The sequence below is a fragment of the Streptomyces sp. BE303 genome (genome assembly GCF_036290945.1).
In the GTDB taxonomy this organism is placed as follows: Bacteria; Actinomycetota; Actinomycetes; order Streptomycetales; family Streptomycetaceae; genus Kitasatospora.
In genome coordinates this window covers 55,744-112,909 of the sequence record NZ_JAQYWZ010000864.1, presented here as the reverse complement: position 1 = coordinate 112,909, position 57,166 = coordinate 55,744, and the positions used below count along the sequence as shown (strand labels likewise).

The 57,166-nt window shown below is 73.4% G+C and carries 52 protein-coding genes and 1 pseudogene (2 of these 53 running past the window's edge); 27 read left to right on the top strand and 26 right to left on the bottom strand.

Features of this window, described 5'->3' with window-relative positions:
• The 6 genes from hemC to PUR56_RS31175 all read right to left on the bottom strand — a co-directional run.
• A protein-coding gene (gene hemC / locus PUR56_RS31200) for a hydroxymethylbilane synthase (RefSeq protein ID WP_329951433.1) crosses the window boundary here: on the bottom strand, positions 1-557 show its 5' portion. Its footprint begins 469 nt before the window's first position; only the first 557 of its 1,026 coding nucleotides appear in the window; the start codon lies at positions 555-557; the stop codon falls past the left edge of the window.
• A 41-nt stretch (positions 558-598) separates the two neighbouring features.
• Positions 599-1,936 carry a glutamyl-tRNA reductase gene (locus PUR56_RS31195; RefSeq protein ID WP_329885529.1) on the bottom strand — a complete coding sequence of 446 codons (1,338 nt, stop codon included), beginning with the start codon at positions 1,934-1,936 and terminating at the stop codon, positions 599-601.
• Positions 1,933-2,073, bottom strand: a complete 141-nt coding sequence (locus PUR56_RS31190) for a hypothetical protein (RefSeq protein WP_329951432.1) — start codon at positions 2,071-2,073, stop codon at positions 1,933-1,935. Before PUR56_RS31190 ends, PUR56_RS31195 begins: the two co-directional genes overlap by 4 nt.
• Entirely contained in the window at positions 2,070-2,966 is an 897-nt protein-coding gene (locus PUR56_RS31185; protein WP_329885532.1) for a redox-sensing transcriptional repressor Rex, read from the bottom strand. The genes PUR56_RS31190 and PUR56_RS31185 overlap by 4 nt, the downstream gene beginning before the upstream one ends.
• A 101-nt stretch (positions 2,967-3,067) precedes the next feature.
• Positions 3,068-3,766, bottom strand: coding sequence for a 3'-5' exonuclease (locus PUR56_RS31180; protein ID WP_329951431.1), 699 nt, complete (start codon positions 3,764-3,766; stop codon positions 3,068-3,070).
• A gap of 247 nt (positions 3,767-4,013) precedes the next feature.
• Entirely contained in the window at positions 4,014-4,292 is a 279-nt protein-coding gene (locus PUR56_RS31175) for a glutaredoxin family protein (protein WP_329885534.1), read from the bottom strand.
• Positions 4,293-4,498: 206 nt separating this feature from the next.
• Between PUR56_RS31175 and PUR56_RS31170 the strand changes: the two genes are divergently transcribed.
• From PUR56_RS31170 to PUR56_RS31160, 3 genes are all read left to right on the top strand, one after another.
• Positions 4,499-5,566, top strand: a complete 1,068-nt coding sequence (locus PUR56_RS31170; protein ID WP_329951430.1) for an HAD family hydrolase — start codon at positions 4,499-4,501, stop codon at positions 5,564-5,566.
• A gap of 608 nt (positions 5,567-6,174) precedes the next feature.
• Entirely contained in the window at positions 6,175-6,966 is a 792-nt protein-coding gene (locus PUR56_RS31165; RefSeq protein WP_443034594.1) for an ECF subfamily RNA polymerase sigma factor, BldN family, read from the top strand.
• Positions 6,967-7,243: 277 nt separating this feature from the next.
• Positions 7,244-8,590, top strand: coding sequence for a DUF5667 domain-containing protein (locus tag PUR56_RS31160; RefSeq protein ID WP_329951428.1), 1,347 nt, complete (start codon positions 7,244-7,246; stop codon positions 8,588-8,590).
• A gap of 190 nt (positions 8,591-8,780) precedes the next feature.
• Here the strand turns inward: PUR56_RS31160 and PUR56_RS31155 are convergent, their stop codons facing one another.
• The 6 genes from PUR56_RS31155 to PUR56_RS31130 form a co-directional block, all read right to left on the bottom strand.
• Complete coding sequence (locus PUR56_RS31155) at positions 8,781-9,791, bottom strand: lysophospholipid acyltransferase family protein (protein WP_329951427.1); 1,011 nt, start codon at positions 9,789-9,791, stop codon at positions 8,781-8,783.
• 6 nt (positions 9,792-9,797) lie between these two features.
• Entirely contained in the window at positions 9,798-10,919 is a 1,122-nt protein-coding gene (locus PUR56_RS31150; protein WP_329885538.1) for an NAD-dependent epimerase/dehydratase family protein, read from the bottom strand.
• A gap of 233 nt (positions 10,920-11,152) precedes the next feature.
• On the bottom strand, positions 11,153-11,251 hold the full coding sequence (locus PUR56_RS31145; protein ID WP_003948845.1) for a 30S ribosomal protein bS22: 99 nt from the start codon (positions 11,249-11,251) through the stop codon (positions 11,153-11,155).
• Positions 11,252-11,440: 189 nt separating this feature from the next.
• Positions 11,441-11,650 carry a helix-turn-helix domain-containing protein gene (locus PUR56_RS31140; RefSeq protein WP_329885539.1) on the bottom strand — a complete coding sequence of 70 codons (210 nt, stop codon included), beginning with the start codon at positions 11,648-11,650 and terminating at the stop codon, positions 11,441-11,443.
• Positions 11,651-11,925: 275 nt separating this feature from the next.
• Complete coding sequence (locus tag PUR56_RS31135; RefSeq protein WP_329951426.1) at positions 11,926-13,122, bottom strand: acetoin utilization protein AcuC; 1,197 nt, start codon at positions 13,120-13,122, stop codon at positions 11,926-11,928.
• Positions 13,123-13,191: 69 nt separating this feature from the next.
• Positions 13,192-13,587: an HGxxPAAW family protein gene (locus PUR56_RS31130; protein WP_329951425.1), complete on the bottom strand. Its 396-nt coding sequence runs from the start codon at positions 13,585-13,587 to the stop codon at positions 13,192-13,194.
• Between the two features lie 91 nt (positions 13,588-13,678).
• Here PUR56_RS31130 and PUR56_RS31125 point away from each other — a divergent pair, with 91 nt between their 5' ends.
• Positions 13,679-14,170, top strand: a complete 492-nt coding sequence (locus PUR56_RS31125) for a MarR family transcriptional regulator (protein ID WP_329951424.1) — start codon at positions 13,679-13,681, stop codon at positions 14,168-14,170.
• 43 nt (positions 14,171-14,213) lie between these two features.
• On the opposite strand, the gene PUR56_RS31120 is transcribed toward PUR56_RS31125, so the two are convergent.
• The 3 genes from PUR56_RS31120 to proC form a co-directional block, all read right to left on the bottom strand.
• Positions 14,214-15,419, bottom strand: coding sequence for an MFS transporter (locus PUR56_RS31120; RefSeq protein ID WP_329951423.1), 1,206 nt, complete (start codon positions 15,417-15,419; stop codon positions 14,214-14,216).
• A 102-nt stretch (positions 15,420-15,521) separates the two neighbouring features.
• Entirely contained in the window at positions 15,522-16,172 is a 651-nt protein-coding gene (locus PUR56_RS31115) for an HAD family hydrolase (protein WP_329951422.1), read from the bottom strand.
• A 30-nt stretch (positions 16,173-16,202) separates the two neighbouring features.
• Positions 16,203-17,030, bottom strand: coding sequence for a pyrroline-5-carboxylate reductase (proC, locus tag PUR56_RS31110; RefSeq protein WP_329885545.1), 828 nt, complete (start codon positions 17,028-17,030; stop codon positions 16,203-16,205).
• Between the two features lie 185 nt (positions 17,031-17,215).
• On the opposite strand from proC, the gene PUR56_RS31105 reads away from it, so the two are divergent.
• Together PUR56_RS31105 and PUR56_RS31100 are read left to right on the top strand one after the other, a co-directional pair.
• Positions 17,216-17,665, top strand: coding sequence for a hypothetical protein (locus PUR56_RS31105; protein ID WP_329951421.1), 450 nt, complete (start codon positions 17,216-17,218; stop codon positions 17,663-17,665).
• Positions 17,666-17,848: 183 nt separating this feature from the next.
• Positions 17,849-19,204: an SCO2583/SCO2584 N-terminal domain-containing protein gene (locus tag PUR56_RS31100; RefSeq protein WP_329951420.1), complete on the top strand. Its 1,356-nt coding sequence runs from the start codon at positions 17,849-17,851 to the stop codon at positions 19,202-19,204.
• Between the two features lie 16 nt (positions 19,205-19,220).
• Here PUR56_RS31100 and PUR56_RS31095 read toward each other — a convergent pair whose 3' ends face one another.
• From PUR56_RS31095 to PUR56_RS31070, 6 genes are all read right to left on the bottom strand, one after another.
• Complete coding sequence (locus tag PUR56_RS31095; protein ID WP_329951419.1) at positions 19,221-19,766, bottom strand: hypothetical protein; 546 nt, start codon at positions 19,764-19,766, stop codon at positions 19,221-19,223.
• Positions 19,767-19,848: 82 nt separating this feature from the next.
• Positions 19,849-21,693, bottom strand: a complete 1,845-nt coding sequence (ilvD, locus tag PUR56_RS31090; RefSeq protein WP_329885549.1) for a dihydroxy-acid dehydratase — start codon at positions 21,691-21,693, stop codon at positions 19,849-19,851.
• Positions 21,694-21,919: 226 nt separating this feature from the next.
• Positions 21,920-22,687 carry a class I SAM-dependent methyltransferase gene (locus tag PUR56_RS31085; protein WP_329951418.1) on the bottom strand — a complete coding sequence of 256 codons (768 nt, stop codon included), beginning with the start codon at positions 22,685-22,687 and terminating at the stop codon, positions 21,920-21,922.
• Positions 22,688-22,717: 30 nt separating this feature from the next.
• The gene (locus tag PUR56_RS31080; RefSeq protein ID WP_329951437.1) at positions 22,718-23,545 is read right to left on the bottom strand and encodes a sugar phosphate isomerase/epimerase family protein; all 828 of its coding nucleotides are present in this window, start codon (positions 23,543-23,545) and stop codon (positions 22,718-22,720) included.
• A gap of 914 nt (positions 23,546-24,459) precedes the next feature.
• On the bottom strand, positions 24,460-25,422 hold the full coding sequence (locus PUR56_RS31075; protein ID WP_329951417.1) for a Ppx/GppA phosphatase family protein: 963 nt from the start codon (positions 25,420-25,422) through the stop codon (positions 24,460-24,462).
• A gap of 122 nt (positions 25,423-25,544) precedes the next feature.
• The gene (locus tag PUR56_RS31070) at positions 25,545-26,456 is read right to left on the bottom strand and encodes a glycerophosphodiester phosphodiesterase (protein WP_329951416.1); all 912 of its coding nucleotides are present in this window, start codon (positions 26,454-26,456) and stop codon (positions 25,545-25,547) included.
• Between the two features lie 311 nt (positions 26,457-26,767).
• Here PUR56_RS31070 and PUR56_RS31065 point away from each other — a divergent pair, with 311 nt between their 5' ends.
• Positions 26,768-27,691, top strand: a complete 924-nt coding sequence (locus tag PUR56_RS31065) for a hypothetical protein (protein WP_329951415.1) — start codon at positions 26,768-26,770, stop codon at positions 27,689-27,691.
• Positions 27,692-27,783: 92 nt separating this feature from the next.
• On the opposite strand, the gene PUR56_RS31060 is transcribed toward PUR56_RS31065, so the two are convergent.
• Both PUR56_RS31060 and PUR56_RS31055 read right to left on the bottom strand, forming a co-directional pair.
• Complete coding sequence (locus PUR56_RS31060; protein WP_329885554.1) at positions 27,784-28,953, bottom strand: NADH-quinone oxidoreductase subunit D; 1,170 nt, start codon at positions 28,951-28,953, stop codon at positions 27,784-27,786.
• Positions 28,950-30,008, bottom strand: coding sequence for an SAM-dependent methyltransferase (locus tag PUR56_RS31055; RefSeq protein WP_329885555.1), 1,059 nt, complete (start codon positions 30,006-30,008; stop codon positions 28,950-28,952). The genes PUR56_RS31060 and PUR56_RS31055 overlap by 4 nt, the downstream gene beginning before the upstream one ends.
• Positions 30,009-30,147: 139 nt before the next feature.
• On the opposite strand from PUR56_RS31055, the gene PUR56_RS31050 reads away from it, so the two are divergent.
• The 18 genes and pseudogenes from PUR56_RS31050 (at position 30,148) to PUR56_RS30965 (ending at position 51,934) form a co-directional block, all read left to right on the top strand.
• Positions 30,148-31,380 carry a sensor histidine kinase gene (locus PUR56_RS31050; RefSeq protein WP_329951414.1) on the top strand — a complete coding sequence of 411 codons (1,233 nt, stop codon included), beginning with the start codon at positions 30,148-30,150 and terminating at the stop codon, positions 31,378-31,380.
• Between the two features lie 53 nt (positions 31,381-31,433).
• The gene (locus tag PUR56_RS31045) at positions 31,434-32,123 is read left to right on the top strand and encodes a response regulator transcription factor (RefSeq protein ID WP_329885557.1); all 690 of its coding nucleotides are present in this window, start codon (positions 31,434-31,436) and stop codon (positions 32,121-32,123) included.
• Between the two features lie 216 nt (positions 32,124-32,339).
• Positions 32,340-33,305 (top strand): Rossmann-like and DUF2520 domain-containing protein, encoded by a 966-nt coding sequence (locus PUR56_RS31040; protein ID WP_380359974.1) that lies wholly within the window; start codon positions 32,340-32,342, stop codon positions 33,303-33,305.
• Positions 33,305-34,210, top strand: coding sequence for a pantoate--beta-alanine ligase (gene panC, locus PUR56_RS31035; protein WP_329885558.1), 906 nt, complete (start codon positions 33,305-33,307; stop codon positions 34,208-34,210). The genes PUR56_RS31040 and panC overlap by 1 nt, the downstream gene beginning before the upstream one ends.
• 103 nt (positions 34,211-34,313) lie before the next feature.
• Complete coding sequence (gene panD, locus PUR56_RS31030) at positions 34,314-34,787, top strand: aspartate 1-decarboxylase (RefSeq protein ID WP_329885559.1); 474 nt, start codon at positions 34,314-34,316, stop codon at positions 34,785-34,787.
• A gap of 16 nt (positions 34,788-34,803) precedes the next feature.
• The gene (locus tag PUR56_RS31025; RefSeq protein ID WP_329885560.1) at positions 34,804-36,477 is read left to right on the top strand and encodes an L-aspartate oxidase; all 1,674 of its coding nucleotides are present in this window, start codon (positions 34,804-34,806) and stop codon (positions 36,475-36,477) included.
• A gap of 4 nt (positions 36,478-36,481) precedes the next feature.
• Entirely contained in the window at positions 36,482-37,453 is a 972-nt protein-coding gene (gene nadC / locus PUR56_RS31020) for a carboxylating nicotinate-nucleotide diphosphorylase (protein ID WP_329885561.1), read from the top strand.
• A gap of 129 nt (positions 37,454-37,582) precedes the next feature.
• Positions 37,583-38,368, top strand: coding sequence for a type III pantothenate kinase (locus PUR56_RS31015; protein ID WP_329885562.1), 786 nt, complete (start codon positions 37,583-37,585; stop codon positions 38,366-38,368).
• A 134-nt stretch (positions 38,369-38,502) separates the two neighbouring features.
• Entirely contained in the window at positions 38,503-39,273 is a 771-nt protein-coding gene (locus PUR56_RS31010) for a hypothetical protein (RefSeq protein WP_329951413.1), read from the top strand.
• A 230-nt stretch (positions 39,274-39,503) separates the two neighbouring features.
• Positions 39,504-41,222, top strand: a complete 1,719-nt coding sequence (locus PUR56_RS31005) for a hypothetical protein (RefSeq protein WP_329951412.1) — start codon at positions 39,504-39,506, stop codon at positions 41,220-41,222.
• Positions 41,223-41,387: 165 nt separating this feature from the next.
• A pseudogene (gene lysX / locus PUR56_RS31000) lies at positions 41,388-42,932 on the top strand (bifunctional lysylphosphatidylglycerol synthetase/lysine--tRNA ligase LysX); the annotation flags it as partial.
• A 4-nt stretch (positions 42,933-42,936) separates the two neighbouring features.
• Positions 42,937-43,059 (top strand): hypothetical protein, encoded by a 123-nt coding sequence (locus PUR56_RS30995; RefSeq protein ID WP_329885566.1) that lies wholly within the window; start codon positions 42,937-42,939, stop codon positions 43,057-43,059.
• 116 nt (positions 43,060-43,175) lie between these two features.
• Complete coding sequence (locus PUR56_RS30990) at positions 43,176-43,613, top strand: BlaI/MecI/CopY family transcriptional regulator (RefSeq protein WP_329885567.1); 438 nt, start codon at positions 43,176-43,178, stop codon at positions 43,611-43,613.
• A gap of 9 nt (positions 43,614-43,622) precedes the next feature.
• Positions 43,623-44,159 carry an amino-acid N-acetyltransferase gene (locus tag PUR56_RS30985; protein ID WP_329885568.1) on the top strand — a complete coding sequence of 179 codons (537 nt, stop codon included), beginning with the start codon at positions 43,623-43,625 and terminating at the stop codon, positions 44,157-44,159.
• A gap of 92 nt (positions 44,160-44,251) precedes the next feature.
• Positions 44,252-44,602, top strand: coding sequence for a histone-like nucleoid-structuring protein Lsr2 (locus tag PUR56_RS30980; protein WP_329885569.1), 351 nt, complete (start codon positions 44,252-44,254; stop codon positions 44,600-44,602).
• A 790-nt stretch (positions 44,603-45,392) separates the two neighbouring features.
• Positions 45,393-47,912 (top strand): ATP-dependent Clp protease ATP-binding subunit, encoded by a 2,520-nt coding sequence (locus PUR56_RS30975; RefSeq protein WP_329885570.1) that lies wholly within the window; start codon positions 45,393-45,395, stop codon positions 47,910-47,912.
• A 352-nt stretch (positions 47,913-48,264) separates the two neighbouring features.
• Positions 48,265-50,613: an immune inhibitor A domain-containing protein gene (locus PUR56_RS30970; RefSeq protein WP_329951410.1), complete on the top strand. Its 2,349-nt coding sequence runs from the start codon at positions 48,265-48,267 to the stop codon at positions 50,611-50,613.
• A gap of 406 nt (positions 50,614-51,019) precedes the next feature.
• Entirely contained in the window at positions 51,020-51,934 is a 915-nt protein-coding gene (locus PUR56_RS30965; RefSeq protein ID WP_329951409.1) for a M23 family metallopeptidase, read from the top strand.
• Positions 51,935-52,043: 109 nt separating this feature from the next.
• Here the strand turns inward: PUR56_RS30965 and PUR56_RS30960 are convergent, their stop codons facing one another.
• Positions 52,044-52,670, bottom strand: a complete 627-nt coding sequence (locus tag PUR56_RS30960) for a TetR/AcrR family transcriptional regulator (protein WP_329951408.1) — start codon at positions 52,668-52,670, stop codon at positions 52,044-52,046.
• Between the two features lie 287 nt (positions 52,671-52,957).
• On the opposite strand from PUR56_RS30960, the gene PUR56_RS30955 reads away from it, so the two are divergent.
• Positions 52,958-54,568: an MDR family MFS transporter gene (locus tag PUR56_RS30955; protein ID WP_329951407.1), complete on the top strand. Its 1,611-nt coding sequence runs from the start codon at positions 52,958-52,960 to the stop codon at positions 54,566-54,568.
• Between the two features lie 191 nt (positions 54,569-54,759).
• Here the strand turns inward: PUR56_RS30955 and PUR56_RS30950 are convergent, their stop codons facing one another.
• On the bottom strand, positions 54,760-55,713 hold the full coding sequence (locus PUR56_RS30950; RefSeq protein ID WP_329951406.1) for an A/G-specific adenine glycosylase: 954 nt from the start codon (positions 55,711-55,713) through the stop codon (positions 54,760-54,762).
• A gap of 182 nt (positions 55,714-55,895) precedes the next feature.
• On the opposite strand from PUR56_RS30950, the gene PUR56_RS30945 reads away from it, so the two are divergent.
• A complete protein-coding gene (locus PUR56_RS30945) occupies positions 55,896-56,825 on the top strand; it encodes a hypothetical protein (protein WP_329951405.1) in 930 nt (309 codons plus the stop codon).
• 85 nt (positions 56,826-56,910) lie between these two features.
• Here the strand turns inward: PUR56_RS30945 and disA are convergent, their stop codons facing one another.
• Positions 56,911-57,166, bottom strand: the final stretch of a protein-coding gene (disA, locus tag PUR56_RS30940; RefSeq protein ID WP_329951404.1) for a DNA integrity scanning diadenylate cyclase DisA. Its footprint extends 851 nt past the window's final position; the window shows 256 of its 1,107 coding nt (coding positions 852-1,107); its start codon lies beyond the right edge, outside the window; it ends in the stop codon at positions 56,911-56,913.

Sequence of the window (57,166 nt, the reverse complement as noted above, 5' to 3'; positions counted from 1 at the left end):
GCGTCCAGCTCGCCGGAGGCGACGAAGCCGATCCGGGTGTCCACGTTGCCGCGGATCGCCACCGTCTCCAGTTGTGCGCCCCGGGCCCGGGCCCAGGCGTTCAGCTGCGCCATCCGGCGCGGCGAACCGGTGCCGATCCGGGCCGTGCGGCCGGAGCCGGCCAGCTTCTCCACCAGCTCGCCCAGGGTCAGACCCTCGCGCGCCACCAGGGCGTCGCGGAAGTCCTCGCGCTCGGGGACGGCGGCCAGCACCAGACCCTCGGGGGCGGCGGTGGGCAGGTCCTTGAGCGAGTGCACGGCGAAGTCGATCCGGCCCTCCAGCAGCGCGTCGCGCAGCGCGGAGACGAAGACGCCGGTGCCGCCGATCTGGGCCAGCGCCTCGCGCGAGGTGTCGCCGTAGGTGGTGATCTCCACCAGCTCGACGGGGCGCCCGGTGAGCCGGGTCACCTCGCGGGCGACCATGCCCGACTGGGCCATGGCGAGCGCGCTGCGCCGGGTGCCGAGCCGCAGGGGTGCGGTGGCGTCCGGGGACTGGCCGGTGAGCGGTTGACCATTCATGAGGTGATCGTCCCGGTGGTACTCGTGGGATGGCTGACGGTTCATCTGGCGCCCCCGCCCGCAGGCTGCTGGGTGCCGATCGGTGTGCCGGAGACCGCGTGCACGGCGGCCGGGTCGAGGTCGAACAGCTCGCGCAGCGCGTCCGCGTAGGAGGCACCGCCCGGCTCGGCGGCGAGCTGCTTCACCCGTACGGTCGGGGCGTGCAGCAGCTTGTCGACAACCCGCCGGACGGTCTGGGTGATCTCGGCGCGGGAGCGGTCGTCCAGCGCGGGCAGCCGGGAGTCCAGGCGGCCCAGCTCGGCGGCGACGACCTCGGAGGCCATCGCGCGCAGCGCCACCACGGTCGGGGCGATCCGGGCGGCCCGCTGGGCGGCGCCGAAGGCGGTGACCTCCTCGGCGACGATGCCGGAGACCGCGTCGACGTCGCCGGCGCCGGGGGTCGCCGCGTGGGCGTGCGAGAGGCTCTCCAGGTCGACGAGGAGCGCGCCGGGCAGCTCGTGCACGGCGTGGTCGACGTCGCGCGGCATGGCCAGGTCGAGGAAGGCGAGCGGGGTGTCGGCGTGGCGGGACGCCACTGCGGCGGCGACGTCCTCGGACCTGATGACCACGCCGGCCGCGCCGGTACAGGAGATCACCAGGTCGACGTCGGCCAGCGCCTCGGGCACCTTGGCCAGTTCGAGGGTGCGGGCGACGTCCGCGCCGAGGATCCCGACCAGCCGCTCGGCCCGCTCGGGCGTCCGGTTGGCGATCAGCAGGTCGGTGACGCCGGAGCGGACCAGCGTGGCGGCGGCCAGCGAGCTCATCGAGCCCGCGCCGACCACCAGCGCCCGCTTGCCGGCGATCTCGCCGGCGCCGGCCGCGACCTGCTCCAGGCCGAAGGTCACCAGTGACTGGCCGGCCTTGTCGATGCCGGTCTCGCTGTGCGCCCGCTTGCCGACCCGCAGCGCCTGCTGGAACAGCTCGTTCAGGCCGCGCCCCGCGGTGTGCTCGTCCTGCGCCCTGGCCAGCGAGTCGCGCAGCTGGCCGAGGATCTGGCCCTCGCCGACCACCATCGAGTCCAGGCCGCAGGCCACCGAGAAGAGGTGGTGGACGGCGCGGTCCTCGTAGTGGACGTAGAGGTGGGAGGTGAGCTCCTCCAGGTCGACCCCGCTGTGGTGGGCGAGCAGCAGCGACAGCTCGGCGACGCCGGCGTGGAACTTGTCCACGTCCGCGTACAGCTCGATCCGGTTGCAGGTGTTCAGCAGCGCGGCCTCGGCGACCGTCGCGGACGCGGCCGCGTCGTGCAGCAGCCGGGTCGGGACCTCACCGGTCAGGGCGGCGCGCTCCAGCACGCCGACCGGGGCGGTGCGGTGGCTCAGCCCTACGACGAGAAGACTCACGCCCGACCCCCGGTACCGCGGATCCCGATGCCCGAGCGGCGTCCGCCGCGCTCGGCGGGCTCGGCGGGCGCGGCGGACGGCACCCGGCCGCCGACGATCCGCCCGTAGTGCCCCTGCTGCCAGTGCTGCCCGCTCATGCCGGCATCACCGCGGAGAGGTCGCCCTCACCGGGCTTGCCGGGCTGGGACTTCGCCGCCGGGTCGCCGTCCTTGGCGGGCTCGGTGGCCGGGCGGGCCTTGGTGCTGCCGCCGGCGGCACGGCGCAGCTTGGCGGCGGCCGCCCGGACCGGGCCGGGGGCGCGGTCGAGCACGGACTCGGCACGGTCCGGCTCGTCGCCGGCCTTGCGCTGCTCGTGGAAGGCGAGGATCTGCAGCTCGATGGAGAGGTCCACCTTGCGCACGTCGACGCCGTCCGGGACGGTCAGCACGGTCGGGGCGAAGTTCAGGATGCTGGTGACACCGGCCTCGACCAGCCGGTCGCAGACCTGCTGGGCGGCACCGGGCGGGGTGGTGATGACGCCGATCGAGACGTGCTGGCTCTCCACGATGGACTCCAGCTCGTCCATGTGGCGCACCGGGAGGCCGGCCGCACTGCTGCCGACCACGGCCGGGTCGGCGTCCAGCAGGGCCGCGACCCGGAAGCCGCGGGAGGCGAAGCCGCCGTAGTTGGCGAGCGCGTGGCCGAGGTTCCCGATGCCGACGATGACGACCGGCCAGTCCTGGGTCAGGCCCAGCTCGCGGGAGATCTGGTAGACGAGGTACTCGACGTCGTAGCCGACGCCGCGGGTGCCGTACGAGCCCAGGTAGGAGAAGTCCTTGCGCAGCTTGGCGGAGTTCACCCCGGCGGCCGCGGCCAGCTCCTCGGAGGAGACCGTCGGCACCGAGCGCTCGGAGAGCGCGGTGAGCGCGCGCAGATAGAGGGGCAGGCGCGCGACTGTCGCCTCCGGGATTCCCCGGGCACGCGAGGGTCGGCGCGCGGCGCCCTGCTCGGGCGTCTGCGAACTGCTCTGTGGTGATCGGCCGATTGCCACGGTGCTCCTGTGGGTGAAGCTGGGCTTTGGCAGCCAGGCTATGCGTTTGTGAACGTGTGCACAAAGATGGTGTCCGATTTGTCCCCACACAGTGATGCGCATCACGCCGTGGCACCTATAGCACCGGGCGCTTTCCGGGCCACCGCCGGGGGCGGTGCAGCGGGTGGCCGAGGGCCGTACAACGGCTCGCGCGGGAGCTCACGGCGGACCAGCGGGACCGGCTCCCCCTCCGGCCGGGACCGGGCCCCGCCCAACCTCGGCCACGGAACCCGGGCCGCCGCCCGCAGCGGCTCCACCCAGTCGCCGGGCGGACAGGACGGCGCACCCAGGCAGTGCCGGAGCAGCCCGGCGGTGGCCCGGGCGTCGCCCAGCGCGGTGTGGGCCGCGAACCCGCCCAGACCGGCCGCCTCCACGCAGGCCGCCAGGCCGAACCCGCGGGCCTCCGGCAGGTGGGTCCGGGCCAGCCGCATCGTGCAGAGCAGCGGCACGGAGGGCAGCGGGACGCCGATCCGGGCGAACTCACGATCGAGGAAGGCGTGGTCGCAGGTGACGTGATGGCCGACCAGCACCCGACCGGCCAACAGCTCCAGCAGCCTGGGCGCGATCTCGCGGAACCGCGGGGCGCCCTCGACGTCCTCCTGCGCTATCCGGTGCACATGGGTCGGGCCCACCGGCCCGAGCGGGTCCAGCAGCGTGCAGAACTCGCCCTCCAGACGGAGCCGCTCGTCCAGCAGCACCACGGCGACCTCGACCACCCGGTGCCGCCAGGGGCTGCGGCCGGTCGCCTCCACGTCCACCACGGCGAAACCCCCGGGCCCGGCCGACGGGGCGGCGGGCGGCCCTGGGGGCGCCGCGGGGGGCGGACCGGGAAGCATGGCGGCACTCCTCGCGTGCTCAGCCCCCCATGGGCGCAGACGAGTTCGATCGTAAGCCGAGCACCGGGGGGCGCCCCAAGCCGCGTGCGGGGATTCTTCACAACGATTCGGCGAACCGCCCCCGCCGACCGGCGGGGGCGCAGGAGCCGCCCGCCGGGCCCCCCGGGGGGCGTCAGCCGCCGAGCGCGGCGCGCAGACGCTTCTCCTCCACCCGCCAGAAGTCGTGCTGGCGGCCGTCGATCAGGGTCACCGGGATCTGCTCCCAGTAGCGGCGGTAGAGCTCCTCGTCCTGCGTGATGTCCTTCTCCTCGAAGGTCGCGCCCAGCTCGCCCGCCACCCGGACGATCACCTCCCGGGCGTCGTCGCACAGGTGGCAACCGGGCTTGGCCACCAGGGTCACGGTCCGCTCGGCCGGCTTCGGGTTCTTGTCACGTCGCAGCAGTGGGCTCACCCCGCCATTGTGCGCCGCCCCTACAGGCCGCCGGACGGCGGCCGGGGCGACCGGGGACGGTCGGGCGCGGTTCCGCGAGCGGTCCGGGGGCGACGGGGCCGCGGCCGACGCACGGAACGGCCGGTCGGGCGGACGGCGCGGCTGTTCACCGGCCCGGCACGCCGCCGTCACGGCCGCCCCGCGACCCGCTGGCTATGCTCGGTGACATGGCCGTGCTCCGAAGGCTCCTCCAGACAAGGCGACCCACCACCGCGCGGATCGCCCTGGCGGGCGAGGCCGCGGCCGAGGCCGCGGAGGCCGCCCTGCGCACCGCGCCGCAGCCGCCCGCCGACGTGGAGCCGGCTCCCGGGACCGTCGCCGGGCCGAGCGGGGAGAGCGGGCCCGCCGGGGAAGGCACCGAGGAGAGCGCCGAGGAGAGCGCCGGGGAGGGCACCGGGCAGCACGCGCGGCGCGGCAAGGCACCCAAGGCACCCACCGAGAACCACACCCCCGAGCCGGACGACCCGCGCGCCGCCGCCTTCTTCGACTGCGACAACACCATCCTGCGCGGCGCCGCCATCTTCTACCTCGGCGTCGGCCTCTACCGCCGCGGCTTCCTCACCCGCCGCGACATCGCCCGCTTCGCCTGGCAGCAGGCGTGGTTCCGGCTGCACGGCGCCGAGGACCCGGACCACATGGCCGACGCCCAGCACACGGCGCTCGGCCTGGTCGCCGGCAAGCGGACCGCCGATCTGGAGGCCCTCTGCGAGGAGGTCTTCGACGAGGTCATCGCCGACAAGGTCTGGCCCGGCACCCGCGCCCTGGTCCAGATGCACCTGGACGCCGGCCAGCGGGTCTGGCTGGCCACCGCCGCGCCGGTGGAGGTGGCCAGGATCATCGCCGCCCGGCTCGGCATGACCGGCGCGCTCGGCACCGTCGCCGAGGCCCGCGACGGCGCGTACACGGGCCGGCTGGTCGGCGAGATGCTGCACGGCCCGGCCAAGGCGGCGGCCGTCCGCTCGCTGGCCCGCCGGGAGCGGCTCGACCTGGACCGCTGCGCCGCGTACAGCGACTCGGCCAACGACATCCCCATGCTCTCGCTGGTCGGGCACCCGTACGTGGTGAACCCGGACGGCGCGCTGCGGCGGCACGCCCGCTCGCAGGGCTGGCGCGTCCGGGACTTCCGGACCGGCCGGAAGGCGGCCCGGGTGGGCCTGCCGGCGGCGGCGGCGCTCGGGGTGACGGCGGGCGCGGTGGCGGCGGCGGTGGCCCTGCACCGCCGCCACCGGGCCTGACCCCGGCCCGGACCCGCCCGGGCACGCACCCGGACCCGATCCTTCCGCCAGGCCGCCCGACGGAGTGAGCCCGGTCAATTCACGCGCTGACCAGGCCGCTCTTACGGGCTAACTCCGGCGCGCCGGACGTCGATTCAGGGGCATCGACCGAACCCGACACCCGGTGACCGATTCTGATCGCTCGTCAGTCCGGGAAAGTCAGGGGTTATCCGCGCCCAGGACAGGGAAACCGCCCCCCGCGCCGCCGAATTGGTCACCCGGCGCACCCGTTCGGTCACGTTGGGCCGGATGATCGATGACACGTTCGGTCAGTGTCAGCCTTATAAGTGGTCAATGCGGATCCCAAACGACCACTTCGACCACACGGTGTAGCTGTCATTGCACAAAGCGTTATTCTCTCCTGGATGCGCGTCACCCACCCGCCCCGGCATGACCGGGTGGTGCGGCCGTGCTCTCCGCGCAGGCGGAGGTGATCCGTCCACAGTTCTGCCTCTGGGAGTCCCGTGTACCCACCCGTCCGGAACGACGCGCCTGCACCCTCCCGCCCGTCGTCCGCGCCCCTGCGCTCCCGCACCAGCCTCCGCGGCCGCCCGGTCCCGCCCCGGCAGATCTCCACCGGCCTCGAACTGCTGCGCACCCTGCTCCGCAGCCAGCTCGCGACCTCGCCCCAACTGGTTCCCGCCGGAGCCGCGTTCGGCCCCGGCCAGCCGCACACCGGGGCCCCCTTGCTGCGCACCACCGCAGCCGGCTCGGCCGGCTCCGCCGGCACCGGTGCGCGCGGACGGACCGGAGCCGCCGGCACGGGCGGCCGGAGCCGGACCCGAACCACCACCGGCCCCGGCTACGAGACCGAGCACAATCCGATCATGGAGCTGGTCGAGCGGGCCCAGGCCGGCGAGAGCGAGGCCTTCGGCCGCCTCTACGACCACTACTCGGACACGGTCTACCGCTACATCTACTACCGGGTCGGCAGCCGGGCCACCGCCGAGGACCTCACCAGCGAGACGTTCCTGCGCGCGCTGCGCCGGATCGGCACGTTCACCTGGCAGGGCCGGGACTTCGGCGCCTGGCTGGTGACCATCGCCCGCAACCTGGTCGCCGACCACTTCAAGTCCAGCCGGTTCCGGCTGGAGGTCACCACCGGCGAGATGCTCGACTCCAACGAGTGCGAGCGCAGCCCGGAGGACTCGGTCCTGGAGTCGCTGTCCAACGCGGCCCTGCTGGAGGCGGTCCGGCGGCTCAACCCGCAGCAGCAGGAGTGCGTCACACTGCGCTTCCTGCAGGGGCTCTCGGTCGCCGAGACGGCGCGGATCATGGGCAAGAACGAGGGCGCCATCAAGACCCTCCAGTACCGCGCCGTCCGCACCCTGGCCCGTCTGCTCCCGCCCGACGCACGGTGAACGGGACGCAGGCCGGGGGCGGCCCCGGCGCGGCGGGGGAGATAACCGGCGGGCCGTCATCCCTGATGGCGGTCCGACACGTCCGGGTGAACGGTCGGTCCGATGATCAGCCGTGCGTAACCGACCGCCCGCACCACTCGTTGGCCAGCGTGCAAGCCTCCACCAGGCGTACGGTCAAGTCGAATTGCGACCTCTCACCCGATGGAGTGGCATTGGCTTGCCGGGGCAACCGTCCGGCAGGCCGGGGTGTCGACAACGACGAAGGGAGGTGTGGCCCGTGACGGCAAACGTGCTGGAGCACCGGCGGGCGAAGGCCTTCGCCGAGGCGCTGGAGGCCCACCAGGCGGAGCAACTCGCTACCGACGGCGCGGAAACGGCCAGGAGCACGGCCGGCAGCGCAGGTCCGGCCACCATGGCCGGGCTCATCGACATGGTCGGCGCGCTCGGCGCGCTGCCCGGCCCGGAGCTGGGCCGCGAAGTCCGGACCGTCCAACGCGCCCAGCTGATGGCCGCGTTCGAGCAGGCTTTCGCCGGTGGACCGGGCGCCACGGTGCCCCGGCAGCGCCGCCATCGGGCGATCCGGAGCGCACCGCGCGGCCGCTGGAGCCGCCGGTTCGCGATCGGCGGGCTGGTGGCCGGGCTGGCCGTCGGGAGCCTCGCCGGCGCCGCGGCCGCCAGCACCGGGGCACTGCCGGGCGATCCGCTGTACGGGATGAAGCGCGGCCTGGAAGGACTCCGGCTCAACCTCGCGGAATCCGACACCGAGCGCGGCGAGCTGCTGCTGGACAACGCGGCCACCCGGCTCGGCGAGGCCCGGTCGCTGGTCGGGCGGACCGGAACCGGCGGCTCGCTCAGCCCGGGCACGGTCGACCAGGTCCGCAAGGCGCTCGACGACATGCACGCCGACGCCCTCCGGGGCCGCGACCTGTTGCGCGCCGTGTACCGCAGCAACGGCTCGCTCGACCCGATGCGCACCCTCGCCGGCTTCGCCGAGGGCGAGGACGGCGCCTGGGCCGAGGTCCAGTCCAAGCTGCCCGTCCAGCTGATCCCGCAGGCCCACCTGGTGGAACAGCTCTTCGACGACATAAGCGAGGACGTCGCGCCCCTGCGCCTGGCCGAACCGCCCGCCAAGAGCGGTGCACCGGTCGGCGGCGGGGCGGGCGGCGGCGCGCAGACCCCGGCCACCGGTGGGGACGGCGGTCCCGCCGGCACCACGGCCACGGGCGGCAACCCGGCTCCCGGCGCGCCCGCGCAGGGCGGCTCCGGCGCGGGTCCGGCCGGCAGCACGGCCGGCAGCGGCAGGCCCGGCACCGCCGAGCGTGCCCCGTCCGCGGGGGCGACCGTTCCTGCGCCTCCGGCCGCTCCCGGTGCCCCGGTCGACATCCTGCCGAGCAGCGTGCCCGGCAACGTCGTCCCGGCCCCGGTCGGCGGGCTGGTCGACAACCTCACCAACGGGCTCACGGGCGCCAAGCCCTCGCCCAGTCCGGACCCGGCGCCGGACCAGGCGCCGGCCCAACCGTCCGCCACGCCCAGCCCGACCGCCGACGGCGCCCCGCAACAGGGCGTCGAGGTGCCCCCGCTGATCCCGGGCCTGCTGCCCGGGCTACGGATCCTCGGCGGCTGAGCGGCCGGAAGGACGATCGACCGCGTGGTGGTGACGCGGGTGGGCCCCGGTGGACGCGTCGTCCACCGGGGCCCACCCGCGTGCGGCGCCGGGCCTCGGCCGGACGCACCGGCCGAGGCCCGGGGGCGCCCCGCCGGGAGGGACGGCGCCTCCGCCCGGCGGGGCCGCGCTCAGCGGAGCTCAGCGGCGCTCAGAAGAACACCGAACGCCGCTGCACCAGCAGCTGGTAGAGGGTGTGCTGGATGGTCTCCCGGACCTCGTCGGCCAGGTCGAAGACCAGCATCGGGTCGTCCGCCGCCTCGACGGGGTGCCGGTCGGTCGCGATCGGCTCGCCGAACTGGATGATCCACTTGGTCGGCAGCGGGACCGCCCCCAGCGGCCCCAGCCACGGGAAGGTCGGCGTGATCGGTACGTACGGCAGGCCCAGCAGCCGGGCCAGGGTCCGGAAGTTGCCGATCATCGGGTAGGTCTCCTCGGCCCCGACGATCGAGCACGGGACGATCGGCACCCGCGCCCGCAGCGCGGACGACACGAAGCCGCCGCGGCCGAAGCGCTGCAGCTTGTACCGCTCGGAGAACGGCTTGCCGACCCCCTTGAAGCCCTCCGGCCAGACCCCGACCAGCTCGCCCCGTTCCAGCAGTGCCTGGGCGTCCTCGTTGCAGGCCAGCGTGTGCCCGGCCTTCCGGGCCAGCTCGTTGATGCCGGGCAGGACGAACACCAGGTCGGCGGCGAGCATCCGCAGGTGCCGGTGGTGCGGGTGGTGGTCGTGTATGGCCACCTGGGTCATCAGGGCGTCCAGCGGGATCGTGCCGGAGTGGTTGGCGACGATCAGCGCGCCGCCCTCGGCCGGGATGTTCTCGACGCCGCGGACCTCGACCCGGAAGTACTTCTCGGCCAGCGGCCGCAGCAGCCCGAGCAGGACCTCCTCGGTCAGCTCCCGGTCGAAGCCGAACTCGTCCACCTCGTAGTCGCCGGTGATCCGGCGGCGCAGGAAGGCCAGGCCGTCGGCGGCCCGGGACTCCCAGCCCTTGCCGAACAGCCGGGTGGCGGCCGGGCCGAGCTGCCCGGCCAGTGCCCCGCCGACCGTCTCGGCAACCCGGTCGGCCAGGCCGGGGCCGACCGGCGGCTCGGTCCAGCTGGGGGCGGACTCGATCGGGATGACCTTCGCCTCGCCCGGCGCGTTCTCGGCGGCGGCACTCATGCGGGTTCAGCTCCTGGGTCGGTGCGGGCGGGCGGGACTCTCCGGTGCGGCCCGGCCGTGCCCCGGGCGCTCGGGGCCGAGCAGCGCGGCCACGCCGTCGGTGACGGCGGCCAGCCGCTCGGGCGGCAGCAGGCCGGGCGACTGCGCCGCGGCGAAGTCGGTGAACGCCTCCGGGGTGGTGAACGCCGGACGGTAGCCGAAGGTCTCCCGCAGCCGCGTGGTGTCCACCACCCGGCCGTGCGTGAGCAGCCGGAGCTGCTCGGGCGAGACGTCCACGAGCCTGGTCTGCCGGGCCAGTCCGGCGAACCAGCTGATCGCGGGCAGCAGCAGCGGCAGGGTCGGCCGGCCCAGCCGGCGGGCGCACTGGGAGAGCAGCAGGACGCCCTCCCCCGCCACGTTGAAGGTACCGGTGTTGACGGTGCCCGGCTCGGCGGCGAACGCGGCCCGGCAGAGCACCTCGATCACGTCGTCCTCGTGGACGAACTGGAGCCTCGGGTCGTAGCCGAGAACGGTCGGCAGCACCGGGAGCCCGAAGTAGTCGGTCAGCGGGGTGTCGGCGGCCGGGCCGACGATGTTGGCGAACCGCAGCACCGTCACCCCGACGTCCGGGCGGCGCCGGGCGAAACCGCGGACGTAGCCCTCGACCTCGACCGCGTCCTTGGCGAAGCCGCCGCCCGGCAGGTTCCTGGGCTGGGTGCGCTCGGTGAACACCGCCGGGTCGCGCGGCGCCGAGCCGTACACGCCGGTGGTCGACTTCACCACCAGCCGGCGGACACCCGGCGCCTTCTGGCAGGCACCGAGCAGCTGCATGGTGCCGATCACGTTGGACTCCTTCACCGACGAGCGGTTGGTGGAGCCCAGCCCGGTGGCGCTGACCGCGAGATGGACCACGGTGTCGACCCCGTGCTCGGCGATCACCCGGGCCACGGCGGGGCGGCGCAGGTCGAGCTGGTGGAAGCGGTACGGCGCGGCGGGCCCGTCCGGCTCCGCGAGCGCGCGCAGCGGGGGCCGGGGCGGCTGCACGTCCACGCCGACCACCAGGTCCACCCCGGGCCTGCGGCGCAGCTCGGCGGCGAAACGGGCGCCCAGGTGCCGGGCCACGCCGGTGACGAGCACGACCGTTCCCACAGCGCTGCACCCCATTTCCACGCCCGCCCGTTCCTCGGCCCGGGCGGCCTGCGTGCACCGTACCGCGCCGCCGTGGCGGGCCGTGAAACGACACCGCCCGCCCAGGCCACGAGGGCCTGGACGGGCGGGGGAACGCCTGAACCCCGCCGGAGCGGGGGGATACTTCGTTGCGTCGCTGGACCCTCGTCGTGGGGTCACCCCCGCCGAGGCGGGGAAGCTCACAAGCTCAGGCGTTACTTCTTGTTGCGACGCTGAACACGCGTCCGCTTCAGAAGCTTGCGGTGCTTCTTCTTGGCCATACGCTTGCGACGCTTCTTGATGACAGAGCCCACGGAACAACCCTCGCTCACTGAGACTCGCGCCCGTGAGAGACGGAGTCCATACGACTGACGGACGGCCTAGCCTACCGTCCACTCGCCCAGGGCCGTAATCGTGCTCCCCGGGACGGGCAAACTCGGGGCGAATCCGAGGCGAACGGGCGCGGGGCCCACCGGCTGTGGGCCCCGCTCCGCCGGACTGTCCTACGCGCTTTCGAGCCGCACGTAGGAGTCCTTGAGGTACTCGTGCACTGCCTGCTGAGGCACCCGGAACGACCGGCCGACCCGGATGGCCGGCAGTTCGCCGCTGTGCACCAACCGGTAGACCGTCATCTTGGAGACCCGCATGACCGCGGCCACTTCGGCCACGGTCAGGAAGACGACGTCCTGCAAGGGGCGTTCGCCGGAACTCATGACCATCACCCGACCCTTACCCGTGTGCAAGGCACCGGCTTCCCCTCCGGTGACTCCACCGGCACACGTGTATCCCCAGAGTAGTTATGGGTGGTACCAGTGGGAAGAGGGAGAAGCGCAGTCGTCGTACGGTGAGGGATAAGCCCGTTGCAGTACGTAGCCGATCGGCGGTCTGCACCAGTGGTCGTGCGCACGGCCCCGGTCCGGCACCGGCCCTTCACAACCGGGGGCGGCCGTTCAGCGGCGCGGGCCGCCGCCGCGGCCGACGCCGCAGGTCAGGGCAGCAGTCCGTGGTGCGGCAGGACGGCCCTGCGGGTGGCCAGGATCGCCTGGTCGAGGCGGTCGGCCGGATCGTATCCCGCCTCGAAGTCGCGCCAGGCCGGGCGCGCGCCGTCGGTCATCCGCAGCGGGGCCGGACGCCGGGTCCGCCGGTAAACCTCCGCCCGCCATGTTTCCGGAGTCTCGGTGACCGGGTCGACGGGCCGGCCCGCGGCGGTCGCGACCAGATGGGTCCACGTCCGCGGTACGACGTCGACGACCGCGTAGCCGCCCCCGCCGAGGGCGATCCAGCGGCCGTCGGCGTGCTCGTGGGCCAGCGCGTGCAGTTCCTCGGCGATCAGCCGCTGCGCGTCCACGGTGACGGCGAGGTGGGCGAGCGGGTCCTCCAGGTGGGTGTCGGCGCCGTGCTGGGTGACGAGGACCTGCGGCCGGAAGGCGGCGATCAGTTCGGGCACCACGGCGTGGAAGGCGCGCAGCCAACCGGAGTCACCGGTGCCGGCCGGCAGCGGGAGGTTGGCCGCGGAGCCGGGGGCGCCGGGCCCGCCGGTCTCGGTGGCCCAGCCGGTCTGCGGGAAGAGCGTGGCGGGGTGCTCGTGCAGCGAGACCGTGAGCACCCGGGGATCGTCCCAGAACGCCTCCTGGACGCCGTCGCCGTGGTGGACGTCGACGTCGACGTAGGCGACCCGCTCGGCGCCGAGTTCGAGCAGCCGGGCGATGGCGAGGGCCGGGTCGTTGTAGATGCAGAAGCCGGACGCCTTGCCGGGCATGGCGTGGTGCAGGCCGCCGGCGAAGTTGACGGCGTGCGGGGTCTCGCCGCGCCAGACGGCCTCGGCGGCGGCGACCGACTGCCCGGCGATCAGCGCGGAGGCGGAGTGGACGGCCGGGAAGGACCAGTTGTCGTCGGTGCCGAGCCCGTGCCGGGGGTCCTGCTCGTCGGGGTGGGCGGCGGCGTGCTTGACCGCCTCGACGTAGGCGGCGGTGTGCACCAGCCGGAGGGTCGACTCACCGGCGGGCGGCGCGGACCGGACGGTGACGCCCGGACCGCCGTCGAGGCCGAGGGACTCCACCAGCCGCATGGTGAGCGAGAGCCGGGCGGGGTCCATGGGGTGGCCGGGGCCGAAGTCGTACGCGGTGACCGCCTCGTCCCAGAAGAGGTGCAGGCCGCAGGGGGTGACGCGCTCGGCTTCGGGCATGGCCTCCACCGTAGTGGGTGAGGCCGGTGCGGCCGGGCAACGGGCCCTTGAACGCCGGTGGTACGGACGTCAGCCGCGGGGGAGGCCGGCGCGCGCCCCGACGGGCGGTGCCGCCGGAACGGGCGCGGCGGCGGGAGCGGTCGCGGGTGCGGCGGCCCGGTCCGGGCGGCGGCCGGCCAGCCGGCACCCGAGGCAGTCGGGGTGGCCCCGGCGGGCGTCGGGGTCGGGGGTGCGCCAGTGCCGGCGGCCGGGCGGGCGCGGCCCGGTGGCCTTGCCCCGGCCGGCGAGGTGGAGCAGCCAGGCGGCGAGGGCCCCGAGCACGGTGAGGCCGGCGCCGGCCCAGAGCCCGGGGGCCGACCCGGCGATGAGGGCGACGCCCGCGACGGCGGATCCGAGCACGACGATCGCGGTCCCGGTCCAGCCGGCCACGGTGTGGCCCATGTCGTGATCTCCGTGTGCGCCCATGTCTCCTCGTTTGGTGTGATGGGTGCGGTCCGCATCCACTCGGACGTTTTATCTCACGAGCTAAGTAACTTAGATACTAAGGAGATACCCCGTGGAGGGCAAGCCGCGCCCGCAGGCGACGGCCGAGCAGGCGCTCTATGCGATGGACCGGATGATCGCGCTCGCGCAGTTCGGCCAGCAGGACATCGCCTCGCGGCTCGGGCTCAACGTCACCGACCTCACCTGTCTGGGCTTCGTCATGGAGGCCGCCCTGGCCGGCGAGTCGCTGGCGGCCGGCGACCTCGCCGAACGCGCGCAGCTGACCACCGGCGCGGTGACCGGGGTGCTCAACCGGCTGGAGAGGGCCGGGTACGCCCGGCGCGAGGCGGACCCGGGCGACCGACGCCGGGTCCGGGTGGTGCTGGACAGCAGCGCGCAGGCCCGCATCCTGGAGGTCTACGGACCGTTCTACGAGCGGATCAACCGCCTCTTCGCCGACTACACCGCGGACGAGGTCGCGGTGCTCGCCGACTGGTTCACCCGCGCGAAGGGGCTGCTGCGCGAGTCGCTCGACGAGGTCCGCGAGGGCGGGGACCGGCGCTAGGCCCGCCACGCGGCCGGTGACGGGCGCGGCCGCGCGGAACGGCCTAGACGCGGACCGCGACCGCGTCGGGGGCCACCGGGGCCGGGGCGAAGCGGTCGGCGAGCGGCAGCACGGCGAGCACCAGCAGCATCGGCGCGAGCAGCGCCCAGCGGTACGAGCTCGCGTCCGCCAGCGCCCCGACCAGCGGCGAACCGACCAGGAAGCCCACGTAGTTGAAGAGGTTGAGACGGGCCACCGCGGCGTCCGAGTCGGCCGGGAAGAGCCGCCCGCCGGCCGCGAAGACCTGCGGGATGATCGCGCAGATCCCCAGACCGAGCACGGTGAACCCGGCGATCCCGACCCGGGCGCCGGGTGCGACGGCGGCCAGCGCGAACCCGAGCGCGGCCAGCACCGCGCCGGACCGGACCACCGGGACGGCGCCCCAGCGCTGCACCGCGCGGTCGCCCAGCGCCCGGCCGAACAGCATCGCGACCATGTAGCCGAGGTAGGAGAGCTTGGCCACGTCCTCCGGGCTGCCCAGGCCGTCGGTCAGGTACTTGACGCTGTAGTTGGAGACCGAGGCGTCGGCGATGTACGCGAAGGCCATCGCCAGGCAGAGCGGCAGCAGCGGGCGCCACGGAACGGCCCGGGCGGCGGCCTCGGCGGCCTCGCGGACGGCGTCGCCGAGTTCGGCCGGCCCGGCGAGGCGGGTGCCGGCCAGCACCGCGAGCGGGGCGATCACCCCGGCCGCCGTGCCGAACAGCACCGGCAGGCCGAGGCCGGCGTGCGCACCGAGGCCGGCGACGGCGGCGCCGAGGATCCCGCCGAGGCTGAACGCCGCGTGGAAGCCGAGCATGACCGACCGGCCGTAGCGGTGCTGGAGGCCGACCCCGAGCATGTTCATACTCGCGTCCAGCGCCCCGACCAGCAGGCCGAACGCGCCCAGCGCGAGGGCGAGTTGCCAGAGCGTGTCGCCGAACCCGGCGGCGGCCAGGGTGACGCAGACGGCCGGCTGGACGACCCGCAGCACGGCCCGCGCCCCGGTCCGCCGGACCAGCCGCTCGGAGGCGATCGAGCCCACCCCGGCCAACACCGGCACCGCGGCCAGGAAGACCGGCAGCAGCGCGTCGCTCAGCCCGTACCGGTCCTGGAGTTCCGGGATGCAGGTGACCAGCAGGGCGAAGGTGACGCCCTGGAGCAGGAAGCCCGCCGCCAGCGCGGCGCGGCCGGCCCGGAGCCGCGGCGTGACCGCGGCACTCTCGGAACGCACATCAACCTCGCTACCGGCCGGTACGACAGTGGTGGCGAGAGCGTAGGCCGTGACGGGCGATCGCGGGAGGGGTCGCGCAGCGGTTCCGGGACACGGGCCGCATCAGAGCAGGCCGGGGACCTCCGTCAGGTCGGCGATCAGACCGGTGGCACCGGCGGCGAGCAGCTTCGCCGGGTCGGTGAGCGCGGTGTAGCCGTACACGTCCATGCCGGCGGCGCGGGCGGCCAGCACTCCGTTGGGGCTGTCCTCCAGGACCAGGCAGGCGGCCGGGTCGACGCCGAGGGTGCGGGCGGCGTGCAGGAACAGGTCGGGCGCGGGCTTGCCGACCCCGACGTCCTGGGCACTGAAGATCCGCTCCTCGGGGAACTCCCCGCGCAGGCCGGTGACGTCCAGCGCGGTGCGGATCCAGGAGTGGTGCGCGGAGGAGGCCAGGCAGTACGGCACGGAGCGCTGCCGAAGCTCCTTCAGCAGCGTCTCCGCGCCCCGCACGGCCACGAGTTCGGTGCCGAAGGCGTCGAACACCCGGCCGTGGAACAGCTCGTCGAAGCCGTCCGGGAGCCGCGCACCGTCGTGGCGCTCGGCGATCACGTCGTGCACCCGGTGGGCGGCGGTGCCCATGAAGTCCCGGTAGGAGTCCTCGATCGTGGTCGGGTAACCGAGCTCGGTCAGGTACTCGGCCAGCAGCCGGTTGGACACCGGCTCACTGTCCACCAGGACGCCGTCGTTGTCGAAGATCACCAGTTCGTAGGCCACGCGTTCGAGCGTACCGGGCCCGCCCGGCGGCTACTTGCCGCCGGAGGCCAGCTCCCGGGAGCGGTCCCGGGCCGCCTCCAGGGCGCCCAGCAGGGCCGCCCGCACCCCGTGGTTCTCCAGCTCGCGGATGGCCGCGATGGTCGTGCCGGCCGGCGAGGTGACCGCCTCGCGCAGCTTCACCGGGTGTTCGCCGGAGTCCCGCAGCATGATCGAGGCGCCGATCGCCGACTGCACGATCAGGTCGTGCGCCACCTGGCGCGGCAGCCCGAGCAGGATGCCCGCGTCGGTCATCGCCTCGACCAGGAAGTAGAAGTACGCCGGACCCGAACCGGAGAGCGCGGTCGCCGCGTCCTGCTGGGCCTCGGGCAGCCGCAGCGCCTTGCCGACCGACCGGAAGATCTCCTCGGCCCGCACCAGGTGCGCCTCGGTGGCGTGCGAGCCGCCGGAGATGACGCTCATCCCCTCGTCCACCAGGACCGGGGTGTTGGGCATCACGCGGACCACCGGGGTACCGGCCGCCAGTCGTGCCTCGAACCACTCGGTGGGGATGCCGGCCGCCGCCGAGATCACCAGCCGGTCCGGTCCGACGTGCGGCGCCAGCTCGTCCAGCAGGGTGCCCATGTCCTGCGGCTTCACCGCCAGGATCAGGGTGTCGGCGAGCTTGGCGGCCTCGGTGTTGCCCACCACGCCGACCCCGTACCGGGCGGCCAGCTCCTCGGCCCGCTCCGGACGGCGGGCGGTCACCAGGACGTCCGCCGGGTCCTTCCCGGCCCGCAGCAGGCCGGAGAGCAGCGCCTCACCGATCTTGCCCGTGCCGAGGAAGGCGATCTTCTGTCCGTGCTCCGTGTTGCCGGCCATGGCCACTCCTTGCTTCCGGTACCGCGGCCATCCTCGCACCGCGTACGCGCCGGCGGCGGGACCGTCCACCCTGCGGAAGGCACGGGTCCGGGGTCCGCGGGCGCCGGGCCCGGGGGCACCCCCTAGGGCGAAACTCCGGGTTCTCCCCTATGGCCCGGCGCTGGGCCCGGGCGCACCGTGGAGGTATGGCACACGGAGAGATGTCCCGACGTGAGAACCGGCAGGTCGCCGTCGCCGCGGCGACAGTGGGCCCGTGGCGGACCGCCGCGGGAGTCGGTGCGGTGGTGGGGGCGACGGCCCTGGGGATCGACGCGATCTCCGGGGACTGGTCGCTGAGCATGCTGGCCGACCCGGCCGGCTGGGGCCTGTTCTTCTTCTTCCTGGTCGGTGCGGTCGGCGGCCAGCTGCGCCGCGACACCACCGACCGGCGGCTGGCCCGGTGGGCGGCCGAGCACCCGTGGCAGTCGGCGCTGCCGGCGGCCGGCGGGCTGCTCCTGCTGAACACGCTGGCGCAGCTGTTCCTCGGCGACGCGGGCGTGTTCGAGGCCTTCTTCCTCTCGCTGCTGCCGGCCGGCCTGCTGCTGGCCGTCGCGGGCGTGGTCGGCTCGGTGAAGCGGGCCCGCGGCAAGGGCTGAGCGGGGGCGGCGGACGCGGGGCCGGAGGACGCGGGGCGGCGGCGCGGGGGCGGCCCGAACGGACGACGGGGCCGGTCCGGACGGGCGACGGGGCCGGTCCGGTCCCCGGACGGCGCACTCCGGTTCACCGGCCGGGGTGCCCCCGATCGGACGAACGTCACACCCCGTCGACATACTGGCGCGATGCCGATCGCCGAAGATCCAGAACCGCGCCCGCACGAGGGCCGGGACCAGGACGGGACCACCCCGTCCGGGGCGGACGGGAAGGACCCGTTCGCCGACCTCGTCCTCGACGAGGAGTTTGTCAAGGGTGCCTCCGTGAAGGAGCAGACGGGCCGCACCCGGATGCTCGCCGCCCAGTGGAAACACACCCCGCCGGTCGACCCCGGCGGCCGCCGCTCCGTGAACGACGGCCCCCGGGCCCGGAAGCGGTTCGGCCGCGGTCCGCGGCCGGCCGACGCCTGGGGCCGTCCCCGACCGCGCCGTCGGCCGGAGTGGCGGGCGCCGATGTTCGTGGTGCTCGCCGTCGCCCTGGCGCTCGCCGCGCTGAACGTCGACGGCCTGCGGTCCTGGTACTCGACCCGCTTCGGCTCCGACGGGACCGCCGCCTCGTCCGTGCCCACCGCCGTCCCGACCGTCGCACCGGAGACGGCCCGGCCGACCGGCGCGCCCTCCCCCGTCGCCGAGCAGCGCCCGACCGTCGACCACCCGTGGGCCGGCTCCCCCGCCGAGGGCTGGCCGACCGACATCACGGTGTTCGAGCCCAAGGAGACCCCGCCGGCCATCGGGGTGTTCGACGCCGCGCAGGTCGCCGCCCAGGTCAAGCTGGTCAAGGACTACCTGGCGGCGGCCAACCTGGACCCGAAGGTGATCGCCGGCGCCCGCCCGGAGGCGGCACTGGCCCTCCTGGACCGGGAGGAGCGCGACGCGGCCGACGCCGCGCTGACCAGGCCCTCCGTGGACACGGACCCGACGCACTGGTTCAGCCGCTTCGACCCGGCCGAGGCCGTACCGGTCGGCGACACCGTGAAGCTCCAGGGCCTGATCACGGTCGAGGGCGACGGCGCCAAGGGGGTGCTGGTGCGCGCCGACTTCACCTACGTCTACGCGCTGCGCCCCGGTCCGGAGGCCGCCCGGCGGGCCGCCTCGCCCCCGCCGAAGCCGGCCACCCCGCGCCCGACGGCCCCGCCCGCGACGGGCGGCGGCATGCCCAGGCCGGTGGGCTGGACGGTACCGGCCGCGGACGTCGCCGGGGACACCCGGACGACCCGCACCGTGGTCCGCAAGGTGGACACCTTCCGCTTCCACGACCCGGCGCGGTACCGGGTGGACCCGAAGAAGCTGACTCTCAGCAGCAGGACCGAGATCGGCAACAGCGCGTGCGACGTCTACGACGGCTACCTGCACCCGCAGTTCGACCAGTTCGCCGCCGCCACCGGACCCGAGCCCGCACCGAGCGGGACGTCGAGCGACCCGTACGACCGCAGCAAGGACCTGACGGAGGACGACGGCGAATGCGGGACGATCACCCGCAGCTGAACGGCCCCGCCGGCGGTCAGCGCCTGCGCCTGGCCCGGACCGGCCCCTTCGGGCCGGGCCGGCCGCCGCGCCCGGACCGGCGCCGCTCGTGGCGGGTCAGCGCCCGCTCGTAGTCGGCCCGGTGGACGGCCTCGCCGGGCGCCTCGACCAGACCGCGGGCGGCGTAGGCGAGCAGGGCCCCGACCCCGCCGATGATCCATACCACGCCGAGCGACTTCTCCTCGGCCATCCAGCCGGTCAGCCGGTCCTTGCCCTCGGTGAGCACCTTCCAGGTGCGCAGCGCGGAGAGCAGCGAGCAGATCGCCACGGCGGCGACCAGCAGGCCGTTGAGGAAGCCGCCGTTGTCGGACATCCGGATGCCGTCGACCGCGAGGCGCAGGACGAAGGCGGCGGCCGCGGCGGCGAGCAGCGCGCCGACCGGCACCAGGATCCGGCGGATCCGGTAGCCGCCGTCGTGGTCGACCCAGCTGGTGCCGAACCAGCGGATCGGCTCCGGTTCGGGGGCGCCTGCGGGCGTGCGGTCGCCGGCGGGCTGGGGGGCGGGGGCGGATTCCTCGGTCACACGGCCGATTATCACCCGGCGCCCCGGAACGGCGGAGGAGCCGTCCCCGTGGTGGGACGGCTCCTCGTGGTGCGCGGGGGTGTCAGCCGAGCTTGCTGACGTCCCGGACGGCGCCCTTGTCGGCGGAGGTGGCCATCGCGGCGTACGCGCGCAGGGCCTGGCTGACCTGGCGCTCCCGGTTCTTCGGCTTGTAGCCGCCCCCGGCCTCCAGCACCGCCCGGCGCTCCTCCAGGACCTCCGGGGAGACCTCCAGGGAGATCGTCCGGCCGGGGATGTCGATGGCGATGATGTCGCCGTTCTCGACCAGGGCGATCGTGCCGCCGGACGCGGCCTCCGGGGAGGCGTGGCCGATCGACAGGCCGGAGGTGCCGCCGGAGAAGCGTCCGTCGGTGACGAGCGCGCACGCCTTGCCGAGGCCCCGGCCCTTGAGGAACGAGGTCGGGTAGAGCATCTCCTGCATGCCCGGGCCGCCCTTGGGACCCTCGTAGCGGATGACGACGACGTCGCCCTCCTTGATCCGCTTGGCGAGGATCGCCTCGACCGCGTCGTCCTGGGACTCGACGACCACGGCCGGGCCGCTGAAGGTCCAGATCGACTCGTCGACGCCCGCGGTCTTCACGATGCAGCCGTCCTCGGCGAGGTTGCCGTACAGCACGGCGAGGCCGCCCTCGACGGAGTAGGCGTGCTCGACGCTGCGGATGCAGCCCCCGGCGGCGTCGGTGTCCAGGCTGTCCCAGCGCTCGGACTGCGAGAAGGCCTCGGCGGAGCGGACGCAGCCGGGCGCGGCGTGCCACAGCTCGACGGCCTCGGCGGACGGCGAGCCGCCGCGCACGTCCCAGGTCTTGAGCCACTCGGCGAGCGAGTCGGAGTGGACGGTGTGCACGTCCTCGTTGAGCAGCCCCGCCCGGTACAGCTCGCCGAGGATGGCCGGGATGCCGCCGGCCCGGTGGACGTCCTCCATGTAGTACGAGCCGTTGGGCGCGACCTTGGAGAGGCAGGGCACCCTGCGGGAGACGGCGTCGATGGCCAGCAGGTCGAAGTCCAGCTCGGCCTCCTGGGCGGCGGCGAGCAGGTGGAGGATGGTGTTGGTCGAACCGCCCATGGCGATGTCGAGGGCCATCGCGTTCTCGAAGGCGGCGCGGGTCGCGACGGCGCGCGGCAGGACGGAGGGGTCGTCCTGGCCGTAGTGCCGGTTGGTGATCTCGACGACGGTCCGCCCGGCGTTCTCGTAGAGGGCGCGGCGGGCGGTGTGGGTGGCGAGGACGGATCCGTTGCCGGGCAGCGAGAGGCCGATCGCCTCGGTGAGGCAGTTCATCGAGTTGGCGGTGAACATGCCCGAACAGGAGCCGCAGGTCGGGCAGGCGTTCTCCTCGATGATCGCGATGTCCTCGTCGGACACGTTCTCGTTGACCGCCTGGGAGATGGCGTCGACCAGGTCGAGCTTGCGCACGGTGCCGTCGACCAGGGTGGCCTTGCCGGCCTCCATCGGGCCGCCGGAGACGAAGACGGTCGGGATGTTCAGGCGCAGCGCGGCCATCAGCATGCCGGGGGTGATCTTGTCGCAGTTGGAGATGCAGATCAGCGCGTCGGCGCAGTGCGCGTTGACCATGTACTCGACCGAGTCGGCGATCAGGTCGCGGGAGGGCAGCGAGTAGAGCATGCCGCCGTGGCCCATCGCGATGCCGTCGTCCACCGCGATGGTGTTGAACTCGCGCGGGATGCCGCCCGCCTGCTTGATCGCCTCGGAGACGATCCGGCCGACCGGCTGCAGGTGGGTGTGCCCGGGGACGAACTCGGTGAAGGAGTTGGCGACCGCGATGATCGGCTTGCCGAAGTCCTCGCGGGCTACGCCGGCCGCCCGGAGAAGCGCCCGGGCGCCTGCCATGTTGCGACCGTGGGTGACCGTACGGGACCTCAGCTCGGGCACTGTGCTCCACTCCTTCGGAGGCTGACTCGCGGCCCCGCTCGGTATGGAGGGTGCGGGGCCACTGTGTCCGTCGAGCCTACGCCCGCCGTCCGGGCGGCGGACGGCGCGTCCGCGATGCGGTCAGGGCGGCGCGTGGACGGAGCGGGGACGGCGTGGGCGGAACCGGGTCGCGGTGGGGTCGCGGCGGGGCGGAGCGGGGGTGGTGGGCCGGGCACGGGCAGCCGGGTCAGCCCGGGGTGACCGCCACCGTCAGGTCCAGCACGTACGGCTCGACGACCCAGCCGTCCGGGAACTCGCCGAGCAGGGCCTCGCGCTCGACGGCCAGCAGCGGTGCACGCCGCTCCGGGGTGAGGGCGGCGAGGTAGGAGCGCGAGGTGAGGTCGGTGATCACGTGGTCGACGGTGACCCGGCGCTCCCAGCGCAGCCGGGCGGAGCCGGTCCGCAGGTCGTGGGGCGCGAGGTGACCGGCGATCTCGTTGACGGCGCCGTAGCCGTGGTAGCTCCGCAGCGCGGCGGCCAGCCGCTCGCCCATCGCGCGGATCCAGCCGACGCTGCTGTCCTTCACGTTCCACCAGGTGGCGAGGGCCCCGCCGGGCCGCAGCACCCGGATCGCCTCGGGGACCGACCGTGCGGGGTCGGTCCAGTGGAAGGCCTGCGCGTAGGTGACGAAGTCCGCCGAGCGGTCGTGGAAGGGCAGTTCGTCGCCGGTGCCCCTGACCAGCGGCAGACCGGGGCTGCCGGCCAGGAACCGGGCGGCCATGCCGTCATTGGGCTCGACGGCGACGACGTCCGCGCCGCGCCCGGCCAGCAGCCGGGTGGAGATGCCCGTGCCGGCCCCGACGTCCAGTACCCGGGCGCCCTTGAGGCTCCGGCCGGACAGCCGCTCCAGCTCGTCGAACAGCTCGTCCGGGTACGACGGCCGCGCCCGGTCGTACTCGGCCGCCACCCCGCCGAAGGACTCCGCGAGCTCCCTGAACTTCTGTCGATCCGTCATGACTCCCCCTGCACAAGTCCGTTCGTACGCTCAGCGTACGCGTGCGGAGGTGGCCAGGTGCAGGCGGGTGAACGCCAGCGCCTCGGCGAGATCGGCCTCCCGTTCGGCGGGCGACGCGGACCGCCGGGTGTTGACCTCCAGCACCACGTGACCGTCGAAACCGGTCCGGGCGAGGTGTTCGAGCAGCTCGGCGCAGGGCTGCTTGCCCCGGCCCGGGATCAGGTGCTCGTCCTTGCCGGAGCCGGAGCCGTCCGCGAGGTGGATGTGGGCGAGCCGGTCGCCCATCCGCTCGACCATCGCGAGCGCGTCGATCCGGGAGGTCGCGGCGTGCGACAGGTCGATGGTGAAGTGCCGGTAGTCCTCGTCGGTGACGTCCCAGCCGGGCGCGTACGCCAGCACCTCGCGGTCGCGGTACCGCCACGGGTACATGTTCTCGACGGCGAACCGGACGTCCGTCTCCCCCGCCATCCGGTCGATGCCCTCGACGAACTCCCGGGCGTACTGCCGCTGCCAGCGGAACGGCGGGTGGACGACGACCGCGCTCGCACCGAGCTTCTCGGCAGCCGCCCGGGCCCGGACCAGCTTGGTCCACGGGTCGGTGGTCCAGACCCGCTGGGTGATCAGCAGGCACGGCGCGTGCACGGCGAGGATCGGCACGCCGTGCACGTCGGAGAGCCGGCGCAGCGCCTCGATGTCCTGGCTGACCGGGTCGTTCCAGACCATCACCTCGACGCCGTCGTAGCCGAGCTTCGCGGCCAGTTCGAAGGCGATGGCGGTGTTGGCCGGATAGACCGAGGCGGTGGAGAGGGCGACCTTGGTGTCCGGGATGTGCAGGGCCGGGTGGGCGGGCAGGACCAGGCGGTCGGTGGTGCGGAGCAGCGGCGGGCGGGCGGCGGCCTGCCGGGCGGCCTTGACCGACTTCACCGACTGGACGGCGGCCTTGGCGGCGCCGGCGGCCCGGGCGGTGCGGGTGCCGCGGGCGGGCTGCGCCGGTGCGGCGGCTTCGGTGGCGGGGGCGCCCTTCGCGGCGCCCTTCGCGGCGCCCTTGGCCGCGGACCTCTCCGTCCGGGCCCTTCCGGCGCTGCGCCGGGCCGTCGGTTCGGCCTTCCGCCCGGCTTTCCGCCCGGTGTCCTCCCCGGCCGCCGGTTCGGTCGTCGGTTCGGTCGTCGGCTCGGTAGCCGGTTCGGCCTTCCGTCCGGCTTTCTGCCTGGCCGTCGACCTGGCCGCGGGTTTCGCCCCGAGCTTGGCCGCCCGCGCCGCGGGCGCCTCCGCGGCCTCCGGGCCGGGCCCGGCCGCGGGCTCGGCGGTCCGGCGGGCGGTGCGTCCGGCCGTCCGGCCCGCCGACTGCTTCGACGCCTTCCGGGCCGCCTTCTCGGCGACCCCGCCGGCGGCCTCCCTGGCCGCCCGGACGCCCTTCACCGCCTTGCCCAGCTTGCGGGAGCGCACGGGCGCGGTGTCCGGGTCGGCGGTGTCCGCGGACCGCGGCGCGTCCGGGTCCGGAGTCGTGTCCGAGGTCGTGCCCGCAGGGCCCGCGCCGGCGTTCGGAGCCGGGCCGGACGGGCGGCGGGCCCGGCGCGCGGCGTCCGGCCGCGGCTGCCCGTCCTCGGGAGCGCGGCCCTCCCGCGTACCGTCCTCGCCCGCTGGATGCGCCACGGGAGACAGCGTAAGCGTCCCGCGCCCGGAACGGGGAGCCGGTCGGAGGGCGCGCGGGCGGGCCACGCGCCGGGCCGTCCGGGCGGGGGAACCGGCAGTTCGGGGACGGGAACGGCCCGTCAGGGGGTGAGGACGGGCCGACGGCGGTCGGCGGAACCGTCCATGGCGTCCAGGCGGCGCAGGATGATCCCCTCGCGCAGCGCCCAGGGACAGACGTCCAGTTCGTCCAGACCGAACAGGTCCATCGCGGCGTCCGCGACCAGGGCGCCGGCCAGCAGCTGCTTGGCGCGGCCCTCGGAGACCCCCGGGATGTGTGCCCGCTCGGTGACGGTCATCGCGGAGAGCCGGGGCAGCCAGGCGGAGAGGTTGCTGCGGGTGAGCCGACGGTCCGTGTACGGGCCCGCGTCGGCCGGGGCGGCGCCGGTCATCCGGGCGAGCTGCTTGAAGGTCTTGGAGGTGGCGACGGCGTGGTCGGGGGTGCCGAGCCGGGAGATCTCGCCGACCACGGTCGCGATCTCGGCCCGGATGTGGCGTCTGAGCTCCCGCAGCTCCTCCGGGTCGGCGACGTCGCCGGGCAGCCAGCGGGCGGTCAGCCGGCCGGCGCCGAGCGGCAGCGAGCAGGCCACGTCCGGCTGCTCGTCGAGGCCGCAGGCGATCTCCAGCGAGCCCCCGCCGATGTCGAGGTTGAGCAGCCGGCCGGAGGACCAGCCGAACCAGCGCCGGACGGCGAGGAAGGTGAGCCGGGCCTCGTCCTGGCCGGAGAGCACCCGCAGTTCGACCCCGGTCTCCTGGGCGACCCTGCGCAGCACCTCCTCGCCGTTGACGGCCTCGCGGACGGCGGAGGTGGCGAACGGCAGTATGTCGACGACGCCCTTGTCCTCGGCGACCCGCAGCGAGGAGGCGACCATGCCGACCAGCTTGTCCACGCCGGGCTCGCTGATCGCGCCCTGCTCGTCGAGGAGTTCGGCGAGCCTCAGCTCGGCCTTGTGGGAGTAGGCGGGCACCGGAGCGGCGCCCGGATGGGCGTCCACCACGAGGAAGTGGACCGTGTTGGAACCTACGTCGAGAACACCGAGTCGCATAGCGCTCCACGCTACGCGATTCGGGGGCTGTGGAGACCGGCTGCGCCGGTATTCGTGCTGGTCCGACGAGTACGGTCGGAAGGGTGCGGGGGACGGGCCGGGACGGGTCGGCCGCGGGCCGATCAGCCGGTGTGTTCCGCCCGGTGGCCGGTACGCCAGCGGGTGTCGGCCCAGGCGCGGGCCCGGCCGGGGGCGTCCGTGATCAGCCCGTCGGCGCCCCGCCCGGCCGCCGACCGCCAGGCCTCCTCGTCGTCCAGGACCCAGACGTACACCTCGCGGCCGCTCCGGCGCTCGGCGGCGATCCGGTCGGCGGTGGCGAGCGTGCGGTCCAGGGCGATGCCGTGCAGCGGGAGGCCCGCCGGGTCGTCGGCGAGCCCTGCGCCCTGGATCAGTACCACCGGCAGCTCGGGCGCGACGGCGTGGGCCTGCCGCAGGTGCTCGGCGGAGAACGAGTACAGGTGGACCGGCGCCCCGCTGTCGGCCGCCAGCCGGGCGATCCGCTCGACGTCCTCGGCACGCTGCCACTTGATCTCCATCAGCAGGGTGACGCCGCCGCCGGAGAGCCGCCGGAGCAGCTCCTCCAGGGTCGGCACCGGCACGGCCGGGCCGGGTCCGGTGGTCACCCGCAGTCCCGCGAGCTGAGCGGCGGTCAGGTCCGCGACCGCGCCCTCGCCGTCGGTGGTGCGGTCCACCGCGGAGTCGTGCATGAGCACCGGCACGCCGTCCCGGGTGGTCCGGACGTCGGTCTCCAGCCAGTCGGCGCCCTGGCGGAGGGCCGCCTCGAAGGAGGCCATCGTGTTCTCGGGGGCGTCGAGCGGCGCGCCCCGGTGACCGATCACCAGGGGTGCGCCGCAGCCGGTCCGGGCGACGGCGGCCGGCTGGGCGACGGCGGCCGGCTGGGCCCGCAGGCCGGTGGCGGGCTCGGAGGTGCGGGCCGCCGTGGCGGCGCAACCGGGGACGGCGGCGGCGACCAGCGCGAGGGCGGGGAGGGCGGTGCGCAGGGCCGTCCTGGCGGGGCGGGGCGGGGTGGTCACGACTCGGGGCTCCAGTTGCTCTGCTGCTCCGTGGCTCTACTGCTCTACTGCTCTACTGCTCTACTGCTCTACTGCTCGCGGTCCGGTGGTCGCCGGCCGGCCGGCAGGGAGCCAGCATGCCGCACCGTGACGATGCGCCGACGCCACCCGGGCGACCGCACCCGCCCGCCACCGCACGGTCCGGTCGGCGCGGACGATCACCGGGTGACCGCGTCCGGGGATCCACCCGCCCGGTCACCGGCCGGTGACACCACCGTGGACGCCCCGGCCGCAGACGGTCCGGACCTCCGGGAAGGCTCTACCCTTGCCGGGTGGCAGCAGCAGAGACCTCCAAGAAGAAGACCAAGCCCAAGGCCGGCGGTCCGACGACCGTCGACCTCGCGATGCCGACCCTCCGCTCCGACCTCGGCTCCGAGCCCGGTGCCGGGCCCGGCGACCGGCTCCGCCCCGAGGTCGCGCTGGACTTCCCGCGCGCCTGGGTCGAGTTCTCCGACCCGGACGACGAGGAGCAGGTCTTCCGCTGCGACCTGACCTGGCTGACGTCGCGCTGGTCGTGCATCTTCGGCAAGGGCTGCCACGGGATCCGCGAGGGCCGCGGCGAGTCCGACGGCTGCTGCACCCTGGGCGCGCACTACTCGGACAAGGACGACGAGAAGCGCGTCGCCGGCCACGCGACCCGGCTGACCCCGGAGATCTGGGAGAACTTCGAGCACGGCACCGACGCCAAGGGCCGGATCAGGCTCGACGGCGGCATCACCATGTTCGACGAGGACGGCGACCGGCAGACCCGCCGGATCAACGGCGCCTGCCTCTTCCTCAACAGCCCCGGGTTCCCCGGCGGCGCCGGCTGCGCGCTGCACACCCTGGCGCTCAAGGAGGGCCTCGAACCGCTGGAGACCAAGCCGGACGTCTGCTGGCAGCTGCCGGTCCGCCGCACCTACGACTGGATCGACCGCCCGGACGACACCCGCTACCTCCAGGTCACCATCGGCGAGTACGACCGGCGCGGCTGGGGTCCGGGCGGCCACGACCTGCACTGGTGGTGCACCGGCAGCCCGGAGGCGCACCAGGGGTCCGACCCGGTGTTCGTCAGCTACCGCCCCGAGCTCACCGAGCTGATGGGCAAGGCCGCGTACGAGGTGCTGGCCGGCCTCTGCGAGCAGCGGATCGCGACCAAGGGCGACCGCAAGGTGGCCCCGCACCCGGCCGACCCGGTGAAGAAGGCGAAGAAGTAGCACCCCGGGAGCCCCCGGCCGCAGCCCCGGGACGGCCGTCCGCGCGGGCCGACGCCGGGTGCTCCCGGGCGGGTGCTCGCCTGCGGGGACCGTTACTTGTCGATGTCCCCGACCACGAAGAACATCGACCCCAGGATCGCCACCATGTCGGCGACCAGCGTGCCGGGCAGCAGCTCCGTCAGCGCCTGGATGTTGTTGAACGAGGCCGAGCGCAGCTTCATCCGCCACGGCGTCTTGTCGCCGCGCGAGACGAGGTAGTAGCCGTTGACCCCGAGCGGGTTCTCCGTCCAGGCGTAGGTGCTGCCCTCGGGGGCCTTGAGCACCTTGGGCAGCCGCAGGTTGACCGGGCCGGGCGGCAGCTGCGCCAGCTTGTCGAGGCAGGCGTCGGCGAGGGCCAGCGCGTTGACGGTCTGCTCCAGCAGGCACTCGAAGCGGGCCAGGCAGTCGCCCTCCTCGCGGGTGACCACGGTCAGGACCTGCCGCAGCTCCTCGGAGCCGTAGGCGAGGTAGGGCTCGTCGCGGCGCAGGTCCAGATCGAGGCCGCTGGCCCGGGCGATCGGTCCGCTGACCCCGTACGCCTGGGCCTGGGCCCGGGTGAGCACGCCGACGCCGGCGGTCCGGGCGCGGAAGATCTCGTTGCCCAGCACCAGGTCCTCGAAGACCGGCAGCTGGGAGCGGACGACGGCGACGGCGGTCCGGACCCGGCCGAGCCAGCCGGCCGGCAGGTCCTCCTTGAGCCCGCCGACCCGGTTGAACATGTAGTGCATGCGCCCGCCGGAGGCCTCCTCCAGCACGTGCTGGAGGTCCTCGCGGCCGGTGAAGGCGTGGAAGATCGGCGTGATGCCGCCGAGTTCCAGCGGGTAGGAGCCGAGGAACATCAGGTGGTTGAGGACGCGGTTGAGCTCGGCGAGCAGGGTGCGGATCCAGACCGCGCGCTCGGGCACCTCCATGCCGAGCATCCGCTCGACGCCGAGCACCACGCCCAGCTCGTTGGAGAAGGCGGAGAGCCAGTCGTGCCGGTTGGCCAGCATGATGATCTGCCGGTAGTCCCGGGCCTCGAAGAGCTTCTCCGCGCCGCGGTGCATGTAGCCGATGACCGGCTCGGCGGTGACGATGCGCTCGCCGTCCAGCACCAGCTTCAGGCGCAGCACGCCGTGGGTCGCCGGGTGCTGCGGGCCGATGTTGAGCACCATGTCGGTGGTGCCCGCCTCGCCCGTGAAGTTCTCGGCTCCCGCCCCGATGCCGACCGTGGTCTCCCTCATGGGGTCAGAGTCTGCCATCCCGGCAGCGGCCCCAGGCTCCGCGGTACCGGCATGCGGACGGTCTGCGAGAGCCAGCCGAACGCACCGAGGCCGCCGGGGTCGGTCAGCTCGGCGCCCTCGCCCGCGCCGCCGAGCGCCCGGAGGTAGGCGACCGGGTCGGTGGAGGCCAGGGCGAGCGGGGGCCGGGCCCCGCTGACGCCGAGTGCCCGGAGCGCGTCCCGCTGCGTCGTCCACAGGCTGTGGAGACCGGGCACGGCGGCGGCGTCCAGTGCGACGTGCGCGGTGACGTCGCAGGAGCCGTCCGGCACGGGGAGCACCTCGCGGCCGGCCCGGAAGCCGGTGCGGGTGGTCAGCGGCGGGCGGCGGCCGGCGGTGTGCGCGTAGTCGACGGCGACGGCCAGCCCGCGGTCCAGCCCGGCGACCGCGTGCGCCCAGGCCGCGTCCCGGGGGCCGCCGAACTCCACCACGTCCCCGGGGCGTTCCGCCGGCCACCAGCGGGCGGCCCAGGCCGCGTCCGCCGCGGAGACCGGGTCGCCGAGCCGCTCCCCGCCCGTCGCGGTCTCCACCTCGACGTAGCGCAGCACCCCGTCCTCGTCGGCCTCGCCGGTGTCCAGGGGGACGTTGTCGAGCCACTCGTTGGCGAACAGCAGACCGGTGACACCGCGTGGCACCCGGTCCGTCCAGACGACGTCCGCCCAGGCCCGCTCCGTCCACAGCCCTGTGGACGGAGGGGCGGCCGGACGGTCGGCGAGCTCCACCGCGTACGGCCGCAGCCGGTCACGGACCGCGTCCGGGCCGGTGTCCGGCAGCGCGGCGAGGACACCGGCGACCAGTTCGCCCCGCCCGGCCCCGACGTCCACGAAGGCCAGCTCCTCCGGACGGCCGAGGGCCGCGTCGACCTCCAGGAGCAGCCGGGCCACCGCCCCGGCGAACAGCGGCGAGGCGTGCACCGAGGTGCGGAAGTGCCCGGCGGGGCCCTCCGGCCTGCGGTAGAACCCTCCGTCGGGGTCGTACAGGGCGTGTTCCATCGCGGTCACCCACCGCATCCAGCTCATGCGCCGGGACGCTACACAACCGGTCCGTACCCTCCCGACCAGTACGGCATCGGCACTGCGGGCTCTCCGACCTAGGGAGTAGGAGGGATCGCCCTCCCGGCGGACCTGGACACGCTCCGCGACTGCCTACGCTTGAGTCGTGCATCGACTCAACGCCTGGCTCCGCCGTCACCCCATGGTGGTCGACTCCGCCTGGGCCGCGTTGGTGCTCTTCCTCGGCATCCTGCCGGAGAACGGGAGCGGCAACGACGGCTGGCGGTTCGGCGTCCACTTCGCCATCGCCCTCGTCCTGCCGATGCTGATGGTGATCCGCCGCCGCTGGCCGAACGCCACGGTGGCCGCCGCCACCGCGATCGGCCTGACCCAGGTGGCGCTCGACGTCAACCCGGCGGTCTCCAGCATCGCCTACCTGGTGTTCGCCTACACCGGCGCCGCCTTCGGGCGGCCCTGGACGTCCCGGACGGCCCTGACCGCCGGGCTGCTGGCCGGCCCGCTGGTGTTCTGGCAGCTGCACCCGATGAAGACCACGGTCGACGACCTCGGCGACGCCCACCACCAGTCCTACTCGATCCCCGAGTCGCTGTTCATCTCGGCGCTCATGACCACGCCGTTCGTCCTGTGCTGGGCGTGGGGCCGGCTCACCCGGGTCCGGCGCGCCTACCTGGTCGAGCTGGAGGACCGCGCGGCCCGGCTGGAGCGCGAACGCGACGCCCAGTCCAAGGTGGCGGTGGCGGCCGAGCGCGCCCGGATCGCCCGTGAGCTGCACGACGTGGTCGCGCACAACGTCTCGGTGATGATCGTGCAGGCCGACGGCGCCGCCTACGTGCTGGAGAACTCCCCGCAGCAGGCCAGGGAGGCGCTGGGGACGATCGCCTCCACCGGCCGCCAGGCCCTGGTCGAGATGCGCCGGCTGCTCGGCGTGCTGCGCACCTCCGACACCAACGCCGAGGAGTACGTGCCGCAGCCGGGTGTCGAGGAACTGCCCGACCTGCTGGACCAGTGCCGCACGGCCGGCCTCCAGGTGGACTTCGCCACCTCGGGATCGCCGCGCGAGCTGCCCCGCGGCGTGGAGCTGACCGTCTACCGGATCGTCCAGGAGGCGCTGACCAACGTCCGCAAGCACGGCGGTCCGGACGTGCACGCCCGGGTCGCGGTCGACTTCGGGGAGCGCGAGCTGGCCGTCCTGATCGAGGACGACGGCCGCGGCTCCACCGACGAGCAGCTGGCCTCCGGCGGTACCGACGGCCAGGGCCACGGCCTGATCGGCATGCGCGAGCGGGTCGGCATGGTCAGTGGCAGCCTCGACGTCGGGCCCCGCCCCGGCGGCGGGTTCCGGATCCGCGCCGTCCTGCCGCTCAAGACGGCCCACTGACCCCGCCCGACGTCACCACCCCGTCGCCCCTCATCGAGGAACTAGGAGCCACCTTGACCATCCGCGTGATGCTGGTCGACGACCAGGAGCTGCTGCGCACCGGATTCCGGATGATCCTGCAGTCGCAGGGCGACATCGAGATCGTCTCCGAGGCCGGGGACGGCGTCCAGGCCCTGGACAAGCTCCGGCACACCTCGGTCGACGTGATCCTCATGGACGTCCGGATGCCGAGGCTGGACGGCGTGCAGGCCACCCGCAGGATCTGCCTGGCGGAGGACGGCAGCCCGCTGCCCGACGCCCCCCACGTGCTCATCCTCACCACCTTCGACCTCGACGAGTACGCCTTCGCCGCCCTCAAGGCCGGCGCCAGCGGCTTCCTGCTCAAGGACGTGCCGCCGACCGAGCTGGTGGCCGCGATCCGCGCGGTGCACGGCGGGGACGCGGTGGTCGCCCCGACCACCACCCGCCGCATGATCGACCGGTTCGCCGAGGTGCTGCCGACCCCGCAGAGCGGGCCCGGCCGGGACACCCTGGGGCCGCTCACCGAGCGCGAGCGCGAGGTGTTCCTGCTCGTCGCGCAGGGTCTCTCGAACGGGGAGATCGCCGCCCGGCTGGTCCTCTCGGAGGCCACCGTGAAGACCCACGTCGGCCGGATCCTGGCCAAGCTGGGCCTGCGGGACCGGGTGCAGGCGGTCGTCCTCGCGTACGAGGCGGGCCTGATCCGGGCCGGCGCCACGGACTGACCCGCCGGTCCCCGCGCTCCCGACCCGCTCCCCGGCCCGCCCCGGGGCCGTCCCCCCGACCGGCCGCCGGACCGCCCCGGGCCGCCCCCGACCCGCCCGGCCCGGCACGACCCTCCCGACCCGCCCCGACCGGGACCGCCCCGCGCCCGTAGAATGGGCCGGTACGTCCGGTACCCGAGGAGGACCGGAACGGAGAGTGAGGACCAGGGCCGAGCCGTGAGCACGTCCGACAGCGCCTACCCCGACGAATTCGCCGCGTTCCCACCCCTCGCCGACGGCTTCGGCGACCCGGCCGACCCCGGCAACCGGCCCGCCCGCCTGGCCGTCGGCGTGGTCGGCACCGGCCGGGTCGGCCCCGCCCTCGGCGCCGCCCTGCAGCTCGCCGGCCACCGGGTGGTCGCCGCGTCCGGGGTCTCGGCCGCCTCCCGGCGCCGCGCCGAGGCGCTGCTGCCCGGCGTGCGGATCGTCTCCCCGCCGCAGGTGCTGGCCGCCGCCGACCTCGTCCTGCTGACCGTCCCCGACGACGCGCTGGCCGACCTGGTGGCCGGCCTCGCCGCGACCGGCTCCGTCCGCCCCGGCCAGCTGCTGGTGCACACCTCGGGCGCGCACGGCGTGGCCGTGCTGGAGCAGGCCACCCGGGCCGGTGCGCTGCCGCTCGCGCTGCACCCCGCGATGACCTTCACCGGCACCTCGGTCGACCTGGCCCGGCTGGCCGGCTGCCCGTTCGGGGTGACCGCCCCCGAGGAGCTGCGCCCGGTCGCCGAGGCGCTGGTGGTCGAGATGGGCGGCGAGCCCGAGTGGGTGCCGGAGGACGTCCGCCCGCTCTACCACACGGCCCTCGCGCACGGCGCCAACCACCTGGTCACCCTGGTCGCGCAGGCGCTCGAACTGCTGCGCGCGGCCGGCGTCGCCGAGCCCGGCCGGATGCTCGGCCCACTGCTCGGCGCCGCGCTCGACAACTCCCTGCGCTCCGGCGACGCGGCCATCACCGGCCCGGTCGCCCGGGGCGACACCGGCACCGTGCGGCGCCACCTGGCGCAGCTCAGTACGGTGTCCCCGGACATCCCGGCCGCCTACCGGGCGATGGCCCGCGCCACCGCCCAGCGGGCACTCGCGCACGGGACGATCGACGAAGCGTCGGCGGCATCGCTGCTGGACGTACTGAACGAGGAGAACCAGTAATGGCACGCGGCAAGCAGCCGGGCAAGGTCCAGCGCGCCCCCAAGGTCCACCGGGCCGTGGTCACGCACACCGTCGACGACTTCGAGGCCGCGTTCTGGCCGGACGAGCAGCCGGTGGACAACGCGGTCGTGATGACCATGGGCGCCCTGCACGAGGGCCACGCCGCGCTGATCCGCGCCGCCCGCCGGCAGGTCGGCCGGGACGGCCGGGTCGCCGTCACGGTCTTCGTCAACCCGCTGCAGTTCGGCGCCGGCGAGGACCTGGAGCGCTACCCGCGCACCCTGGACGAGGACGTGAAGCTGGCCGAGGAGAGCGGCGCCGACGTGGTCTTCGCGCCGTCCGTCGACGAGGTCTACCCGAACGGCGAGCCCCAGGTGCGGGTGGCCGCCGGCCCGATGGGCGAGCGGTACGAGGGCGCCACCCGGCCCGGCCACTTCGACGGGATGCTGACCGTCGTCGCCAAGCTGCTGCACATCACCGACCCGGACTTCGCCTTCTTCGGCGAGAAGGACGCCCAGCAGCTGGCGATCGTCCGCCGGATGGTGGCCGACCTGGACTTCGACGTCGAGGTGGTCGGCGTGCCGACCGTCCGCGAGGAGGACGGCCTGGCGCTGTCCTCCCGCAACCGCTTCCTCTCCGCCGAGGAGCGCGCGCACGCGCTCGCCCTCTCCAGGGCGCTGTTCGCCGGGCGGGACGTCGCCGCCCAGGGCCCGAAGGCCGCGCGCGAGGCCGCCTCGGCCGCCCTCGAAGCCGCCGACGGCATCACCCTCGACTACCTCGCCCTGGTCGACCCGCTCTCCTTCACCGAGGCGCCGGACGACTTCCAGGGCGAGGCGGTGCTGGCCGTCGCCGCGACGGTGGGCGCGACCCGTCTGATCGACAACGTCCACGTCATCTGCCGCTGACGAACCCGCACGGCCCCGGCTCTGGGCGGATCGGCGACCATCGCGCAGAATCGTCCGGCAGCTGCACATCCCTCAGGCATGCACTCACAGGAGGCGTGACCACATGCTCCGCACCATGCTCAAGTCCAAGATCCACCGGGCCACCGTGACCCAGGCCGACCTGCACTACGTCGGCTCGGTCACGGTGGACGAGGACCTGCTCGACGCGGCCGACCTGCTCCCGGGCGAGCTGGTCCACATCGTCGACATCAACAACGGCGCCCGGCTGGAGACCTACACCATCGCCGGTCCGCGCGGCTCCGGCGTGATCGGCATCAACGGCGCCGCCGCCCGCCTGGTCCACCCCGGTGACCTGGTCATCCTCATCGCCTACGGGCAGATGGACACCGCCGAGGCCAAGGGCTACCTCCCCAAGGTCGTCTTCGTCGACGACCGCAACCGGGTCACCGGTCTGGGCGGCGATCCGGCCGAGGCCGCGGAGGGCACCGGGCTGGTCCGCGGTGACCGGGTGGCGGCCCCGACGGCGGTGGGGGGAGCGTACGGTGACGGCAACAGTGCGGCCCCGACCGCGCGCTGAAGGAGCCACTGAAGCCATGTCCGTCACGCACCGCCTCGCCGCCCCCGCACCCGGCTGGACCACCACGACCGACGTCGTGGTGGTCGGCTCCGGCGTGGCCGGGCTCACCGTCGCCCTCAACGTCCGCAAGGCCGGCCTGCGGGCCCTGGTGGTCACCAAGGCGATGCTGGACGACGGCTCCACCCGCTGGGCCCAGGGCGGCATAGCCGCCGCCCTCGGCGAGGGGGACACCCCCGAGCAGCACCTGGACGACACCCTGGTGGCCGGCGCCGGCCTCTGCGACGAGGACACCGTCCGCACCCTGGTCACCGAGGGCCCGGACGCGGTCCGCCGGCTGATCGCGGTCGGCGCCGCGTTCGACCGGGGCGAGGACGGCGAGATCCTGCTCACCCGCGAGGGCGGCCACCACCGGCGCCGGATCGCCCACGCGGGCGGTGACGCCACCGGAGCCGAGATATCGCGCGCCCTGGTCACCGCCGTACGGACCGACCCGGGCGTCGAGCTGATCGAGCACGCCCTCGTCCTCGACCTGCTCACCGACGCCGACGGCCACGCCGCCGGCCTCACCCTGCACGTGATGGGCGAGGGCCAGCGGGACGGCGTCGGCGCCGTCCGGGCCCGCGCGGTGGTGCTCGCCACCGGCGGCATGGGCCAGGTCTTCTCGGCCACCACCAACCCCGCGGTCTCCACCGGCGACGGCGTCGCACTCGCCCTGCGGGCCGGCGCCGAGGTCACCGACCTGGAGTTCGTCCAGTTCCACCCGACCGTGCTGTGGCTCGGCCCGGACGCCGAGGGCCAGCAGCCGCTGGTCTCCGAGGCGGTCCGCGGCGAGGGCGCCCACCTGGTCGACGGGACCGGCACCCGCTTCATGGTCGGGCAGCACGAACTGGCCGAGCTGGCCCCGCGCGACATCGTCGCCAAGGCCATCACCCGGCAGATGCAGCTCCACGGCGCCGACCACATGTACCTCGACGGGCGGCACTTCGGCGCCGAGATGTGGGAGCAGCGGTTCCCGACCATCCTGGCGTCCTGCCGGTCGCACGGCATCGACCCGGTCACCGAGCCGATCCCGGTCGCCCCGGCCGCGCACTACGCCTCCGGCGGCATCCGCACCGACGGGCACGGCCGGACCACCGTCCCCGGCCTGTACGCCTGCGGCGAGGTGGCGTGCACCGGGGTGCACGGCGCCAACCGGCTGGCCTCCAACTCGCTGCTGGAGGGCCTGGTCTTCGCCGAGGCGATCGCCGCCGACCTGGCCGCCCGGCACGCGGCCGGCGAGCTGTCCGAGCGGTCGGTGGACGTGGCCGCGGCCCGTGCCGCCCGCACTGTGCCGCTGCCCGCGCCCGAGGCCCGGGCCGAGATCCAGCGGCTGATGTCGCGCGGCGCGGGCGTGCTGCGCTCGGCCGCGTCGATGGCCGCCACCGCGGCCGGGCTGACCCGGCTGGCCGAGCAGGCGCTCACGCACGTCGCCGAGGAGAAGCCGGCCGACCCCCGGGTGGAGACCTGGGAGGCCGCCAACCTGCTCCTGGTCGCCAGCGCGCTGACCACCGCCGCCACCCAGCGGGCGGAGACCCGCGGCTGCCACTGGCGCGAGGACTTCCCGGACCGGGACGACGCGCGGTGGCGACGCCACCTGATCACCACCCTCACCGCCGAAGGCGACCTTGTCAGCACCCCCGAGGAGCAGTAACACCATGACCGACGCGACCCACACGCACGAGGAACTCCCGATGGCCGACGGCTGCGGCGACGGCTGCGCCTGCGGGGACGGCGAGGGCTACGAGACCGGCCTGGACCCGCAGCTCGCCGAGCTGCTGGAGGAGGCCGGCCTGGACCCGGTCGAGGTCGAGGACATCGCCACCCTCGCACTGGCCGAGGACCTGGCCGGCGGCGAGGACGTCACCTCGGTGGCCACCGTGCCGGCCGACGCCGTCGCGACCGCCGACTTCACCGCCCGCCAGGCCGGTGTGGTGGCCGGTCTGCGGATCGCCGAGGCCGTCGTCTCGCTGGTCTGCGAGGAGGAGTTCGAGGTCGAGCGGCACGTCCAGGACGGCGACCGGGTCGAGGCCGGCCAGGTGCTGCTCTCGGTCCGCTCCCGCACACGGGACCTGCTGACCGCCGAGCGCAGCGCGCTCAACCTGCTCTGCCACCTGTCCGGGATCGCGACCGCCACCCGGGCCTGGTCGGACGCCCTGGAGGGCACCGGCGCCGTGGTCCGCGACACCCGCAAGACCACCCCGGGCCTGCGGGCGCTGGAGAAGTTCGCGGTCCGCTGCGGCGGCGGTGCCAACCACCGGATGGCCCTCTCCGACGCGGCCCTCGTCAAGGACAACCACGTGGTCGCGGCCGGCGGCGTGGCCGAGGCCTTCCGCGCCGTCCGGGCCGCCTACCCCGACCTGCCGGTCGAGGTCGAGGTCGACACCCTGGAGCAGATCCCGCCGGTCCTGGACGCCGGGGCGGACCTGGTCCTGCTGGACAACTTCACCGTCCCGCAACTGACCGAGGCCGTCGCGCTGGTGGCCGGCCGGGCGAAGCTGGAGGCGTCCGGCGGACTGACCCTGGCCGGCGCGCGCGAGGTCGCGGAGACTGGTGTCGACTACCTGGCGGTGGGGGCGCTCACCCACTCCTCGCCGATCCTGGACATCGGCCTGGACCTGCGCGCCTGATCCGCCCGCTCGCGCCCTGCCCGCTCGTGATCCGCCCGCTCGTGATCCGCCCGCTCGGGATCTGAGCGCTCAGGATCTGCTCGGCACCTGATCCGCCCGTCCGCTGACCCTCGACGAAGAAAGCACCCCATGCTGCTCACCATCGACGTCGGCAACACCCAGACCACCCTCGGCCTGTTCAACGGCGAGGAAGTGGTCGAGACCTGGCGGATCTCCACCGATCCGCGCCGCACGGCCGACGAGCTGGCGGTGCTGCTGCACGGCCTGATGGGCTCGCACACCGCGATCGCGGACGCGACGGTCGAGGGCCTGGCGATCTGCTCCTCCGTCCCCTCCGTGCTCCACGAGTTCCGCGAGGTGACGCGCCGGTACTACGGCGACGTCCCCGCGGTGATCGTGGAGCCGGGGGTGAAGACGGGGGTGCACGTCCTGATGGACAACCCCAAGGAGGTCGGCGCCGACCGGATCGTCAACGCGCTGGCCGCCAACCACCTCTACGGCGGCCCGTGCATCGTGGTCGACTTCGGCACCGCCACCACCTTCGACGCGGTCAACGCCCGCGGCGACTACGTCGGCGGCGCGATCGCCCCCGGCATCGAGATCTCCGTCGAGGCGCTCGGCAACCGCGGCGCGCTGCTGCGCAAGATCGAGCTGACCCGGCCGCGCAACGTCATCGGCAAGAACACCGTCGAGGGCATGCAGTCCGGCATCCTCTACGGCTTCGCCGGCCAGGTCGACGGCCTGGTCGACCGGATGGCGCGCGAGCTCTCCAAGGACCCGGACGACGTCCAGGTGATCGCCACCGGCGGCCTGGCCCCGCTCGTCCTCGGCGAGGCCGGCTCGATCGACGTCCACGAGCCCTGGCTCACCCTCATCGGCCTCCGGCTGGTCTTCGAACGCAACCGCCCGGCCTGACCCGGCGTCCGTGGGCTCCCCCGCCGGGGAGCCCACGGGCACCGCGGGCCGTTCCGGGGGCCGGCACGGGCCAAACGTGGGGGATCGGCGCGACGCTACCGACAAATCGGATATTCCTCACGTAGTGTCAACCCATGCCTACGCCACACGGATCGCGCGGCGGCATGGCCTTCAGCGCCGACGAAGTCCGCGTGCTGCGCCGCGCCCTCGCCCAAGCCCTGCACCCCTCCGTCCCCGTCCACCTCCAGGGCCACGACCGGTCGCCGTTCACCGGCGCGGGCGCCGAGCTGTGGACGGAGGACGTCCAGGACGCGCTGCGCCTGACCGAGGCGATCGACGAGGCGGTCCAGGAGGGCGGCCGACTGCGCGCCTTCCTCCTCGCCGATCTCGGCCGCTACCGGGCGGCCCTGCCCGGCAGTGCCGGCGGCTACCTGGAACGGCTGGAGGAGGCGGTGACCGACGGGTACCTCCCCGGGCCGGAGGACCTCACCGCGCTCCGCGGGCTGACCCGCCAACCGTGCGGGCAGAACGAACGGTCCCGCCGCTCGCGGCTGGCCGGGCGCTGCCACGCGCTGGCGGAGGCCGCCGTCCGCGAACGGCTCGCCCTCACCACCGGCCAGCGCCACCTCGTCGCCGTACCGAGCCCCGCCGCACCCCCGAGCATTCTCCCCACCCCTGTTGGAGGACGGATCCCGATGAGCAGCACCGAGCCCGCCGCCGAGCAGCCCGCCGCCGCCCGCAAGGGCCCCCAGCCGAGCCCCCAGGGCCAGCAGGCGCCCCGGCCGCACCGGCTGCCCACCCCGGCCGAGCTGTTCGGCCGCCGTCCCAAGCCCCCGGCCCACCCGGACCACGCCGCGCCGCCGCCCGCGCCGGAGGACCTGGAACTCGCGACCGGCACCGGCTGACCGCCCGCCGCCCGGACACCGGGGGAGGCCGCTCCGGCGGCCTCCCCCGATCCATGTGTCGACAATGTCGCCGTTCCGTCAGGATCTCGCGGTCACGACTTCATAACCTTCACGAGACGTGCCGCCGGATCGATCCCGTCCTGTACGAATTGATGACCGATCACCCGGATTGACGAGGCCACGGGCGTCCATAGGGTCTCGGGGACACCCGCACCACCAAGAGGATCCCCGTGAACTCGACCCGCACGCGCCGAGCGCTCGGCGCGGCCGCGGCGACCGCGGTCGCCGCCCTCTCCGTCGGCACACTGGCCGCTCCGGCCCACGCCGCGGACCACGCACTCAGGATCAGGGTGGGGAGCCCCGTCCAGATCCCCGTCGAGCCCACCACCCCCCGGCCCCAGCTCGGCGACAACGTCGACCTGCGGATCGGCAGGACCGGCACCGGGCCGGTCCTGGGCACCAGGATCACCCTGGACGTCTCGGGCCTCGACGGCGTCGCCACCCTCACCACCGGCGAGCGCTGCACCACCGCCGCCAAGGTGATCACCTGCGACGTCGGCTACCTCGACAGCGACGACGTCAACACCACCGCCCGCCTGTGGCTGAGCGCGCTCCCCGGGGTCCGGCCCGGCGCGAGCGGCACCGTCCACGCCACCATCAGCGCCCCGGACGCCGAGTCCGCGAGCACCGACTTCACGGTCGAGGTCGGCACCGCCGCGTTCCGCACCAAGGAGCTCACCCCGAAGACCGGCGCCGCGATCGGCAGCCGCATCGACCCCGGGCTCCGGTTCGCCAACCGCGGCGGCGTCCCCGCCTCCCGCGCGGTCGTCGAGGTCTACCTGGCCCCCGGCCTGAAGGTCGACGCCTGGCCGTCCAACTGCGAGTACGCCACCGCCCCGGGCGAGCCCCGCCCCGAGGGCACCGGCGCGTACGCACCCGTCACGTACGGCCTCTGCACCGTCGAGGGCGGGATCGCACCCGACGAGGCGGTCCGGCTGGCGGGCCTCGACCTCACCGTGGCCGCCGACGCGTACGACACCTTCGCCGGCTTCACCGTCCTGCCCCGCCCGGACGCGGCGGACGCCAACGGGCCCGCACTGCGCAAGAGGCTGACGTTCAAGCACGGCACCGGCGCCCCCGCCACGCTGGTCAAGGCCGGTACCGAGGGCATCCCGGCCGGCTTCCCCGGCCGCAACGACAACTCCACCGAACAGGAGGTCAGCGCCGACAGCCACGCGGACTTCGGCGTCACCAGCACCTGGGCCCCCGACGCCACCGGCCGCGCGGGCACCCTGACCGTCACCGCCGCCAACGACGGCCCGGCCTCGATCATCGACCGCAGCGGTGGCGAGGCGACCCCGCACCTCGACGTCCAGCTCCCCGCAGGCGCCACCGTCACCGGCCTCCCGAAGGGCTGCACGGCGGAGGACCGCGTGCTCGGCCGCCCGTCCGAGAAACCGCTCAACAGGTTCGGCTGCGAGGCGTTCGACTCCTACATGGCCGACGGCGCGAAGGCGTCCTTCAAGCTGGCCCTGAAGCTGGCCGAGGGCACCGACCCGCTGACGGCCACGGTCTCGCTCCAGAACATGGGGAGCGAACTGGAGGAGGGCCTGCCCAGCGCCCTCATGAGGTGGGACCGCAACCCGGCCGACAACCTGGTGAAGGTCACCCTGCGGGCCGCCCCGGCACCGGCACCGACCACTCCCCCGCCCGCGCCCGCCGCGACCACCCCGCCGGCCGTCGTCGTGGCGGTCGCGGCACCCGCCGTCACCGCGGCCCCGTCGGCGCCCGCCGCCCGGGCCACCGCCGTCACCGTCACCGCGGGCGGCGAACTCGCCGACACCGGCAGCCCGGCGGCCGTCCCGCTGGCCTGGGCCTCCGCCGCCGCACTGGCGCTCGGCACCGGGGCGGTGCTCGCCGCACGCCGGCCGGGCCGCCGACGGACCTGAGCGACCCCGCCCGGTGCGGGGCGGACGGCACCCGCCGCCCGCCCCGCACCCCGGGGACGCACCGCGGCCCGGGCCCCGGCCGGGACGGCCGCCGCGGGCCGCGGGCAATCCCGTGGCGGAGCACCGGCCGGGGCTGGCTACCCTGGTGGGGTGAGCGATCAGAGCCCAATCCCCGCGACCGACGACCTTCCGGAGCAGATGCGCGTCCGGCGCGAGAAGCTGGACCGGCTCCGGGCCGCCGGCATCGACCCGTACCCGGTCGGTTTCCCCCGCACCAGCACCATCGCCGACCTCCGGGCCAAGCACCCGGACCTCGCCCCGGACACCGCGACCGGCGAGCGGGCCGGCATCACCGGCCGGGTGATCCTCTCCCGCACCGGCGGCAAGCTCTGCTTCGCCACCCTGCGCGACGGCTCCGGCGACCTCCAGGTGATGTTCTCCCTGGACAAGCTGGGCGAGGAGCGGCTGGCCGCGTGGAAGGCCGACATCGACCTCGGCGACCAGGTCGGCGTGGAGGGCGAGGTGATCACCTCCCGCCGCGGCGAGCTGTCGGTGATGGTGGACCGCTGGGAGCTCACCGCCAAGTGCCTGCGCCCGCTGCCGGACAAGCACAAGGGCCTGACCGACCCGGAGGCCCGGGTCCGCCAGCGGTACGTGGACCTGATCGTCAACCCCGAGGCCCGCGAGATCCTGCACCTGCGGTCCAAGGTGGTCCGCTCGATCCGCCGCACCTACGAGGAGCGCGGCTACATCGAGGTCGAGACCCCGATGCTGCAGCCGGTGCACGGCGGCGCCAACGCGCGGCCGTTCAAGACGCACATCAACGCGTACGACATCGACCTCTTCATGCGGATCGCCCCCGAGCTGTACCTCAAGCGGCTCGTCGTCGGCGGCGCGGAGAAGGTCTTCGAGATCAACCGCAACTTCCGCAACGAGGGCGCCGACTCCACCCACAACCCCGAGTTCACCTCGCTGGAGTCGTACGAGGCCTACGGCGACTACGACACCCAGGCCGAGCTGATCCGGGCCACCATCGTCAACGCCGCCCGGGACGCCCTGGGCACCACGGTGATCAGGGGCCTCGACCCGCACGGCGTCGAGCACGAGATCGACCTGGCCGAGCCGTGGGAGGAGGTCGGCGTCTACCCCGGCATCTCGGCCCGGCTCGGCGTCGAGGTCACCCCGGAGACCGGCGTCGAGGAGCTCCGCAAGCTGGCCGCCGAGCACGGCATCCCCTTCGAGAAGGAGTGGGGCCACGGCCAGATCGTGCTGGAGATGGTCGAGCGCCTGCTGGAGGAGAACGCCGTCCGGCCGACCTTCATCAAGGACTACCCGACCGAGGTCTCCCCGCTGACCCGTCAGCACCGCTCGGTCCCCGGCGTGGCCGAGAAGTGGGACCTGGTGATCTTCGGCACCGAGATCGGCACCGCCTACTCCGAGCTGATCGACCCGGTCGAGCAGCGCGCCCGCCTCACCGCGCAGTCCCTGCTCGCGGCCGGCGGCGACGTCGAGGCGATGCAGATCGACGAGGACTTCCTGCGGGCCCTGGAGTACGCGATGCCGCCCACCGGCGGTCTCGGTCTCGGCGTGGACCGCCTGATCATGCTGCTCACCGGCAAGAACATCCGGGAGACGGTGCTCTTCCCGCTGGTGAAGCCGGAGCCCAAGGCGTCCGCCGCCACCGCGGCGGAGAAGACCGAGGAGGAGTGACCTGATGGACTACGTCAGCGCTATCGTCCCACCGCTGGTCATGGCGATCGGCTTCGGCTTCCTGGTGCGGGCCATCATCCGCAGCCAGGGCGGAGCCCGGAAGGCCAAGGAGGACGTGGTCGACTGACGCCCGTCGGCCACCACGGCACCCGCGCCGCCATTCCCGATTCCGGGAGTGGCGGCGCGCCGGTTTGGCGGCACTTCACAAGATTTGCCCCATTCACTCCCTATCCTGGCCGCACTATGGTCCGGCAACTCGGCGAACTTGAGAACGCCATCATGACCCGGGTGTGGCAGTGGAACCGACCGGTCACGGTTCGCGAGGTTCTCGTGGATCTGCGGTCCGAACGCGAAATCGCGTACACCACGGTGATGACCGTCCTGGACAAGCTCCACAGAAAGGGCTGGCTCCGCCGCGAGCGGGTGGGACGGGCCTATCGATATGAACCGGTCTCGTCCCGCGAGGCGTACACCGCCGCTCTCATGAACGACGCCTGGGCCACCGGTGACAATCCTGCCGCCGCCCTGGTGCACTTCTTCGGCCTGATGTCACCGGAGCAACGCGAGGCTCTCCGCGACGCGTTGCGGGTCGCCGCTCTGTTCCCGCCCGATCCGGCCGCCCAGGATTCCGCGGAGACCGGGCCCGATACCGGGGAGACCCCACCGGGGCCGGCACGATAACGTCCCGCCATGGAGGTCACCATCCGCCGGGCGCGGACCACGGACGTGCGGGCAGTGCGCGGGCTCATCGATGCCTACTCGCGCGACGGCATTCTGCTCGACAAGCCCACCGTCACCCTGTTCGAATCCGTCCAGGAGTTCTGGGTCGCCGAACGCGACGACACCGGAGCCGTGGTGGCGTGCGGCGCCCTGCACGTGATGTGGGAGGACCTCGCCGAGGTCCGCACGCTCGCGGTCGATCCGTCCTGCCGGGGCCACGGCGTCGGACATCTCCTGCTGGAGAAGCTGCTGCAGACCGCCCGCTGGCTCGGCGTCCGTCGGATTTTCTGCCTGACGTTCGAGGTTCCGTTCTTCGCGAAACACGGTTTCGTCGAGATCGGCGAGCTCCAGGAAACCGATGATGGTACGACAGACCCGGCGGCCATCGCTACGGATGTCTATGAAGAACTTCTCCGCTCGTACGATGAAGGTGTCGCGGAGTTCCTCGACCTGGAGCGGGTGAAGCCCAACACGCTGGGCAACTCGCGCATGCTGCTGCACCTGTGAGCCGCTCCCGGACGGGGCAGGGGTTTGTGTTTTCCGGAGAAAGGCGCTTTCCTTTCCTTAGGCAATGGGTCGTTTAGCGGAAAGGGAAGCCCGTGGCACAGAGGGTGCAGGTCATTCTTGAAGACGATCTCGACGGCGGGTCGGCGGACGAAACGGTCACGTTCGCGCTCGACGGTGTTGCCTACGAGATCGACCTGAAGAGCGCCAACGCGGACAAGCTCCGCGATCTGCTGGCGCCGTACGTCGAGAAGGGTCGCAAGCAGAGCGGACGGCTGGCCGCAGCCCGCCGTCCGGGCCGCGGTTCGGCCCCCCGCCCGTCCGGCAGCGTCCCGGACACCGCGAAGATCCGCGCGTGGGCCAAGGAGCAGGGCCTGGACGTCAACGACCGCGGCCGCGTGCCGAGCAACGTGCGCGAGGCCTACGAGAAGGCCAACGCGGCCTGATCCGGGCGTCGCCCGGCCGCCCGGACGGGTGCGGGGTCCCGGAGGTCGCGTGAAGCGTCCATGGCACACGCGCGGGGCGCGGAGGACATTCCTCCGCGCCCCGCGGCGCACGCCCGGACGGTGACCGGTCCGCCGGCACGCCCGTCGGCGGGCGCGGGGACGGCGGTGTGAACGGTGGGGCGGGCTGCCCGTTCGGGCAGCGGCCCGGACAGCGGCCCGGACGCCGTCCCCGGGCCGACCCGGTCCGCGGTCGCGACCGTGACCACGGCCGTGACCGGGGCCGTGACCGGGGCGACGGGACGGGCGGCGGAACAATCACGGCCTGTGCAACGCTGTAGGGGCGAAAGCGGTCACGCGGACACCACCGGTATGGCGTACCGGACCCGACGGCCGAGGCCGAACCGCCGTCACCACCGGGCGACTTCTCGCCAGGCGAACACCGCCACCCCGGAAACTGCGCGAGAACCGCCCCGATACCGGGTATGAATGCAGGTGGACGGGGTCAGTCACCCCGCCCGGGGCAGTACGCGTGACCGGTCGGACGCTTGTCGGCTGCGCTGCGGCAGAGGTTGTTCGCCGATGGCGTAGCGGCATCCGGTGCATCCGGCCCACCTGTGGGAACACCGTCTCCCAACATGAGGTTGGGATTGGTGTCGGCTGGTCGCGCAGCATGTCTCTCCCCTACCAGGGAGTGAATCCGTGGGCCGCGCCGCTGAGCGGGACTAGCATGCGGAAGGACAGGGCGGGGACGGACCCCGAACTGCCCGACCGCTCTGAGGAGCGATAAACGATGTTCGAGAGGTTCACCGACCGCGCGCGGCGGGTTGTCGTCCTGGCTCAGGAAGAAGCCCGGATGCTCAACCACAACTACATCGGCACCGAGCACATCCTCCTGGGTCTGATCCACGAGGGTGAGGGTGTCGCCGCTAAGGCCCTGGAGAGCCTCGGGATTTCTCTTGAGGCTGTTCGCCAGCAGGTCGAGGAGATCATCGGCCAGGGCCAGCAGGCCCCGTCCGGTCACATTCCCTTCACCCCCCGGGCGAAGAAGGTCCTGGAGCTGTCGCTCCGCGAGGCCCTGCAGCTCGGCCACAACTACATCGGCACCGAGCACATCCTGCTCGGCCTGATCCGCGAGGGCGAGGGCGTCGCCGCCCAGGTCCTGGTGAAGCTCGGAGCCGACCTCAACCGGGTGCGCCAGCAGGTCATCCAGCTGCTCTCCGGGTACCAGACCGGCGGTGGCAAGGAGTCGGCGACGGCCGGCGGGCCCGCCGAGGGCACCCCGTCGACCTCGCTGGTCCTGGACCAGTTCGGCCGCAACCTCACCCAGGCCGCCCGCGAGGCCAAGCTCGACCCGGTCATCGGGCGCGAGAAGGAGATCGAGCGGGTCATGCAGGTGCTGTCCCGCCGCACCAAGAACAACCCGGTCCTGATCGGTGAGCCCGGCGTCGGCAAGACCGCCGTGGTCGAGGGCCTGGCCCAGGCGATCGTCAAGGGCGAGGTCCCGGAGACGCTCAAGGACAAGCAGCTCTACACGCTGGACCTCGGCGCCCTGGTCGCCGGCTCCCGCTACCGCGGTGACTTCGAGGAGCGCCTGAAGAAGGTCCTCAAGGAGATCCGCACCCGCGGGGACATCATCCTGTTCATCGACGAGCTGCACACCCTGGTCGGCGCGGGTGCCGCCGAGGGCGCCATCGACGCCGCCTCGATCCTGAAGCCGATGCTGGCCCGCGGCGAGCTGCAGACCATCGGTGCGACCACGCTCGACGAGTACCGCAAGCACCTGGAGAAGGACGCCGCGCTGGAGCGCCGCTTCCAGCCGATCCAGGTCGCCGAGCCGTCGCTGCCGCACACCATCGAGATCCTCAAGGGTCTGCGCGACCGCTACGAGGCCCACCACCGGGTCTCCATCACGGACGCCGCCCTGGTCGCCGCCGCCACCCTGGCCGACCGGTACATCTCGGACCGCTTCCTGCCGGACAAGGCCATCGACCTGATCGACGAGGCCGGCTCCCGGATGCGCATCCGCCGGATGACCGCGCCGCCGGACCTCCGCGAGTTCGACGAGAAGATCGCCGACGTGCGCCGCGAGAAGGAGAGCGCGATCGACGCGCAGGACTTCGAGAAGGCCGCGTCCCTGCGCGACGACGAGAAGCAGCTCCTCCAGGCCAAGGCCAAGCGCGAGAAGGAGTGGAAGGCCGGCGACATGGACGTCGTCGCGGAGGTCGACGAGGAACTCATCGCCGAGGTCCTGGCCACCGCCACCGGCATCCCGGTCTTCAAGCTGACGGAGGAGGAGTCCTCCCGGCTGCTGCGCATGGAGGACGAGCTGCACAAGCGCGTCATCGGCCAGAAGGACGCCATCAAGGCGCTCTCCCAGGCCATCCGGCGCACCCGTGCGGGCCTCAAGGACCCGAAGCGCCCCGGCGGCTCGTTCATCTTCGCCGGCCCGTCCGGCGTCGGTAAGACCGAGCTGTCCAAGACGCTCGCCGAGTTCCTCTTCGGTGACGAGGACGCGCTGATCTCCCTCGACATGTCCGAGTTCTCGGAGAAGCACACCGTCTCCCGGCTCTTCGGTTCGCCCCCCGGCTACGTGGGCTACGAGGAGGGCGGCCAGCTGACCGAGAAGGTGCGCCGCAAGCCGTTCTCCGTCGTCCTCTTCGACGAGGTGGAGAAGGCCCACCCGGACATCTTCAACTCGCTGCTGCAGATCCTGGAGGACGGTCGTCTGACCGACTCCCAGGGCCGCGTGGTCGACTTCAAGAACACCGTCATCATCATGACGACGAACCTCGGCACCCGGGACATCTCGAAGGGCTTCAACCTGGGCTTCGCGGCCGCGGGTGACGCCCAGACCGGGTACGACCGGATGAAGGCCAAGGTCGGCGAGGAGCTCAAGCAGCACTTCCGCCCCGAGTTCCTGAACCGCGTCGACGACATCGTCGTCTTCCACCAGCTGACCGAGGAAGACATCATCCAGATCGTCGACCTGATGGTCGACAAGGTGGACTCGCGGCTCAAGGACAAGGACATGGGCCTGGAGCTCAGCGTCGAGGCCAAGAGGCTGCTGGCCAAGCGCGGCTACGACCCGATCCTGGGTGCCCGTCCGCTGCGCCGGACCATCCAGCGCGAGATCGAGGACCACCTCTCCGAGAAGATCCTCTTCGGCGAGCTGCGGGCCGGCCACATCGTGGTCGTCGGTGTCGAGGGCGAGGGCAAGGAAGCGAAGTTCACCTTCCGCGGAGAGGAGAAGTCCGCGGTCGCGGACACTCCGGCCGCCGTCGCCTCGTCGGGTCCCGACCTGACGAAGTAGAAACAGTTAACAGATAACAGCAAACGGTTTGGGCCCCCGGCGTTCGCGCCGGGGGCCCGAGCCGTTTTTCACGTCCTCGTCGAAGCTGTGATCCGGCCCACGAAGTCCCAGGCGGGGGGCCTGACCGGGCGCCGGTGCGAGTGCGATCGATCATGCAGTCATCTTTAATGCCAATGTTCTTGACGGAGCGTCAGCTGATACGAAGTCGCGGAGCATAGCGCTGTGGCCATGTCACGGTCAAGGTCTATCTTTTCCGTCCACGCTTGGATCAAATGACCTCCACCTGTCTTTCATTGGTTTACCGGAAGGCCAAGAGCCGGACCGGTTTGGGGAGGACGTCACAACGTTGAAGATGACCAGGAAAGCCGCTGCAGTCGCCTCGGCCGCGGCAGTCATAGCCGCGCTCGGCGCGGGACTGCTCCCGAGCACGGCCGTTGCCGCCGGCTCCGCCCCCGTGCCGAAGGACCCGGCCGAGGCTGTTCAGAGCACTGAACACAACTTCCCGGGCCCGCTGACCGAGAAGGTCGAGGCCGAGCAGAAGGCCGCCACCGAGCAGCTGCTCGCCGGCACCGCCAAGATCGAGCAGCACGGCGGGGGCACCAGCATCAAGCTGGGCAAGGACAAGTACGTCGAGCTCTCCCGCGAGCGCACGGACAAGATCTTCACCATTCTGGTCGAGTTCAGCGACCAGGTGGACAACACCACCACGACGCCGGACGGCAAGCTGAAGTACGGCGGCACCCCCGGCCCGCAGCGCAACCAGATCCAGAAGCCGGACCCCGCCACCAACAACTCGACCGCGTGGCAGGCCGACTACAACCAGCAGCACTTCCAGGACCTGTACTTCAGCAAGACCCAGGACTCGCTGAAGACGTACTACGAGAAGCAGTCCTCGGGCCGCTACTCGGTCGACGGCCAGGTCACCGACTGGGTGAAGGTGCCGTGGAACGAGGCCCGTTACGGCTCGGACTACTGCGGCCAGCACGTCTGCAACAACGCGCAGGACCTGATCCGCGACGGCATCACCTCCTGGGTCGCCGACCAGAAGGCCAAGGGCCAGACGGACGCTCAGATCAAGGCGACCATCGCGCAGTACGACCAGTGGGACCGGTACGACTTCGACCACGACGGCAACTTCAACGAGCCCGACGGTTACATCGACCACTTCCAGATCGTGCACGCCGGTGAGGACCAGTCGGCGGGCGGCGGCAAGCAGGGCACCGACGCGCTCTGGGCCCACCGCTCGTACGTCTACGGCACCCAGGCGGGCTCCACCGGCCCGAGCGACAACAAGCTCGGCGGTACCCCGGTCGGCGGCACCGGCATCTGGATCGGCGACTACACCATGCAGCCCGAGAACGGCGGCCTCGGTGTCTTCGCCCACGAGTACGGCCACGACCTCGGTCTGCCCGACCTGTACGACACCTCGGGCAGCGGGATCGACAACTCGGTCGGCTTCTGGTCGCTGATGTCCTCCGGTTCCTGGCTGGGCGAGGGCAAGGACTCGATCGGCGACAAGCCGAACGACCTCGACGCCTGGAGCAAGCTGAAGCTCGGCTGGCTGAAGTTCGAGAAGGCCAAGGCCGGCACCGAGTCGACCCACCACATCGGCCCGGCGGAGTACAACTCCAACCTGCCGCAGGCGCTCGTCGTCGACCTGCCGAAGAAGACCGTCACCACCGAGATCAACACCCCGTTCGCGGGTGCCAACGAGTGGTGGAGCGGCAGCGCGGACGACCTCAACGTCTCGCTGACCCGTGACGTCGACCTCACCGGCAAGACCTCGGCCACGCTGACGGCCAAGGCCTGGTACGACATCGAGCAGGACTTCGACTACGGCTACGCCGAGGTCTCCACCGACGGTGGTGCCAACTGGGCGGCCCTGGACGGCACCTTCAACGGTGTCGCCATCCCGAAGAACCCGGCCGAGAAGGCCGGTCTGACGGGCACCTCCGGTGGCAAGTGGGGCGACCTCTCCTTCCCGCTGAACGCCTACGCCGGCAAGGCCGTCAAGGTCCGCTTCCACTACACCACCGACGGTGGCCTGCACCTCAAGGGCCTGGCCCTGGACGAGATCGCGGTCACCGCCGACGGCGCCACCGTCTTCACCGACGGTGCCGAGAACGGTGACAACGGCTGGGCCGCGAAGGGCTTCTCCCGCATCAGCGGCAAGTTCTCGAACGAGTACGCCCAGTACTACATCGCCGAGAACCGCCAGTACGTCTCGTACGACAAGACCCTGAAGACCGGCCCGTACAACTTCGGCTTCGCCAACAGCAAGCCGAACTGGGTCGAGCACTACGCCTACCAGCCCGGTCTGCTGCTCTGGTACTGGGACGAGTCGCAGAGCGACAACAACGTCACCAACCACCCGGGCGAGGGCCTGATCCTCCCGATCGACTCGCACCCGACCCCGCTCAAGTGGTCGGACGGCACCCTGCAGCGCCCGCGCGTCCAGGGCTACGACTCGACCTTCGGCTCGCGCCGCGTGGACGGTCTGACCCTGCACAAGGCCGGCGTCCCGACGGTCTACCCGAAGGCCAAGGGTGTCGACGAGTTCTCCGACCTGAAGTCCTACTGGTCGGAGGAGAACAAGTACAGCAGCGTCAAGGTCCCGAAGACCGGTACCAGCATCGAGGTCGAGAACGAGTCCTCGAACTACCTGGAGACCTGGATCCGCGTCCGCCCGGTCGACAACTGATCCACCGAGCAGTGGTGATCAGCCTGTGACCAGGCGCCGTTGAACCATCCGTCCGGCCCGTCCCCGCACCTGCGGGGGCGGGCCGGATTCGTTGGTTTCGACCCGATTCGCCCTGCTTCAAACTCGGCCCGCGGGTGGTGCTGGTCACAGCGCCACCGGCCGGTACGAGCGGGAGTAGTAGGACGGCCGGACGGACGGCCGAGCACGTGGGGCCATGAACAGACCATCCGATCTCATGATCGTTACTCCGTCGGTTTGAATCTCCGGCGCAACACTGACTACACGCCGTAGTACGTCACACCGTTTGGGACTCCGCTCGGTGACGGTTACACCTGAGTGGTCCCTGCTCAGCCCGCCCGACCGGGCTCAGCGTGCTGCCCCCGTACGTCCGTGAGGTTGAGCTCCGATGCCCCCTGTCCCGCCCCTGGGGCCGGCCCTTCGCCGGCTCGCCGCCGCCTCGCCGCTGCGAAACGACCGGAACCACGTCACCGTCGCCCCGCTGCTGCGGACCGACCGCAACCGGGCCACCAGTGCCGCCGCCGCCAGCGCGGTCATACTGGCCGGCGCCCTGCTGGTCGCCTCCCCCGGCAACGCCTCGGCGCAGACGGTCACCCCCACCACCCCCGGCAGCTCGGCCTTCACCGTCCCGCAGGGGGCGGCGCAGACCCCGGCCCTGGTCCAGGTGGCCGGTCCCAGCGAGTACAAGCTGTCGCACGACCACGACTCGGCCCAGGAGCTCGTGGCCGTGGCGGTGAACCTGCTGGCCCCCGAGCCGGCCGCCCCGGCGCCGTCGGCCGACCAGGCACCGGCCGAGCCCGCCCCCGAGCCGGCTCCCGAGCCCGCCCCCGCCCCCGCACCGGCCCCCGAGCCCGAGCCTGCGCCGGCTCCCGCCCCCGCCCCCGCCCCCGCCCCGGAGTGGTCCGCCCCCGTCCCGGGCGCCCCGACCAGCAACCCGTACGGCGTGCGCAACCCCGAGTACGCGGCCGGCTACCACACCGGGGTCGACTTCGCGGTCCCCCCGGGCACCCCGCTGCTCGCGGTCGGCAAGGCCACCGTCGTGTCGGCCGGCTGGGACGGCGCGTACGGCAAGGAGGTCGTGCTGCGGCTGGCGGACGGCCGGTACGCCCAGTACGCGCACATGTCGGCCGTCTCGGTGTCGGCGGGCGACCGGGTCTCGGCCGGGGAGCAGATCGGCCGCTCCGGGAACACCGGCAACTCGACCGGGCCGCACCTGCACTTCGAGATCCGCTCCAGCAACCGCTACGGCGCCGTGGTCAACCCGATCGCCTACCTCGCGGGGCACGGGGTCACCGGGTTCTGAGCCCGTTCCGGCCCGCGGCCCCACGGCGCCCCACGGCGCCGCCCGGGCCCGGTCTCCGCACCACTGCGGCGTCGGCCCGGCACCGCTCCGGTGCCGGGCCGACGGTCGTTCAGTTCCCCGGCGCGGCGTGGCCGATCGTCCGGCCGATCTCCAGCGCGACGTACTGCGCGGCCGCCATCGCCTCCTCCGGGGTGGGCTCCCCGATGGTGACCTCACCGGCCGCCGTCCGCTCCTCGGGCCGCTTGTCCTGGTGGAGCAGGAAGAGCGCCGAGTTGATGGTGAACAGCGACATCATCGCGCGCAGCCGGTCCGCGAAGCTCGCCCCCGGACCGTGCACCAGCCGGACCAGCGCGATCATCCGCTCCCTGAACTCCCGACCGGCCGGCAGGTCCCGCAGCGCGGGCTGGTTCTCCTGGAAGAAGCGGAGCAGCGGCGCCCGCTCGGACATCCCGGCCGCGAACCGGCGGATGAGCTCGTCCCGCACCTCCGGCGACCACTCCTGCTCGCGACCCCAGGCGATGAGCTCGTCGATCGGCACGGCCGTGGCGGCCACGATGCCATGGACGATGTCCTCCTTGGTCTTGAAGTGGTAGTAGAGGGCGGCCTTGGTGACACCGAGCCGGTCGGCGATCTCCCGCAGCGAGGTGCGTTCGTAGCCGTGCTCGGAGAAGAGCTCCAGGGCGACCGCGACGATGCGGGCCCGGGTGTCGCTACGGGGGCTGTGCGTCGTGCCCATGGCCTGCCTCTGACTGCGTCGATGTCCGGTGCTGACGACCTGCGGCGGCCGCGGCGTTGCCGACGGGCGCCGCGTTCGGCGCCCCGTTCCGGACTCATTCTCCCTGCCCGGGCAGTTCACGGAAAAACTGGCTTGACGACCGGCTAGTACACAACCTACCGTGCCGTCGATCCGTAAACTAGCCGGGCGTCAAGTAAGTAGACGCCGAGGAGCCGGGCCGGTCGTCCGACGCGCCGGGCTCCCGTCAGCCACGCCCCGCCCCACCCAGTCCGGGAGACCGCACCCCCATGTCACAACCCAAGGCCGACACCCCGTCACCGGAACAGAAACCGGCCGAGGAAGAACAGCCCCGTTCCCCCCGCGAGATCCGCCTGGTCATGATCGGCCTGGTGGTCACCATGCTGCTCGCCATGCTCGACGGCCTGATCGTCGGAACCGCGATGCCGACCATCGTCGGTGAGCTCGGCGGCGCCGAGCACCTCTCGTGGGTGGTCACCTCGTACACCCTGGCCACCGCCGCCTCCACCCCGATCTGGGGCAAGCTCGGCGACCTCTACGGCCGCAAGGGCACCTTCCTCATCTCGATCGTGATCTTCCTGGCGGGCTCGGCCCTCTCCGGCCTCTCCCAGGACATGACCGAGCTGATCGGATTCCGCGCGCTCCAGGGCCTCGGCGCCGGCGGTCTGATGGTCGGCGTGATGTCGATCATGGGCGCGCTCGTCCCGCCCCGTGACCGGGGCAAGTACCAGGGCATGTTCGCCGCGGTGATGGCCCTCGCCACCATCGGCGGTCCGCTGGTCGGCGGCTTCATCACGGACCACCTGAACTGGCGCTGGACCTTCTACATCAACCTGCCGCTCGGCGCGGTCGCCCTCGCCGTCGTCGTGGTGACGCTGAAGCTGCCGAAGGTCCGCAGCAAGGCCAGGATCGACTACCTCGGTGCGCTGCTGCTCACCACCGGCATCACCGCACTGACCCTGATCACCACCTGGGGCGGCCAGGAGTACACCTGGGGCTCGAAGGAGATCCTCGGCCTGGCCGCGCTGGCGGCGGCCACGCTGATCGGCTTCTGCTACGTCGAGCAGCGGGTCGAGGAGCCGATGCTGCCGCTCTCGCTGTTCAAGAACCTGAACTTCACGCTGGTCTCGGTGATCGGCTTCGTGGTCGGCTTCGTGATGTTCGGCGCGACGGTCTTCCTGCCGCTCTACCAGCAGACCGTCCAGGGAGCCTCGGCCACCAACTCCGGCCTGCTGCTGATGCCGATGATGTTCGGCATGCTGGTGGTCTCGCTGGTCGTCGGCCAGGCCGTCACCAAGACCGGCAAGTACCGGATCTACCCGATCATCGGCACGATCGTGATGACCGTCGGCATGGTGCTGCTCTCCACCCTCTCCACCGACACCTCGAACTTCGCCTCCGCCTGCTGGATGGTCGTGCTCGGGGCCGGTATGGGCTTCCTGATGCAGATCACCATGCTGGTCGCGCAGAACAGTGTCGAGCTCAAGGACATGGGTGTGGCCAGCTCCACCGCCACGCTGTTCCGCACCATCGGCGGCTCGTTCGGTGTGGCGCTGTTCGGCGCGCTGTTCAACAGCCGGGTCACCGAGACCATGACGGAGCGGCTCGGTTCGGCGGCCGGTGCCGGCGGCTCGCAGGGCGACCCGTCGCAGCTCAGCCCGGCCGCGCTCCGGGCCCTGCCCGAGCCGGTGCAGGACGCCTACCACCACGCGGTGGCCAACGGCATGCACACCGTCTTCCTTTGGGGGGCGGGTGTCGCCGTGATCGCGGTCGCCGCCGCGGTCTTCATGCGCGAGGTGCCGCTGCGCGGCGCCGGCGGACCGCCGGCCGAGGACGCCGCGGCCGCCAAGGGGTCCGACGCCGCGGCCGTCGCGATCTGACGCCCGGCCGCCGGAGGCCCCCGCTCCACGGAGCGGGGGCCTCCGGCCTGTCCGGGCCGGGCCGGGCCGGGCCTGCGCCACGGCGCTTCGGGTTTCAGGGGCCCAGGGGGCTCAGGGGCCACAGGTCGGCGGGGTTGCCGGCGTGAGCCGCCGGGCCGGGACCGCCCGTCGGGACCTCCGGTCGGCCCGGGCTACCGGGGAAGCCGGTAGACGCCCTGCTCGACCGGCTCGACCAGGCCGTCGGCGACCAGCCCGTCCAGGGCGCGGGCCCGCTGCACCGCATCCGGCCAGACGGCGTCCAGCAGGGCCTGCGGCACCGTGTCGTGGGCGTCCCGCAGCACCGCGAGCAGCTTGCCGCGCACCTGCCGATCGGTCCCCTCGTACGTCTGGCCCCGCCGGGCCGGGCCCTCGTAGGGCGGGCAGCCAGCCCGTTGCCAGGCACAGACGGTGAACAGCGGGCAGTCGCCGCACTCCGGGCCGCGGGCCGTGCAGACCAGGGCGCCCAGCTCCATCACGCCGACCGCCCAGGTCGCGGCCGTCGCGGCGGCGTCGGGCAGCAGCGCCGTGGCGGTCCGCCGTTCGGCCGCCGTGGTGGCCTGCGCCGGGTACTCCACGCCGGTCACCGCCCGGGCGAACACCCGGCGGACGTTGGTGTCCAGCACCACGTGCCGCTGGCGGAAGGCGAACGAGGCCACCGCCGCCGCCGTGTACTCGCCGACCCCGGGCAGCGACAGGAGGGTCGCGTGGTCGTCCGGGACCTCACCGCCGTGCTCCGTGGTGATCGCCACCGCGGCCGCGTGCAGGCGCAGCGCGCGGCGCGGGTAGCCCAGCCGGCCCCAGAGCCGGACGGCCTCGCCCGGCGCCTCGGCGGCCAGGTCCGCCGGGGTCGGCCAGCGTTCCATCCAGGTCTCCCAGACGGGCAGCACGCGCTTCACCGGGGTCTGCTGGAGCATGAACTCGCTGACCATCACGGCCCAGGGCGAGGCGTCCGGGGTCCGCCAGGGGAGGTCCCGGGCGTTGGCCTCGTACCAGTCGAGGACGGTCGTGTGCAGCACGGGGAGCGGCAGGGCGAGCTTCGGCCCCCCGGCGGCGGACGCGGGCGCGGGGACGACGGGGACGACGGGGGTGACGGTGTTGGCAGCCATGGCCCCTCGATCCTCCCACGCCCGCGACGGCAACCGAAGTGGATCACGGGATTCCGGATCGGGCCGCAAAACCCCCCATTCAGCCTCCCCCGAACGGCGCAAATGGCGGATCATGTGAAGGAAGGGGTGAGTGTGCGGTGTTGGTGCGTCAGGGGGCACACACTGTCTCGTAGAGTTTGGGCGTGCCCTCTCTGCGTCAACCCGTAGGACCGCTGCCGGCCTCGATCTACTGGCGTCGGCGCATCGTCGTGCTCATCGCCGTCGTCGCGGTCGCCGCCCTCGTCATCTGGCTGATGTCCGATCAGGGCGGCGGTGACGACGGCTCGAAGGACAAGACCGCGCAGGCCGCGCCGACCCAGTCCCAGAGCCCTGCCCAGGCGATCACGCCGGGCGCCTCGCCCAGCGGACCGGCGAACAACTCGCGCCCCGGCAGCGGAAGCGGAGGCACCGCCACGGGTGGTGCGACCGGCGGCGCGGTGGGCGGCGGAGGCGGCGGCGACGCCAGCCTCAGCACCGGCGGCACGACCGGCGGCGCGCCCAACCCCGCACCCGCCACCGGCGGTACGGCGACGGGCGGCGGCGCGACGGGCGGCGGCGCGGCCGGAGGAACCGGCGGCAGCGGCGGGACCGGCGGAGCCGCGGGCGGGACCGGCGGCGGCAACGGCGGCCCTCCCCCGGTGAACACCCCCGAGGTCATGGCGCTGCCGGTCTGCGCCTCCTCGCAGGTGACGCTCGGCCTGTCCAGCGCCCAGAACGCCTACCAGCCCAAGGACAAGCCGCGGCTGGCGCTCACCGTCACCAACTCCTCGGGCACCAACTGCCGGGTGGACCTCGGCCGGACCGCCTCGGCGATCACCGTCACCGCCAGCAACGGCGAGCGCATCTGGTCCTCCGGCGACTGCCCCGCCGACCGCAACAGCAACTGGGTGCAGCTCCCGGCCAACAACGGCCTGACCGAGACCTTCACCTGGGACCGCGGCCGCAGCAAGCCGCAGTGCGCCACCGCCGACCCGGCCCCCGCGCCGGCCGGCAACTACCTGGTCGTCGCCGACCTCACCGGCCTCTCCGGCGGCCAGGCCTCGGCCCGTTCCTCGATCCGCCTGGAGAACTGACCGGCGGTCACCCGCCCTGCGGACGACACGCAGGAGCCCCCGGCCGCGGACGGTCGGGGGCTCCTGCGTGTCCGGACCGGACCGGTCAGACGTAGCGCTCCAGGATGGACGATTCGGCGAGCCGGGAGAGGCCCTCGCGGACCGAGCGGGCCCTGGTCTCGCCGACGCCCTCGACCGTCTGCAGATCGTCGATGCTGGCGGCCAGCAGCTTCTGCAGCCCGCCGAAGTGCTCCACCAGCCGCTCTATCACCGTGTTGGGCAGGCGCGGGATCTTGGCCAGCAGCCGGTAGCCGCGCGGCGAGACCGCCGAGTCCAGCGACTCCGGCGTGCCCGAGTAGCCG

What these genes read in the sequence shown, in the direction of transcription:
- PUR56_RS31190 (WP_329951432.1), bottom strand. Translation starts at nt 2,073, where the DNA reads ATGAGCGGGCAGCACTGGCAGCAGGGGCACTACGGGCGGATCGTCGGC.
- PUR56_RS31170 (WP_329951430.1), top strand. Translation starts at nt 4,499, where the DNA reads ATGGCCGTGCTCCGAAGGCTCCTCCAGACAAGGCGACCCACCACCGCG.
- PUR56_RS31155 (WP_329951427.1), bottom strand. Translation starts at nt 9,791, where the DNA reads ATGAGTGCCGCCGCCGAGAACGCGCCGGGCGAGGCGAAGGTCATCCCG.
- PUR56_RS31140 (WP_329885539.1), bottom strand. Translation starts at nt 11,650, where the DNA reads ATGAGTTCCGGCGAACGCCCCTTGCAGGACGTCGTCTTCCTGACCGTG.
- PUR56_RS31135 (WP_329951426.1), bottom strand. Translation starts at nt 13,122, where the DNA reads ATGCCCGAAGCCGAGCGCGTCACCCCCTGCGGCCTGCACCTCTTCTGG.
- PUR56_RS31130 (WP_329951425.1), bottom strand. Translation starts at nt 13,587, where the DNA reads ATGGGCGCACACGGAGATCACGACATGGGCCACACCGTGGCCGGCTGG.
- proC (WP_329885545.1), bottom strand. Translation starts at nt 17,030, where the DNA reads ATGGCCGGCAACACGGAGCACGGACAGAAGATCGCCTTCCTCGGCACG.
- PUR56_RS31105 (WP_329951421.1), top strand. Translation starts at nt 17,216, where the DNA reads ATGGCACACGGAGAGATGTCCCGACGTGAGAACCGGCAGGTCGCCGTC.
- PUR56_RS31100 (WP_329951420.1), top strand. Translation starts at nt 17,849, where the DNA reads ATGCCGATCGCCGAAGATCCAGAACCGCGCCCGCACGAGGGCCGGGAC.
- PUR56_RS31085 (WP_329951418.1), bottom strand. Translation starts at nt 22,687, where the DNA reads ATGACGGATCGACAGAAGTTCAGGGAGCTCGCGGAGTCCTTCGGCGGG.
- PUR56_RS31075 (WP_329951417.1), bottom strand. Translation starts at nt 25,422, where the DNA reads ATGCGACTCGGTGTTCTCGACGTAGGTTCCAACACGGTCCACTTCCTC.
- PUR56_RS31060 (WP_329885554.1), bottom strand. Translation starts at nt 28,953, where the DNA reads ATGAGGGAGACCACGGTCGGCATCGGGGCGGGAGCCGAGAACTTCACG.
- PUR56_RS31055 (WP_329885555.1), bottom strand. Translation starts at nt 30,008, where the DNA reads ATGAGCTGGATGCGGTGGGTGACCGCGATGGAACACGCCCTGTACGAC.
- panC (WP_329885558.1), top strand. Translation starts at nt 33,305, where the DNA reads ATGGCACGCGGCAAGCAGCCGGGCAAGGTCCAGCGCGCCCCCAAGGTC.
- panD (WP_329885559.1), top strand. Translation starts at nt 34,314, where the DNA reads ATGCTCCGCACCATGCTCAAGTCCAAGATCCACCGGGCCACCGTGACC.
- PUR56_RS31025 (WP_329885560.1), top strand. Translation starts at nt 34,804, where the DNA reads ATGTCCGTCACGCACCGCCTCGCCGCCCCCGCACCCGGCTGGACCACC.
- nadC (WP_329885561.1), top strand. Translation starts at nt 36,482, where the DNA reads ATGACCGACGCGACCCACACGCACGAGGAACTCCCGATGGCCGACGGC.
- PUR56_RS31015 (WP_329885562.1), top strand. Translation starts at nt 37,583, where the DNA reads ATGCTGCTCACCATCGACGTCGGCAACACCCAGACCACCCTCGGCCTG.
- PUR56_RS31010 (WP_329951413.1), top strand. Translation starts at nt 38,503, where the DNA reads ATGCCTACGCCACACGGATCGCGCGGCGGCATGGCCTTCAGCGCCGAC.
- PUR56_RS30995 (WP_329885566.1), top strand. Translation starts at nt 42,937, where the DNA reads ATGGACTACGTCAGCGCTATCGTCCCACCGCTGGTCATGGCGATCGGC.
- PUR56_RS30990 (WP_329885567.1), top strand. Translation starts at nt 43,176, where the DNA reads ATGGTCCGGCAACTCGGCGAACTTGAGAACGCCATCATGACCCGGGTG.
- PUR56_RS30985 (WP_329885568.1), top strand. Translation starts at nt 43,623, where the DNA reads ATGGAGGTCACCATCCGCCGGGCGCGGACCACGGACGTGCGGGCAGTG.
- PUR56_RS30975 (WP_329885570.1), top strand. Translation starts at nt 45,393, where the DNA reads ATGTTCGAGAGGTTCACCGACCGCGCGCGGCGGGTTGTCGTCCTGGCT.
- PUR56_RS30970 (WP_329951410.1), top strand. Translation starts at nt 48,265, where the DNA reads ATGACCAGGAAAGCCGCTGCAGTCGCCTCGGCCGCGGCAGTCATAGCC.
- PUR56_RS30965 (WP_329951409.1), top strand. Translation starts at nt 51,020, where the DNA reads ATGCCCCCTGTCCCGCCCCTGGGGCCGGCCCTTCGCCGGCTCGCCGCC.
- PUR56_RS30960 (WP_329951408.1), bottom strand. Translation starts at nt 52,670, where the DNA reads ATGGGCACGACGCACAGCCCCCGTAGCGACACCCGGGCCCGCATCGTC.
- PUR56_RS30955 (WP_329951407.1), top strand. Translation starts at nt 52,958, where the DNA reads ATGTCACAACCCAAGGCCGACACCCCGTCACCGGAACAGAAACCGGCC.
- PUR56_RS30950 (WP_329951406.1), bottom strand. Translation starts at nt 55,713, where the DNA reads ATGGCTGCCAACACCGTCACCCCCGTCGTCCCCGTCGTCCCCGCGCCC.